Genomic DNA, 57,671 nt, shown 5'->3' with positions numbered 1-57,671 from the left:
ATGCGTATTGGTCGCACGCTCTATGTTTAGCACCAGCTGTGGATCGCTCATTCGATTACAGCGCCGGCTGTCAGCCATCTGTCGGGCCGCACAGCGAACATCAACTGGTTCTGCAGGCCCGCCATGAACGCGCGGCCGCGTTCTTCGCCCAGGTAACGAGTTCCCACGGTCTCAAGGAATTCGACTGGTGTCGGGTTCGCCGTCTCAACAACTGAACACTCCACGACCACGTACTGATACGGTAGCTCCTCGTTCTGAACCACGAGGCTGACGGACTTTGCGTGGTTTAGCAACCTGGCCTTCCTACTCGTACCGTTGACCGTAAAACGAATAAGCCCATCGCTGTCATAGGTGTACCAAATAGGGGCGCTTGCGGGTGGTCTGCCATCGATTGAGGCATCAATGGACAGGACTGCTACATGCTTTCCTGAGAGGAACTCTTTGCGCTGTGCAGAAGACATCGGATTCACGTACCTCAAGCTACGCCCAAATAAGCACGCCAATCAAGAACTCTGTCCCTCACACAAGCTGTATGTTATCTCACTCCAAGTTGGCGGCAGCATCCAATGCCGTTGGCGTGGTAGTACATCCTTTTACGCGCACTTGACAACCCGAATCCTCGCACGTCAATAAGGGGATTCGATTGTCTTCTACAGCCAATTACACATAGCTCGTACCATCGGCCGGAAATTATGAGCACCGCGAAATATGGTCATAAATCATCAATGAAGTTGTCCATATCCGCTCATCAATGGGATATGGTTAATACTTGATCTGTTGTGAGATTAGCCTACGCCCGGTTTCGAGACATGCACGCAAACTACCTAAAGCGGCATCCTTGTCGTGCCGATAAACAGCCATAGCGATATCCCGATGCGCTTCGGTTGCCCTCATGCGCGAGGCATCCTGCCTGAAAGAGAATGTACCAATTCTCTGAAAGTGGTCAGCTAAGGACGAAAACACCATCGCCATCATCGTATTGTTTGCTGAATCAACCAGAGTCGAGTGAAATTGCCGGACAACCGACATAACGTCACCTTCGCTTCGGCCCTCGTCGACCATGCGATCCCACTCGTCACACAGCTCCAGGAGTCGGCCACTCGGCTCAATTCTGTTGTCGCAAAAGATCCGAACCGCTTCCCCTTCAAGCAAAATACGCAGGTCAAATAGTTCATGTACCTGCCGTCGTGTTATCCACGGGATCAAGGCACCCCGGCGCGGCTGAAGTTCTACCAGGCGTTCGTCGTTCAACCGTGTGAGCGCCTCACGCACAGGCGTTCGAGATAGCCCAGTCGCTGAAACGACCTCTGTCTCGGTGACGATATCGCCCTGCTCCAGGGTAAAGTCGAGGATCAGGGCCTTCAAATAACCGTAGGCGAATTGGGCCGCATTCACTCGGGCCGGCCGCGAGGTAGGAGGTAGGCGCGAGGCTTCCTTGTCAGCGAATGCTTCCATACCGTCTGATTTTCCGTCTCTCGACATTGGATTGGGAATCAGCGGTTGACTCTAGCAGGCACCTCATACCTCTGTAGGTACACCTATGCGTCCGACTTCGCTTGCAAAGAGACAGTGAACCGCCGATTATCCAGTGACGGATTTTCCATCCGCACACCCGCGATTCGGTCAGGGTTGAGTTCCGCGGTGACGACGTCGTTGAATTGACTCCCCGCAGAGGCCACAACCACTCCTGCGGGATCCACGATCTGGCTCAATCCGCAGGTCATCTCGCCGACTTGGCCCGAACCTATCACATAGATGGTGTTCTCAATCGCCCGTGATTGCAGGAGGGTCCGCCAGTGCGTCTCCTTCCCAGGCCCACGAACCCACGCGGCCGGCAAGATGACAGCATTGGCTCCGGCATCTACGACCCAGCGGAAGGCTTCGGGGAATCGCAAGTCATAACAGGTCAGGAGGCCGAATGTAATTCCGCCGAGGGTGAATGTCGTCGGCGATCGACGACTCCCGTTCGCAACCTTGTCCGATTCTCGAAAGCCGAACGCATCGTAGAGATGCACCTTTCTATACGTACCGATCGTACTGCCCGATTGGTCAATGACGACCGTTGTGTTGTATGTCTTCCCCTCGGCCAGCTCGAACATTCCCGCAACCACAACGGTGTTCGTCGCTCTGGCGACTTGCGACAGTCCAGTCACGAATATGCCATCGAGCGGCTGCGAGATTTTGACCAGGGAAGTTTCGCCGGACCAGTCAGTGAACATTGCCGCCTCGGGCAATACTACGACTTTTGCATTTTTTCGAGCCGCTTGTTCCACTAGCCTGACACAGGCGTCAAGGTTATAATTCATGTCTGCATTTGCCTCAAATTGGCATGCTGCGACATTAATGCTCATTTAGCAATCTCCTCACACGACGATGGGGTAGCGATAGATCGATGAGAGTCAAGCGGGATTTCCGGCCGGAGAAACATCCAGCAGATGGCTCCCAGTGCGCTCGCGGCGCCTAGCACGGCCAACGCGATCCCCCAGTTACCACCAATACCGACAAGAAGTGTCGTCAAAATCGGACCTAAAGCCCCGGCTGCAATCCCACACATATTCACGAAGGCGGACACGGCAGGTACGTTGACCCCACCGTAATCTTGTGTAGCCGCCCAGACCTGAGTCTGAACGAATCCGACCGCGCCCAGGCTGACACACATCCAGATGAGCATTCCGGCAACGCTGGGAGTGAGTGCCCCTACCATCAGCGCGATCGCAGCAACGATGAAACCGATCACCGCCATGCGTCGACGGTCTGCCCAATCACGAATCAGCCGATCGTTAAGAATGCCAGAAAGAAATACCGTTGCTACCAATGCTCCCCATGGGAGCGCAGCCAGCGGACCCATCGATGCAAACGAGATCCCCCGCGCCTCAACCAGATACGTCGGCATCCAAATATTGAAGAAAGAGATGATGAGAGTCAGGAAGCTGTACTGGAGTCCGAGGAGCCAGAATCCGGGTACGCGAAGGAAAGTCCGTACTCGTTGGCCTCCATCAGGTGCTTCATCGACTTCCTCGCTACTCTGCGTATCTCGCTCCGGCCCGTAGACAAACCACCAGACGATGGCGAGAACCGCGCCGATCACGGCGAACACATGAAAAGGAGCCTGCCAACCATGTGCCCCGGCGATGGCGACAACAATCGGCGTACCTAGGAACGAGCCCATGTAGATACCGCCGAGCAGAAACGAATTTGCTCGCGATCTCTCCTCGACTGGAAACCACCGTGCGATTGCAGTCACCGAGGCTGGCCAGTCCGCAGCCTGCCCAGCACCGAGAAGGATGCGCAGGACAACGAACATGAGAATGGTCGCCGCATACGGTGTAACAAAAGTGAAGAACGACCACCACAATCCCGCGAGCGCCAGAGTCCGTCGTGGCCCAAGCCTTCGCGTGACGAGCCCGCCGGGAACCTGGAACAGCGCGTACGCCCACGTGAAGGCCGTGAGAATGATCGACATCTCGGTCAGGGTAAAGTCGAACTCTCTCTGGATGATCGGCGCAGCGACCGTCATTGCAGCACGGTCAACTGCCATCACGAACGTGACGGGCAATAAGACGCCAGCGACGAGACCCCATCTACGAAATGGCGAAGCGCAATCCTCCTGAATCTTGTTCACGGCGACTCCTCGACAAGTGGAGCACGCCGGGCGTTGAAGAGATCCCGTGCTCCGGAGTGCGCGGCAAGGCTTCCACCTCGTTGCAGATGATGGCGGAAGGCGTCCTCGCCAGATTCCATTTCAGCAGTCAGGCGAGCGGCGTCGAGCGCCTCAGCGGGTCCGAGCACTACGATGCCATCGTTGTCAGCCCAGATGATGTCCCCTGGGTTGACAACCGTTCCCGAGATGGAGACTGGGACGTTGATTTGACCTTCGATCCCTAGGATGCGGGTAGTGATGGGCGCGACCCCTCGCGAATACACCGGAAACCCCTCATCCAGAATCTGTTGGCGGTCGTTGACAGGACCGTCGAATACTGCACCCGCAGCGCCACGGTGCCTTGCAGTGAAGGCGAGAACTCCGCCAAAGCAAGACCGTGTCCTGTCGCCGGACTGTTGTACGACAAGCACGTCGCCCTGGCGTAGCTCATCCACTGCAACGTGAACAGCCGTGGAATCCATGTACGGAATCTGAACGGTGATTGCGACACCGACGAAGCCCGCGGGATACGCCAATGGGGTCAATCCACGTATGAAGCCGTGGTCCCGCAGGTGCCCGAATGTGGATGTGGTGACAGAACCCAGCGCCGCCGAAATCGCAGGGTCAAGAACTGGAGGTGAAGCGAACCGAGTGAACACGAAACTCCTTTGTATACGTTACGTATACGTGATGTATATAACAGAGTTCACCTTAGGAGGGCGTCATATCTGTGTCAACGGGACTTACGCAGCAGCGGCAGCCAGTCCAGTCCCGGTCCACCGAAGGCAAGTAGTAGGACGGCCACCAGACTGCCTGTACGTCCTCCACTTTCCAGCACGGGGACGATTCACCCGTTTGGTTGCGTGCACGAGGGCTGGACGGTAACCGACTTGCTCAACTACACCCTCGCCGAGTTGGATATTCCTCGACCGGATGTTCGCCGCACTTCCCGGCTCTAGCGCTGTGCGCGAGCTGTTCAGCCACAACCCGGACGCTCCCCACGCCGAGATCGAACGTTCTCAGCGATCCTCAACGACGCATCCCTCCAGCCATCAATCGCAGCACGCTGAGGGACGAACCGGATTCACCAGTAACGACACACGGTCACTCAGTCCGTCGGGATCGCCTGCTGGTCGCGTTCTGCGGTGAGTTCCTGTTTTCGAACCGTTGATGAGTACTGAGGTTTCCAGATGTAGTGAACATCCGAGATAGCGGTACGGTTGGCCATGGAAGGATGTTCGCAATCGGACGGTCGTTCACGAGAGGTGTTCGATCGCGATGAACGTAGACCGACAGCTTTCAAACCCTCGCAACGCCCACTGCCCGTCTGACATCACGGCGTCACCGGTCTGACTCGTTTAAACGATGCGCCCCAACGTATTCCATCCGTCAGTCGGTAGCGGTTTGTGCCGAGAACCTCCTAAATAGTCGCCAATCAGCGTCGAACACCGGCCTGAATCCGCGGCTATTCGCTTCTGAATTTCATCATGAATCCCAGGCGAAACAGTTTCGCCAAGCCTGGATGCTCCTGTATCGCTGCGTATTTGGTTCTCAGCGAGTTAGACGTCCAGAGCCGCCCTCAGGCCGAAGCAGCTGGTGTTTGGCCGCTGATGTGCTGAAGCGCCGGCGGAGTTTGTGCTGAGCATTGGCATCAATGTAGGCGGAGCGGTAAGCGGACCGGATGAATGGAATGAGAGCGTTTTGATCGGATTCTGTCAGCCTGCGTATGCGCCCGTGGGTAGCTGCGATCATGAGGTCGCGCCAGATCTGCGAGGCCTCGGCTACGTTGCGCGCGTTGAGGATCGTTAATGCAATCGCAGTGCTCGCAGCGGTTTCGGCCGCCGCGTTCCGGTCCGCGCTGCCGGCAATGAGGGCCATGAGGTTGAGATGTCCGGGACCGCAGGAGGCAAGCACGTCGTGTGGATCCAGCTGAGCGTAGTCAATCGTCTTAGCGACCCATCTCACTAGGACTCTGAGAGTGGCGAGCTCGGCGGCCGGACCGTGATGATCGCGAGGAGCATCAGGCGGAGCGGCGAGAATCGTCTCCATGACCTGTTGCTGGGCGTCAAGAAATGCAGGGCTATCGGATAGATCGATTGGTCGCATGGAAGCGAGGTGCGTGTCGCAAGCGCGAAGCGCTCCAGTCTGATTTCGTTGGCGCACACCGCGGCACTGACCAAGGCCTGGAACGCTGGTCATCGAGTGCGCAATTCGACGTTGGTCACAACGGCACGCAGGGCATTCATCAGCCAAAAGACACTTGTGGGTAAGGCACGCGAACGTCCAGTTCATGCGCCAGATGAGTTTCCATCGGCCGCCGGTGTCATTGAGGCAGTGTGGGCAGTATCGCGAGTTGGCCCGCCAGTCCCAGGGCCCAGACGGCAGCACCCGCGCTAGACAGGTGCTCGTGCTCGTCGGCGCTCCAGGATTGCGGGGCAGCGCCATCGCATCAACGTCGTAGGGGCTGAGGCCGGTCACGTGCGCGATACGCGCGATGGCGTCGCGGCCGAGGAGGCGTATCCACCCGCCGGGTCCGGTGGAGGTGATGCCGCACTGATGGAGCACATCACCGAAGCGCACGCCGTGGCGAGAGGCGATGGCTTCGAGCCAGGAATCCAGGGCCTCCCCCGGCACGGGTTCAATCCGCAGTGGCAGGGTCCTGGCAAGTGACATCGCCTCTCGCCAAGGCGATCCGCGAGGGCAGGCCTCAGGAGGGCAATCAGGGCGTCGAGTGGTGTTCAGACCCCGGCCGGGCGGGGTCAGCTGATCACCCGAAGGCCGACTCTTCAGTGAAGCAACCCCGAGACTCACTTACCTAATGTACTGTTAGCAGTACATCAATTTATGTACTTTCAAGAGGGCAGACTTCTATGCACTCATGCGCCCTACTGGTGGGATGCCGACACGCGCCCCAGAGGACGACCCGCATCGGGGCGAGCAATGGCAGCGTCGCCGCCAGATCATTGGGCATCGGATTCGGACCCTGCGACTGGAGCGGGGGCTGTCGCAGGAGAGTCTCGCCCTTGAATCCGGGATCGCTCGCAATCAGCTGATCCAGATGGAACACGGGCGACGCGGAATTCTTGCCGAGCGGCTCTATGACATCGCTGAAGTGCTCGGCGTTGCGGTCAGTGAGCTTCTGGGGGACGCAGACTCGTAAGGACGCGGAGCAGGGCCTTCCCTAGGTGCCGTCATAATGAGAGTGGCGTTGCTTTGGAATTGACCGTGACGCGCCCTGCCCGAAAGCGCCGCACGCAAGCGCGGTCAGCCGAGGCCGATGGTCACCCGCACGGCTTCAGCTAGTCGAACCCCGTCCAGCGTGGGGCGCTGTCCCATGCTGTGTCGGGCGCGCTGGATGAGGTGGGCTCCGTACCGATGTTCGACGGCGTGAATCTGTTTGCGCAAGTTGCCTTCACTTATTGCTAGCCCTTCCGCTGCTGCCTGGATGGTTGGATAGTGCAGGGTCCGAGCGAAGTGGCGCAGTTGACGTCGTTGCAGATCTGTCATGGTGTCTGGGCGGAGAAGTGCGCGTGCGGCGCGCACCCCGATCGGGCGGTGCTTGATGGCCGGCGGAGGAGGCCATTCAGGCCTGGCTCGCTTGACCCAATTACGCACAGTGACTTCATTTACACCCACTTCAGCGGCGATGTCGCGGCATGTGCGCCGCTTCACGGCGTGTTCCGTAAAGAGCCAGTCGCTTGTGCGAGTGGGACGTCCTCTCAACGGAATACCGTATTGTTCTGCGACTTTCCTCACCAGTGGTCCCCGGACGCCGTAGCTTCGCGCGATAGCGCTGAGTGATTGCCCTTTTCGTATGTAGCGGTCCTCAAGTATCGCCGGTGTTAGTTCGGCGCAGAGCCTATCGCGGACCGGGTGGGGCGAGACGTGGTACTTGGCAGCGGTGGTGCTCGTTTTGTCTATTTCGATGTCGAGCAGGCAGCGAACTACTGCGCTACTGGTGTTGAGGCGGCGCGCGATGGGCCCGATTCGGGCGGGTTGCTTCTGATTGAGGGCACGGCGGAGCTCATCCGAGTCGAAACGTTCGGGGTCGATGCCTGGCAGGGTCAGGTCGTGCAAGAGAGTGAGTGGCGGATGCCAGACGAGGGGCTCGTCAATACCCTTGCTGGACAGGAATTGTCGGGCTTCGTCGAGCAGAATTGAAGCGAACTGCGGGGAGGCTTCGGCTGGGAAGTTGAAGACCCGCGACCAGAACCCGATCGTGCTTTCGCTGTGCGCCATAAGCCGATCGGTCCTCGCCGGGAGCCCACTGATCTTTTCATAGAGGTAGAGGCGGGCAATTTGCCGTCGCATGCCATTTCCCGGCAACTCCCCTGTTTCCCGGCAGATTTCATTCCACCGATCTTCCGTGAGGAGGTCCTCATAGTCGAGCTGACGCCTTCGCGCATAGTCAATCGGAGTTGGGTGGGTAGCGAGGTAGCGCGCGACCCTGACCAATGCAAGGCATACGTCGTTCCACTGCGTCAGCTGTTGTAGGACCATGAGGTGCTTTCCTGCGGTAGAGCCATTGATTGCGTGGCCCAGAAGGTGGGCTGCATCGCCAGGGCTGCACCTGGTCCCCACAAGCAGCGCCGCGCACGACAATGCGAGGGGAAGCGTGTACCGCCCTGTATTAGGAGGAGTGAGTCGTACTGTCCAGGAAGGCCAAAACACCGCTGGCATACATTCGATCAGGCATTGCAGCCAGCCTGGACTTTCGCTGGGAGCCACCGGGAACCGCAGCGGCGATTGGTAGCGCAGTTGTGTGCATGGCCCTCGACGGGGAGCGAATGCCTTGATCAGTATCGCCGCGACCAGGGGGCGTTCCTGTGCACAGCTATTCAATTCTGCCGGGTAGTAGGGGCGTTCTCGTCGTTCAACCATCCACGCGGCATGCTCGCCGGCGTCGGCGACATTAGGTTCGCGCAGGATGTTCAGCGCCGCGCTGATCGCCGCGGCAGCTTCAACTGCGCGGGCGGGCGCAATGTTGGCTCGATTGCTCATATACCTTGTACGCCGTCTAGGCGAGGGATCATGCTGCGCGTACTCGCCGACCAAAGTTGGCGGTGTAATTGCCGGTAGACCATGCCGATTCGCGTACATGAATGCGCGGACCGCGAGTGCCTTGATGTCGCGGAGTGCGTCGCGCGCATGGCATGGGTAGTCGCGGTAGACGCCGAAATTGGCACGGTCTGTGTCGATGATGTCGAATACCATCTGTTGGGTGCGAACAATCTGGTCTGCCTCTGTGAGGGTGATCACCGGCGCGTCGGTAAGGTCAGCGTTGCACGGCACAGCGAGGTTCGAGTGTTGGCACCTGTTCGGATGAGGCACTGTGAGCCAGCGTGACTGGGTCATTCTCTGTGGTTGTCCGCATCGAGGGCAATGGTCAACGAGCAGACAGTGGTGGCGGAGGCAGGCGAATGTCCACCCCAAGCGCCAGCACAACCTCCAGCGGCCACCGGACTCTGCAAGGCAGAGCGGACAGTAGCGCGAACCGGCATGGCGGGTGAAGGGAAACTTGGGGTTCAAAACTGCTTTGGTGTAGTTGATTTCGATAGCTCTATGGTCATAGGTGCTCAGCGTGCAGCGCACGACACCTTCGGGATCCATCCCGGTGGCGTTGGCAATCTGACGTCGCTCGTCATCTGATAGCCACAGGAGCCAGCGGGGGCGGTGGCCTTTCCGGGGAGGGATGCCGAGTTGGCGGCAGATGTCTCCGAGCGGGACGTTGAATCTGATGGCGAGCGCCTCCAACCAGGAATCCAGTGCCTCGCCGGGCTCAGGCCCTATCCGTAGCGGCAGGGTACGGGTCATTGCAGTTGCAGCTTGGTGAACTTGCTGCGGGTTCGGAATGCGGCAGCGAGTTCTTTGCGTGCCTTTTCGGCCGCGCTGTCGATCCGAACTTGTTCAAACAAGGCCTTGTTCAGGGTCTCGGTGTTCTTCCGGATCGCTCTAACGCACGCTCGTCGGATGAGTTCCATCAGCGAGCCGATATACCCTCCCGTGCGGATGTAGAGATAGTCAGAGAGGTCCTCAGCCAGCATTCCCTGATGCTTGTTAGTCAGAACCAGGCGTTCCTCGATCGTGGCCAACAATGTGTGCCACTGTCGCCGCTGGGTTTCGGTTTCGATTTCGAAGATGCGCATTTTAGGCATCGTGGTGCGGCGCAGCGTTTGTGCGAGGACTTCGTCGAACGACGCGTCAGCTAGAAGCACTCCGCGCTCGCCTAAACCGATCCCGATCGACAGCAGTGTGACAGGGAAGTCGTTGGCGATGTATTTGAAGTGGTTGTTGATTTCGATACCGCCGTGCTGCTGCCAGTGCAAGAAGTGCAGATCATCAATGATGAGCAAGCGAGTCTCGCATTTCAGCACCAGGTCGAGGGCATACCGGCCCAGCTCGTCGGCGGAGCCGGCACGTATACCGGGGTGGGCGTAGAAGTCGCACATTGCGCGGTTGAAGTCCTTCATGCTGGTGTTGCCTCGCATGCCGATCCGGCAGACTGGCCATCGCTCGTCGCCGGTGCGGGTGAATTGACCGTGGCGCCGCACTTCGCGTCGGTGGAACTCTTTGGCGAAGGCTTCGACTGCGGTGCTTTTGCCGAGGCCGGGATACCCATCAAGGGCGATGGCTCCTTTGACGCGGTCTCCGTCGCGGTCGTTGCTATCCACGATGTCCCACAGTGTGTCGTGCAGCGCCACAAGTTGTGGCGTCTGCAGCGGCCCGAGGTTGTTGTGCCAATCGTTCCGTCGCTGGTTGTAGATGTCAGCGGCAGGTTCGCTCAAACGGCGGATCTCTGATCTCGTCAATGGTTCTGGGCGCTCCCGCTTGGGTGCTTCGACGGCCTCGCGCCAGCCCTCTTTTCGAGACAACGTGAGGTTGTCCAGTTTCGATCGAACTCTGGGTTGGACAGATACGGCGGTACTCATATGTCCTCCCACACGTCGTCGTAGAAGTGTTCGTGGTCGATACGCGGGTCCTCGTCGAGGCCGTCGGGCACGGCCGCCGCGTTGTGGCCATCCTCGCCTTCGTAGGGTTCGTCGCCATCGAGCGGCTGGATCACGGTCGGCAGTTGGCTTGTCTGGGCCGCGGCTTGCGCATCCTGGCTGAGAGTGGACTGCTCGCGGGAAAGCCGCAGTGCGACGCGCCGTTCGGCCGGTGTACGCGCTTGACTGAGGTGATGATGTTCGAGGAATTCGGCCATCGCCAGCTTGTCATCGAAGTAGCGGTGCTTCTTCTTGGCCTCACCGCGGGCGAGTGCTAGCCCGTCCTCACTCATCGGTCCGTCGCAGACCTCGGCTTCGGTCCACACCAGGGTCTGCCACTGCTGAGTGTTCTTCTGATCGTAGAAGTACAGATACCGCACGTCGTCAGGGTCAATATGGAAGGGCCACTGTCCCTTTCGTTCTGTATACGGGCTTTCCTCTCCGGCGGTGTAGGCACCGAGGGACTTGCCGCGGTAGACGCGTTTGTCGACTTGGATGCCGTAGGGCTGGATGGTGCGCCATTCCACCTTGAGAAACTGGTAGGCGAGCTGAGGATCACGCGGCGCTTCAAGGTAGCCGGCGCGGGCGATGCCGTGCTCGAACATCTGGATGGGTGAGAAGCCAAGTGCCCATAGTCCGGGTTCACCGATCCCTTTGTGAGGCTTGCGGTGATAGATCGTCGCTACCCATTTGCGCAGCCGCGCCTCGAGTTCATCGATGAAGAAGAAGGCATCCTTCTCTGGATTCAGGCCCCGCGAATAGACGTCTGGGCCCTTGTAGCCGGGCAGCTCTTGCAGGACGCCTTCGCGGATCGTGCGAAAAAACCGCTCGACGGGGCCCTTATCTTGGCCTTTACGCAGACGGACCGGCTGGATCGAGATTCCCAATTGTCGGCAAGCACTGGTCAATTGCTCTCCGACGTAGATCTTGCCGTGGTCGATGACGATCGTTTCGGGAACAATCGCCGGCGATGCCGCGCAGGCACTCGCGGGGTGGAGCCCTTCTCGTCCAACGAGAACAGATCGGGGTACTCCGTGTGGGGGCCACACCGCGTCCTCGGGCCAGTCGTGTCCCGCCGGAGCCGGTCGAAAACACTGATACAGCACTGCTGCTGCGTCGATTGCTTTGGTGGATGACGGGGTCAATCGCAATCCCGTGATACACCGGGTATACCAGTCCATCGCAACGGTGAGGTCCACGGATGTCCAGCGCAGCGTGTTGGGGTCCATCGCGAACACGTCCAGTCGTGTGGTGTCCATCAGTAGATATTCGCCGGGCCGTGCCGGGTGAAGTTTGCCGTACGGCTGTTGGGAACGAGAGGCGATGTCCCGATTCCGCTTAGCACTTCCATGAAGGACGGGGTGCACACGCTCAAGCTTGTTGACGATCCGATACGCGGTCGCGGTGGACGGTATCGGCACAGCATTGGCTCCGCAGTCGGCTATCAATCGCGCCCGGGCGTGCGAGATGACGAACTGTGCATTCGGTTTGGACATCTCTACGTGCTCGCGCATCACATCGAGCGCAGCCTGCTGAAACAGCTCAAACTTCTTACTGTCGAGGCCTGGTCGTATCGCCCTGGCCGATACTAGACCGACTTCGCCGCCCGTCTCGAAATTCCACACCCACCGCTCAAGTGTGCGTTGAGAAATGTGAAGTTCCTTGGCTTTCGAGGCCAGTCTTGCCTGTTTCGGACGAGTCAATCTGTAACGGGCCCGGGGCTCCCCAGGCTGCGCCGTCTCCGCACATCCAGATTGATAGCCGGTCAGCACTTCACGTACATGAGCAGCGCGACCACGTGCCTCTGCCCTCGCGGATTCCGTTGCCGCCGACCATCTTAGAGCCGTGGTTTCACCGCTCCCGACGTCGACATCGGCCGTTAGATCGGCGCCGAGTAGACGGGCCCTCGGGGAATACATAAGTTCACTCAGCGCGAACCGGCGCACCGTCCTGGTTCGAAGATCGCAGGTAATTGCCTCCGGTATGCCCTCAACCGAGTGCAGTTCGATGATCTCAACGATCTCTCCGTCGTAGGCGAATCGTGTTCCCATGCCAACTCGCACTCCTGCACGTTTCATGGCCGTGCCTCCAATCTCATTGATGGAGATAATGATTGGTTTAGATCCACGGAGTATTCGTGGATCCACAACAGATGCATGAAGGCGGCGCGCACCAGCGGCTTAGGAAACTTTTCCATCGCCGCCTCAGCATCTCTGATCGACAGCCCGACGATCTCTGCACGTCGAGCCCGAATCTCATTCAGAATGTCGCGCCTGAACAGCCAGTCCCGCCGATACCCGGCGAGGAATCGTATGTTGGCCAACCGGACACGATCTGGCTCGCTGACGACTGAATATGTCCAGCCCCGCGACTCGACGACCGTCCTGGTCCACTCACACAGTTTGGCGACCTTCGGTGTGGCGAGCCGCTCGGCACGGACTACGTCAACGACCACCGGTCCATCGTCGCTGTCCCATAAGTAGTCCAAGATGTGTCGGCTGGGCTTTCCGTCCACACGAGCCACCAACATGAATGGCTGCGCCACAATATGTCTCACCGACGAATCGAAATCGGCGAGCAACAGGTTCGCGAGTTCCAACCGGGACTCGTAGATCACATGGTCGCGCTCAGTAGCCGACCAGTACGTGCCCGAATAGTGACGCTGACCCAGATACCATCGGAACGTGCGCCACGGATACGCGCCGAACAACGCGGTCGGAGACACCGCACTAGCCGACACCGATCGCTTAACCCCCGCCGCGGGCCGATACATGACGACCGCGGACTCCACTTCCACATCAACGGCCATGACGGTTCACCCCACCATCACATCCATGAGCTCCCGAAGCCACGAGCTCTGCAGGCAAGCGACTACACCCGCACTTGGGCGGCCGCGGCATGCCGAGAACCTTGCCCGGAACTGCTGCGGATTGATAAGCCAAAGAGCCAGTGAACATCAGCTGCCCCCTTTCAAGGTTTGATCTCAAGGTTCATTATTGACCCCCTATTGCGGTCAGCAACCGAGCGAACAAATTTGCAGTTGTCGCTAATTGGAGACGCAAGTACTGACGGAAGTTTTATTGAAGAATCTGACATGCAACTCACAGACCCAAGCTATTTTTCAGCATTCAATATCATATTGATGGATAGCCCATTTCCAGCATGGAAGCAAACGAAGATTACCCTCAAAAGTGCAGCCGTTCTTTTAGAAAGTTTGAGGTAGCCGAGAAATCTGGCCAATATTAGCTTGGATGCGAAGGGGGGTCAGCAAATACGAATCGCTCAAGGACATTCGTGCCACCCCACCGCCTATCACGGCTCAGTGCTATCACCATGCCACCTTCAAAGGTACGTCTTCCAGGGGAAATGTACAATATCCGCACCATAAAATCGACTGCCGATTCTGTCAACATGAAATCGGTCCTGGACCATCGCCATTTATAACCACGAGCGCAGTGTGCCCATTAATAATCCACGCAACTCCCCTGTCGCGCCGTCGTCCTCCACGCAGCGGACACAGTGCCGTCGCGTTCGATTTCCTGCAGGTGTCGCAGAGCCCCTGAACTCGCCAGCTGATTGGGAAGCGGATGTGGGATCAGTTGGGTACCACGCAGGTGTCTACGCGCGAGGTGTCGACCACTTCCTATGTGAGCGAATGGCTTCCAGCTGTCGTGCGATACCGAGAGGACAATCGGCACCATCCGGCCGGAGTTGCTGTCGCGTGGTGGGTGTTCAAAGACCGATCAGTTCGGCAGTCCGGCGAAGGTCGACGGGGCTCACTCAAACCGTCTTCGCGTCACGCGAGCACCCAAACCAGTGGGTAGCGCCCGTCACGATCACGTATCGGCGCGACGCCGACCACCAAGCCCGTCGTCGGGCCCAAGATCGGGTCGTTGGCGAGCACCTGGTTCCACATCGCAGCTTGATGATCAGCACTCGCCCTCTTGACGTAGCTGAACTGCTCGGAGTCAAGGGGATCTCCGAGTCGTGGTGGATTCACCGGCGGAATCTTCATCCGATCACCTACTCGACTGAGAAGTCATTACACATGATCCTCGGACTGATGAAACTGTCAACCAAGCCTCCGGTCGGATCCTGCATCGGCAATATTCGAGCGTTGCCGGACGCGCGGACGCGCGACAACTGCAAATGGTCGCCGTTCTGTGCCCTGTTGGGGCCCACCCAAATATGATGCTGTTCGGGCCTGAGCGCGCAGGCTTTGGGCTGGCGCCACCAATACTCCAACGCCGAGATCGTCCCCGGCCGACGATGGGACTGGGCCCACCTGATCGATGGAACACCGGATGAGGTAGTCGAAAACAAGAGCGGCAGACTTGATTTCGATCAGCTACGCGCCGATGAGGAAGCTCTGCAAGCAGGCCTCAACGTCACCTACAACATCAACAGCAAGTACCCCTACAGCGAGGCAGAAACTCGCCGAATTACAACGACTGCAAGACGAGCACCCAGACCAGTTTCGCGTGAACCGGCTACCCTAACGGGGAGGCAACCATGGGCAGCACATTCAACTATGTACCGATCCAGCTGACGAAAGCGTTCCGCGACGCCCAGTCCGACGAGAAATTCCAAGGCTGGCTCAAAATGCAGGAAGCCGCGGTGGGCATCGAATTCCCCATCAACAACCTCCCAGAGGCGCGCGACAGCATGTTCACCAAAGACATTCTTTCCCTGGCTGAAGCCAAGCTGACCGACCTCTACGCCAGTAACCGCGCCGCATACGCCGGTGACGAGAACATCCACCGCACAATGCGTTTCGTGTACTACATCGGTGAAACCTTCCGCCGGGCATTCGAAGGAACCTGGGTCGCAATCCCCTCAAGACAACACTTCTGAACAGGGCACTCCGCTGCCGAGCATCGACGTACCGTTCCGTGAAGGATTCATCCAACCGACCCAACTCATCGGTTTCGCGCTCACCCGACGCAACGGCATCGAGATCACGCGTGTGTACGGCCACATGGAACGCGCCTACAACAAATGGCAGGAAGCAGGACGCCCGGAGCGCACCTTCCGCGGCACACTGCGGGAGAACGACTAACGGACCGGACGGTCGGTCCATTCGACTGTGAGAATGCCCCTCGACGGCGTTGTCAGGTTGGTCCTACAACTGTTACTTGCACCGGGCGGCAACCAACCCGGTGCGTCGATCCTGGGCCATGATGATCGAGTGAGCAATCAGACGCCCGAGGCAGCTGCCATCGCAGAGGCTGCGATGGGTCTGGCCGGCCAGCGACTGCATCCATTTACGAGGGAGCTCATCGAAGCGCTGTGCCGCGGCGAGGTGACTGGGGATCAAGCCGTGCTAGCGATTGTTGCGCGTTTCGTTACCTAGGCCGATTGAGATCGGCGTCTGGGAACTCGGCATGCCGGCCAGCTCGATTCGTGGGTCTTAAACAACGCCGGCGACTTGATCGGTGACCTGGGTCGAAACCATTGCCCGTAGCACGCTGCCGGTGAGCCACCGGCATGCGTGATTTCCCTTCTGACATGATCTGCGACCTCGTTGGATCCCGGAAAGAAGTGTGATCGAAGCGTTGCTGGCAGATTTAGACTCATTTGCATGGCGGGGGCGTTGCGTGTGAATCCGGAGTCGCTGCGCACTGCTGCGCGTGCTCAAGCTGACGTGGGTGAGTTTGTCTCAAGTCTAGGCGCCGGCCAGTCGCTGAATAGTGCCGGCACCGGGGTGTCTGGTCTGCTCAGCGAAGGTGCGTGTCAGTTCGCCAGCTCCATGGTCGATACCGCATTGAACGCAGTCCGCGAAGACCTGAGCAAGCACTCTGAGAACTTGTCGACCGCTGCCGACCATTACCGCCGCATGGACGAGGAGTTCGGGCGTCGCTTACGCAGGTTCTCCCAATGATTCCCAGCTCAGCGTCACGATCACCCGCATCCGCCTTAAGGCTCACGTCGTGACGGTGACCATTCCTCAGGTCCAAACGTCTCAACCTGAGACGCTGACAGCATCCGCTACCGAACTTGGCCAGAAGGCATCGGGTTTGGCGTCCCGGATCGACAGTCAGCGCGCCAACATCGATGGGTTGCGGTCAGGTTGGCAGGGCACTGCCTCCGACGCGGCGATCGCGAAAGCGCAACCCACTTTGGCACGCATGCAACAGATTCACGATGCTCTGAACCGGGCCCAAACCGTCATACAAGAGGGCGGCACCGCCCTGAATCAAACTCGCACGAGTCTGCTCGGAGCAGTTGACCAGTTGAAGGCCCAGGGCTGGCAGGTCGCACCCGACGGCACGGTATCGGTCCGTCCCGGAAGCGCACTTGATCAGTACGCCAAGCTGAGCCCGGCCAACGCCATGCAACTTCGGCAGCTGGCCACCACAAACTCACTGGGACTCAAGACGCAGTTGGCGAATTTCGACACCTCCGACCGGCAACTGAGCCAGAACCTCCGCACCGCGGTCGGCGGACTAGATTCCGCGCCGCAGAACTTCGGCCCCGGCGATCTCCCACAAGCTCCGCCGTACGACACCGGCGCGGAAATCCCCGTCGGCAAGAGCGCCGAAGAGGTCGACAAATGGTGGCAGTCGCTCTCTCCGGAGAAGCGCGAGCAACTTCGCAAGGATTGGCCCGAAAAGCTGGGCAACCTCAACGGCATCCCCATCGTCGACCGCGACAAGGCCAATCGAGACGTCTGGCAACGAGATCTAGCCCTGCCCCGGGAGATAGCCAAGTCTCGCGGGGTGACCGAAAAAGAAGTTCTGGCACATCCCGAAAAGTACGGCCTGACCGGGCCGACGATGGACCGCTACAAGAACGCCGTCAAAGTTGACGAGGCATTGAAAGCTGATGCCGAGAAAGCCAAGGATGCCAACAACAAGACACCCGAGCTCCTGCTGATGAAATACGACCCCGAGGCATTCGACGGTGAAGGCGCCGCTGCGATCGCAATCGGCAACCCCGACAAAGCCGCGAACACCACCGTGATGGTCTCCGGCCTGACCACCTCGGTGGCGGCCGGGACACTGGCCGACGGGACCGGGGCTAGCGTCTTCACCGAGGCGAACCGAGCCGATCCGCATTCATCGACAGCAGTTGTTCAGTGGATGGGTTACAACGCTCCGGACCTGGATGCCGACCTGGACACCAACGCCGTGGGAGTCACTCAGCCCGACATGGCCCGTGCCGGCGCACAGCTGCTGGCCCCCGACGTCAACGCACTGGCCGTCACCCATGAGGGAAGCCCCGCGCACACCACGGTGATCGGTCATTCCTACGGGTCGACGACCGTCGCCGATGCCGCTGCTGGTTACGGGATGCGCGCAGATGACATCGTCCTCGTCGGCTGCCCCGGAACAGATCTGGCCCAGTCTGCCGCCGATTTCCACCTACCGCCCGACGGGCACCTCTTTGTGGGCGCAGCATCGACTGACTTCGTCACAGGACTGGGTAGCGAACACCTCAACATCCCCGGGACTGGCCTGGGCAACGACCCCGCCATGGACGGGTACGGCTCGACCCGATTCCATGCCGAGGTGGCTGAGCACAGTATCAACCCGCTCAATGAGCACACCTCGTACTTCAGGGATGGCTCAGAGTCGTTGTACAGCATCGCCGACATCGTCTCCGGCCACGGCGACGCGCTCCAAGACCACGGCATGACCGCGGGGCATCGCGCACCGAGTCCTATCCCGGCCTGGCTGCCAGATTTTTCTCCATCGGTGGGGATTGATCCGGAGCTGGTACACAAGTCGAACAACGACCACTATCACACGGGCCGTTGACCGTAACGATCGAGAGAAACGGGGCAATGACGATTGAGACTTGCATGGGCACGAGTAGTAGGAGCGCTGTTGGCGCTGACGGCTTTAGTGGGGTGCTCTGACATCGTGCTGAATCCGATTTCTCCCGAGGAGGCACGCCGCCAGGTCGTCGACGTATCCCGCCAGATCGCCTCCGATCTCGGCGGCGAAGTGGCCGAAGCGAAGTTCGGTTATCAATCCTGCGGCATCAATGGCACACCGCCGTTCAAGGGTCACGCCAATCTAGGGCTGTGGATGCCCGGGGCCGACCGGTCGCGTGCAGTCACTACAGACTCCGTGCTCGACCGATTACGGCAGCACGGTTGGAAAACCAACCCCGACTATCACTCGCACGCCGCGGCGTTCACGCGCGACGGGCTGGATGTGACGGTATGGGTGATACCACCACCCGAACCCGGCGAGCCGCCCACCGCTCATGTGGCGATCGACGTCTACACCGAATGCCGCGACACCTTCGACCATCGCAACGACGGATCGGCGTTTTCCTCGACGGACATCAAGGGAGAAATAGCGCCCAAATAAGGTACAGCTCAAGGGAAGACGAGCATTTCTTTGTGTCCGCATTTCCTGTCGGCTCCACCTCCGCAGCCCAAGCCGATGTTGATCATGACTGGTTCGGGCTGAGCCCCCACGAGCGTGGATAACTACCTCACTAGGGACTGCCCTGCGGCGTTGTTTTCAACGGCGAATTCGAGACTGCCGCCTCTGCGGCTACTGGCACAGACCCGACTGATCCCAAACATGCGGTCCTCAGGGTCGATGCTGAGTCATGATCTTCGAATGAGCGATCGAGCACAGGAAGCGGTTGCTGTCGCACAAGCCGCGACCGGGCTTGCCGGCCAGCCGCTGCATCCGTTCACGAGGGAACTTATCGAATCGCTGTGTCGGGGGGAGTTGACTGGGGATCAGGCCGCAGCGGCTGTGATCGCGCGGTTCGTTGACGCCGCCCATGTCGGTACCTTGGATAGGTATGGAAGGTAGCGCAGCACCGACCTCCGGCAACCGAGGTCGGCGCCGTTTCGGCCAGCTCCCCAGCCTGGTCGTTCCAGAGGACGTCGATGCGCCACTGCCGGACGTCGAACTTGCGCCGTGGGCGGAAATCGCCAAGGAATCGCCTGACCGGTGAGATTCGTCGACCACGGCCGTTTCAGGCCGACATAGGCCCCGATTGTCGGCGCAAACCCGACCCATTGCACCTACCTCAGCCCTTGCCTGTCCTGGTCCGCCAGTACTGACGCGCCCAGAATCTGAGCGATTGGGTCACGTTTCGCTTGCTACCCCGCTTTCTAGACCGTGGGGGCACGTAAGGAATGGCTTGAGCAATACATCCGCCACAAGCGTGGCAAGTGCCAAGTCCGACTTTGGCCGAGCTGGGTCCAGCAACCTTTGCGTTCTAGGGTTCGTGTCCGATGAACGGCTGGCGACCGCAGGTCCTCGATTGTGGGGCTAATGCGGATCCCCCAACCTATTGCGCGCCAGGTTGGTAAATGCCGAAGGTCTGCACCTAGTCGGAGCACTTGAGTCGCTCACGAAATGTATCCCGCGGCAAGTCGTCGCGTATCAGACAAGTACGAGCTATACACTCCTAACTATGTATCAAACCTCCCCCTCTAGCGATGAGTATTGGACGTCGAAGACCCGCTGGTACTCAGCCGTGCTCGACGTCGACAACGTGGCGACGATCTTGGGCCTGCAGGGTTCGACCATGCGCCAGTACGTAGCCAGAAGCCAGTTGGAAGGCTTCCCCGAGCCACTGGCCCGGGGGCGATCCAACGGTTGGTCGCTGGATCAAGTCTTTCAGTTCATCGACCAGTACAAACCACAGTTACGCCACCTCATCCCACGGTTGTACTGCCTTCCGGGGCCGATGAATCCGGCGGTATTCCTACGCGGCGAGGAGATCGTGATCGACGATCGCCTGACTCCGGTGCGGTTTGGTGTGCACTTCTGGCAGCCGAGCGATCGCCGCGGAGAGGTCGCCGTCGCCTACCCGGAGTCGCTTGACGAGCCGGGATGGCGGTTCACAGCTGACCTGCTGGCCCACAAGGCACTAGAAAGGGCTACCGCCGTAATCCTGGTTACCAACGAAATCCAGATGACACCCCAACACGAGTGGCAGGCCTCAATCGCAGTACTCGAACGACACGATGTCGCACTGCCACCGAACACGACCCGCCATCCCATCGGCGACCCCAGTCGCCCGAAAGTTGTTATCCCCGAACTGGGCTGGTACGACCTGGCCAACCTACTGCGTACCGACGTGCCGTGGTGGCCACCGGCTCTGCGTGACATCGCCCAGGTGATTCGCTGGCGTCCCGGCACGCCGCGGCAACACATTCGGATCCAGGACCGCAGTTACAACGAGGCGATGCTGCGCGATGTTGCGTCACATTGCCCACCCGCTCACTCCGAAGCCGCCATCAATCTGGCCGATCGCATCAACCGGATCGTGGAAGACCGTTGGTACAGCGCCTACATGGAAAGTCCCAGTTTGCCTGTGGGTGAACGTTGTGAACGCCCGGGACTCATTCAGGCCGCGGAAGCGAGGTTCCTCATCCCGGTGCCACCGACCCCTTCATACGAGGAACTTGCTTGGCTACTGCACCTCGAAGTCGATGACGCCCTTGTCGCAGACAAAGCCATCGGGGTCTTGGACGCGAGCGGTGCGTGCGAGTCGTTGATCGCCAGCGCTGTCGTGATCGATGACCAGTCCGGGCCGTTGGCGAAACGGTGGCTCGCCGCAGCTAAGCCCGTGAAAGCTGCGGACCGTAGTCAGCTCGGCTACGCCTTTGCGCGAATGAACGCGGCAGGATACGGACCCATCGACGCCTGGCTTGCCCATCCACAGGATGAGAACACCTGGATTGTTGTCACAAAATCTGGAACGGCCGTGGCCACTGTCGGAACCGCCGTGCCGGCCAATGGCCGGCTCGTTGAGTTCGAGCTTGGCTCGTATGGCGGGTTCTTCAAGGACAGCAGCGACCAGGTGTGGCCGCTGCCATTTCCCAAGAGTGGCGGTTACAGCAGCGGCCACGAGGGAACTGGCCCAGCCGATCTCGTTTCCACAGTGGTGGCCCTTCGCCGCGACGCTGCTAGCGACATCGTTACGGTGACACGCCCACCCAACTACCGGTCATTGCCGTTGTGGCGCTACGTTGTCCGCACCAGCACGCCATTTCATGTCAGCCAATCGGACTTCGCTAGTCTCGTCGATTCATCGACGCCACAAGAATCTAGTCCCAACTGATGAAGAGGTGGGGGCCAGGTGTCGGGCGTCGCAATCGCTGTAGCGACGAGAGGCAACCCAAATGGGTGCGGCCACGGCGCGCTTCCTGCGCGACATGTTCGCGCGCAGGTCTCGCGCACCAGAAACACGTGCTCTGGAACGTGTCACGGGCCAAGCCTGCACCCCGGCTGACTAGCGTTCCAGGCATGCCTGCGCAAGCCTGGGTCACGCTGATCGTTGGGTTGATCGCCACCGTTGGGGTGCTGGTCACCTGGCAGCAGAAAAACACCGCGGATCGTCGTAGCGAGTGGTGGAGACGCACTACTTGGGCGTTCGAACGCACCTTCAGCGGTGATGAGGAACAGCGGCGACTCGGTTGGTCGCTGCTTTTGGTGCTCGTGACCTCTAAGCTGGTTACCAAGGGCGACTCTCAATTTGTGCAAGCGGTCGCCGAACATGTGGCATTGGAGGGCGATGACGGAGAAGACTCCGGAGACGACATCATCGCAAGCCCGGACAAAGACGACGACCCAACCCAGTACCGGCAAGTCCAATAGCTTGGCAGTACGCAAGCTAGCCGCGAAGACCGCCGTAGCCGCCAGTAAGAAGAGCGGGCGGCCGGTGAACCCACGCGTCGCCAAACTCGCTGAGTCCTGACTCAGCTCGCCACGACCGGTCGGAAGACCACGTCGAGACGAGAAACAGGGATCTGTGGTCAACCAGTCGCGAACGTGACTCGGCGATCATGAAAATGACTTAACCGAATCATGGCGCCAACCTCTCACGATAGCGTCGGCGCCGGCTGTCGATCATTGGCGAGCGTAAGTAGACTCGCATTGTCACGTCTGGCATTGCCGTTGGTACTGGCGTGTTCCCCGTGAATGAGTCCGGCTCGTTTTAGAGTCCTGTGGGCCCGCGGCGCCCTCCCTCACCGGGCGATCCTGTTCGTCGAGGGACCTCTCGACGTAGCTGTCCTGGATGAATACGCCGGAGGGCGCCTCGACGCCGCGGGTGTGAGCATCTCACGGCACAAAGAACCTCGAAGGCCTTATCGACGGCGAATTCACCGCACGGCTGGGGATCAAGACCCGTGTCCTGACCGACAACACCGACGTCGCGACGCTATGGACCGCAGTAACAGGAAACGTTCCTCAGAAGAGATCAAGCTCGTCAGGCTGATCACACGGTTCGAAGACCAAGGCCGACCGCTACCAACACTTTTCGGCGTCGCTGAGGACGCTCTGCTGTTCGCCCTTCCGGCGGAGGCGATACGGAGTTTCCTGAACGGCCCATTTCCGGAATGGCGGACGCTGGTCGACGAGTGCCGCGCAGCGGACGGACTCGGCCCGTCGGACTCAGCGGAACTGGAAGACCTATGCTCTCGAACACTACCGACTACCACTCAACACCACAGATGGCGTGCGGCGAATCGTCCGCGCGCTGGACCTGGCCGGCGTCGAGTTAGCCAGCATCGGCACGGTGGTCGACGAAATCATCGCGTGGGCCCACGACACGTAGCCAGCGTCGTACCGGACAGCCTCCCGACACAGCCACCCCGCCCGACGCCGACAGGACGATGGTTGACGTATGTCCCCGTTATCGGCACGCTAGCCGACGCCAAAAATACGACGAGCCGCACGGGCGCCTGCAGGAACCGTTCCATTAACGATCATTTTTGGCACATCACGAATCCGGCACGTCGACCCGCCGATTTACTGGCCCCGAAAACGTGTGCCACAACCGTCGGTGCCCTGTGGTAAACCAGATGCATGCGCTTGCTGGGCTACGCGCGCGTGTCCACCCCTGAGCAGAGTTGTGCCGGACAACTCGACGCCCTCACGGCGCAGATCGATACAACGAACGCGACCGGCAGGTTGGTGTTGCATGTTTTTGCGGCGCTTGCCAAATTCGAGCGCAGTCTCAACCACGAGCGCACGATAGCTGGACTTGCGGCCGCCCGGGCAAGGGGCCGTGTTGGCGGCCGACCCCGGGCACTACGCGGTAGCCGCCGGGCGCACGCGTGCGAGATGGCGGCCGCTGGTTTTCCCGGTCGCGGAGATTGCCGGCATCCTGCTCGTCGGGCGCTCGACGGTGTATCGCGCACTGCGCCAAGACGCGATCACTGGAACGACGGGAGATAGCCCCGATGGCGATGACTGACCATGACCGCAAGAAGCTTTGGGGGAAAGCAGCGGGAACCTGCAGCATTTGCCGAAAAGGGCTGGTCCACCAGGCCGAACACCCCGATGACCGGGATGCGCTCGTCGGCGAAGAAGCCCACATCATCAGCGAATCCCGTAATGGTCCGCGGGGCTCTGCATCAGTGCCAGGCATGGACTTCGACGGCTACTACAACCGAATTCTGTTGTGCCGCATCGACCATCGGATCGTCGACGAACAGCCGCACAAGTACACCGTTGACAAGCTGCGCACGATTAGGTCTGAGCACGAACAGTGGGTCCACGATCGGCTACACATCATGCCCGATAAATCGGGTGGGACACCCCCGGGCGTGCGCCTCGAACATCCCGGACTCGGAATGGTGCTACCGCGTCTACGCACTGGCAAGGACGCCTGGTACGCCGTCATCGGCTCTTCGTTCTATCTTCTTGACCCTGTGGACGAGGACGATGCGTCCGCGGAAGCGTGCGACGCCGCCGACATATTCCTCACGAACCTCAAGGACTACGGCGAACTCCACGACGTGATTACAGATCGTGGATTCGATTCGATCCGCGAGGCGCAGCGAGACTTGCGCCGAGGACTCGATGAACTGGCTAGCCAAGGCCTGGCGGCCTTCGGCGCCCAGAACGAGGTAGGAGACGACGATGAACTTCCTATCGTCTTCCCTTCGTCGCTGAGGTCCTCGAGTAGCTGTCCTTCCACGTGAGTACTGCTAGCGACAATTCTTTGCCGTGTCGGTGGAATGCGCTACTTCGCCTGCGTTGAAACGGCATTCGCCGGCAGATGGCGGACGCCCATAAGCCGCTATACGGCAGCGCGGCCGACGTTGCCCGACAGCCCCGGCGTGACGGTATCGACTCCCGCGATCGTTTAGCCAGGCGGTTGCGGCGCGTCCCTCGACCGGCATGGAACCACACGACACTTCTCGTTTTCTCGGGCAAGGCTGTGCGCACGCTGCCGCGCGAAAACCGTTGCCAATATTGGGCGGACGTATCGGGTGCATGGCTGGCATTGGGCATCCCGCGTTCCCGTGTGGCAACCTTCGCAGCCGACTGCGAGCATCACTCCTGGTCTGGCATGGACCCCTCATCTTGATTGAGGCGCCCGAACGGAATGTGTACCGCGGGGGAGTATTTCGATGTGTCTTCGAGGTGTCCGCGCTGATCATCGAAGAAGATATGCGGCCGAAGCACTTCCAGAATCTTTCCTTTTGCCACGCCCCCTAGGAAGAACGCGTCATTGACGATAACTCCCCATTCCTTGAGCGTCAGCACCGCACGCTTGTGAGCTGGTGCATCTCGGGCGGTCACCAGCGATATCCGCAGCCTGTTCTTGTAGTTCGGATCAGTCTTCTTGCGTTGTTCTTCTCGCTTTTGTATCGCGTGGACTTTCAGCAGAAACTCCTGCAGCAGCCCTGGGCTGTGCGGTGTGACCAGGTTCTCGACCTCATGCTGCCGGAACGCATCCAGTCCTTCACCTTGCATCACCTGCTCGGACTGATCGTCAGCGAGGACACCGTCGAAGTCGAACGCGATGCGGACCTGCGCGTCCCCGGGGTCGTCCACTGCTGCCGACGGCAGCACGTGTCCAGCTGGGTAGCCCTGCTCGATGGCTTGTCGGACATCCTTACCGTTGGCAGAAAGAAAAAGCGATATCGACAGTGCTGGTATGTAGATGTAGGGCGCTTGGCCTTGGGTGAACACCGCGCGGCTGCTATCGATGCCATGGTGCTCTATTGAGTTCATAACTCGGAGACCCGTGTCAGGGTCGTTGTGCGACAACACAATAACCTCGACGAGACGGCCCTCCTGCGCCCCGTCTGTGAGGTCATTCAGGGATAGCAAGCGTTTGATGAAGGGGAACGCGACCCCCGGCTCCAATGGCACATCCACTTGCTCCTGCTGGTACGCGCGGTACGCCTCTTCGCCCTGCGTCCGGAAAACCACGTCCGCCTCGCCCAGATTGAACAACGCACTCGACGCAACACCGACGACAAGCCGATGATCGAGTTCGTAGGCCATGACCCTCCCCATTTTTTTACTGCGGCGTCAGCGCCAGACTGTATCCGGTGGGACCCGGTGTTCGGCCAAGTGTTCGTGTCAGTGTCGCTCCGAGGCAGGTTTCCGAGGCGCATTGGGGCTCAGGATGTCCCCGCCAGGACGGGGTGGCCACGATCTGCGGATGTTGTTTGTCCGCGCTACGGACAGCGCGACACGGCCAATTCTCGCTGTGATCGCCCGACCCACACTTCACCTCCGCGGTATCGTTGCTTACATAATCCGATGGCCGTTGTGAAGAGGTACCGGGTGTCGAGTGCGGCAGAGGCGGTGCGTGTGGCCGGCAGCGATTTGGCTGAAGTCCTTGACTCCTTCGCTGGTTGTTTTGGGTTGGAACGATCGTCCGTCGCGTACGTGAGCACGCCGATCACGACTGGGCGGCGGTATTACGCCTGGCTGGCGACGTCAAAGTTGTCTAAGGACAATCCCAACTTTCCTATGGAGCATGCTCGCGAGGTTATCGCTGTCAATCAGGCCTCGGCGCACGCGCTGGTACTCCAGGCCCGGCGCCTTCTCGGCAAGATCGTCGTCGATCCGACAGGCCTGAAGGCGCCTGAATGGTCGCAAAGCGACTTCCACTTCTTTTGGTCGCGGCTGATCACCGATTACGTCGGGACGGTCGTGTTCAACGATGGATGGGAGTACAGCACAGGCTGTACTTATGAATATGCAGCTGCGCTCCGGGCTGGGGCCACTGTGCTCGACGCCCAGATGTCGGTCATGCCCCCTATAGTCGCAGTCACAAAGACGGATGAAGCGATCGCCCTACTTCGCGGTCAGGGGCATGCAGTGCAGAGTTTGGCAGTTGCCCAGCGGCAGATAGTAGAAGCGGTCGAATCAGCAGGGTAGGAGGTCACATCGTGACTGCGTCGCAACCGCTGAAGGATGACGTACTGGCCGAGTTGGCCAAAAATTACAACGTCGCGCAGTTCATCAGCTTTGGGCCCGGCGACGCGGCGGTCCGTCACCACGAACTGCGTACGCCACTGCAAACAGGCAAGTCACTTGAGGATGCCCTCAGCTTCTTGCTGCACCTGAGCGCGAGCGGGACGATCAATATTCGGTCCTTCTCAGTGCGCCAGCAGTCGGGCAATCCGTTTCACTACGGGATCGCCTCTGCGAGCTGTGCTGCGTCGATCATTCGCGAACTGGCCGGCGCGGGATTCTTCACGATTGCGAACGAGACCATCGACGTCAACGACGGCGGGGTGTCGGGTGTCGCAGCGGGCGGAATAGTCGAGTTCGCACCCGGCGACACCCCCCGCGCAGTGGAGAAGCCCGGTATCGCGAGACTGCCGATCGAAATCGGATTCGATGTGTTGCAAACGATTTACCGATTTCCGATCGCTTTCGGCGATCTGATGGACACCCGGTTGGAGTTCAGCTTGCACCCCATGCGGTGCGGTACCCGGCGCGAACACGCCATCGTGTGGGAGTCGTCCGAGTTCGTGGCGGGGCAACTGCAATCCCCGATCAGCTGGCCCAACCGATTTAGTCGCTTCTTGGGCGACAAAGCATTCGGTCTTATCGTCGCCGATGCCCTCGGTCACCCCGTCCCCTACGCGACTGTGGTGGCACGCAACGTTGCCCCATTTTCGTTCGGCGCCCGTACTGAATCGGGTGAGTGGTGGACGCGGACGGCGCCACCTGAGCCCGTGCCCGGCAAGTACACGACGACCCATGGATGGGTCGATCCGTTCGATTTGCTTCAACGCGAGGACGAATCGGGCCGCCGTTTGGCATCTGTGCTGGCACAGGAGGGCGTCGACAGTCAGTTCAGCGGTGCTACGAGGCCAGGTGAGGGCGAGGCGCCCGACGTGGTCGAAGGCGTTGCTGGTCGCGGCGATGAATTCATGTTGGGCCACGACGTACCTACGACTTTGCCCCAGCGTGTTGTCGAGGATGTACGTAACGTAACCGCGGATCTGCGAAAGCAGTTGGGGCCCGTGCGGATTGAATGGGCGCATGACGGCACCAAGGTCTGGGTGCTGCAGATGCATCGTGCGGACGTGCCTAGCGAGCATCGCTTGAATATGACCGCGGGGGTGGAACCCGATAGCTGGGTTACCTACGAGACGGCATCTGGGCTCGAAGCGCTCCGCGACTTGCTAGATGTGGCGTTCGATGCCAAACAGGGAATCGAAGTGATCGGTGAATTCGGTTTGACATCTCATGTCGGCGAGCTGCTCGCCAAAGCCGCAGTGCCGGTGCGCGTTCGCGACTCTGGCGTCGGGGTCGATCATCTCTGATGACCGCTGCTCGGCCTTTCGCACTCAGCTCACGAACTCGCACCCTCAGTCCTCAAGGCTTCGATCTTTGCTCGGATCTCTGGTTCGAGCGTCTTGGGCGTCTCCGGCCGTTTGAGGACCTCTGGCACCCAATCCAACTCAAGGTCGTGGTGGGCTTAGGCCTGCGGATACGCCAGCAGCGCGAATTCGGTCCACGGCGTACGCGCCACGTTGATGGCGATCCGCTGCCCGGGTCGTGAACTTCTCCACGCGGCGGCGTAGAAACGACTGGATGTCGATGTGATCAGCCACTTGGGCTGACATCCCACGTCGGTGAGTTGCTCACCATCGCCCAAGTCCCCGTTAAGATCCATCAGCCCACGGCTGCAACAAGCGAGTGAGCCGCCGCATCAGTTCACAACAGTGCCCGGAGTGTTGATGAGACAGGCTCCTCGAGGCGGTCCAGCATTGCACTGTTATTCAAGATCGCCTCGTACTCCGCGGGCAAGTCGAAGTCGCCCACTTCCGCTTTGAGGTACACAAGCAGGGCGAACTCTTTCCATGGGCCGCGCTGGACGTTAATGAAGTTGCCGCCGTCGTCCTTTGGGAAGCGCGTTAGGTAAGCATTTAGATTAATGGTCGTGGCACCGCGACGGTCCAAAGCTCTCGTAATCGATTCGGCTAACAGCCCGCCGTCATTAACGTAGTCCGCGATAGCGTCGACCAAATGCTTGAGTTCAGTGAATACGCCCAGAGGTGTGGCACGCGCAAGCCGCACGACTGCGTCCGAATCAAGCGGCAACACAATCTCTTTCGCGCGCTCGCGGATAATTCGCGCCCGTTGAGTTAGATCAGGAGGTAGCAGTAAAATCTGTTCATCGATTCGGCCTGTGCGCTTGATTGCACTGTCGATATCTTCTGCGTAGTTGGTGGCGATAATAAAGACGGAGCGCGCACTTTTCCTAAGATCATTGATTTTTGTAAGCATGCTGGGAGTCATCATCTGGAAGATGGTCTCTTGACTCATGTACTTCTTGCTGTCGCGGTCGAGAAGAAGCCGATCGATCTCATCGAAAAGAATGACGGTGTTCGCCTGAGACTGCAGGACATCGAAAACTCGTTTGGCCCGTTGCTCAACCCCTGCCTCGCCGCTTTGAGTGAAGTCACTTGGGGAGATGGTGATCATATCGTAGCCCAGCGCCTCGGCCAGATTCTCCGAGAAGCTCGTCTTGCCGGTGCCCGGCGGGCCGTAAAGCAGCATCGAGTAACTCGTCGCGCCCTTTCGAGATCCCGCGTTCGTTCGGCGCGGTTCCACGAAGTACCGATTGATCATGTCGTATGCGCGAAGCGGATTCCCGGCGTCGAGCCCGGCAAGCGGTTCCTGTAGGACCTTATCCGCCCAGATCGCGGTCAGTTGGGCTTCGGTCCGCACTGGGGTCCGCGCGAAATTGAGGCCCGCAGCTATTCGTGCGCAGCGCGCGGTGTGCTGTTGAAGCATTGCGCTGTAGTGCTGAAGGAACAGCACCGCCTGGCTTGTCGCCCAGAGGTGTATAGTATTGCGCTCGAACGTATGTTCGGATTGCCAACCGTCGAACAGCTTGCCGGCTCCGCCCGGCATATCCACGCTGATACGCAGTTCACGTGACAAAAGCCAATCCGCATACGACTGCAAGAGGTCGAAACTACGGGTAAACAACGGCTCGGCTGACGGCCGCCTCGCGGCGTGCAGGTCACAAACACGCAGGTACGAATTCGCAACCTCCACACTTTGCGGAAGCAAGATTCGTCCCTGACTCGTCACCGACAGAGGCCGTACCGGCCGCCAGTGCGAGCCGATACTGGGACTGCTACCCAGCACGGTGACCACCTTTTCTACAACCGCCTCGCTGACGGTGTCAGCATTGATCAACATCAACGCTTCTAGAGAGAAGACAAGGCTGGCGGGATCGAACCCACCATCAAGAATGGCGCTATTCGACAGCTCGCGATGCAGCTGTTCCAAGAAAACGTCGGGAAGTTCGCTCAGCGCCAAAAATGGAAACTGCGCAGCGCCGGCAACCTTGGCCAACTGCACCGAACGGAGGACCGGGAACGGGTGCTGGACCGGGCGTTCGTCGGTGGCAAGCGGTGTCAATGGCATGGATCGCGGTTGGTCAATCAGCTGCTTCAGGCGTATGTCAGCCAGGTGCCCTACTGCGGCTCGGTAGGGTGCCGCCTGCTCGTCGTCAACGATGCCTGCGGCCAGCAACTCGTAGAGCCACGTTAACGTGAGGGGATCGTCCGGGCCCCAAGTTGTCGACTTCGTCAATGGCGCCTTATCCAGCAGCACATCAGCCGGCGCACCCAGCACACCGATGAGCGCACTCAGGCCCGTGTTGAGGATCGCGCGGACATCCCCGCCTTTGCGATAAACACCGGTGCCCGTTCGGACAGCGGGGACGAGCACACTGTTCTTGATCACGCCGTGAGCCACGGCCATGGCGTGCAGGATCATCGCGACCGTGCTCTGCGACAAGGTATTGGGCTGTGCTGGCTGCTCGCGATCGACGAGCGAGTACGGCCATCCCTTCGGGCCAAGTTTCGTGGCCTTCAACGTTGCCAGGGCGCCGTCGGCTTGGGTCTGAACTTGTTCAACCGCAAGCAGATCCGTTGCGTATCGTCGCTCCAGGTAATCGCTGAGGTCCACTCGGGTTCCTTCCGTGACAGGTGGTTACATCAAACAATCTCAGCAGGCTCAGTGGAAGGAAAACTTTTCGACTCTGGGTATCGAGATTCAAAAACTGGGGATTGGCCCGTACAAATCCCTTCCCGGCCAAACTTCCCACGACCGGATAGCGGGCCTCACCATACATAAAGGTCACGAACCCAAATGAGTTCGTGACCTTTGCGTCTGGAGTTTGTAGAACTCCTCCACCTTGGGGCGCGGGGACTTGAACCCCCAAGTCCCCAACCGCCGCCGGGAGCTGAAGTGTCGTTCTGATCTTCATGTCGAATCCGACATCTGCGCGACATCAAGTTGAGAATTCCGACACGGAGATTGAGAATCTACAGCAGCAGCAGACCACCGCCAGGTTGCCCAGCCCGCCGACATTAAGTTGAGCTAATGCGTGTGAAGAAACATTAGCTGTACTTGATCACCGCACGTCCATAGCCTCAGACGCATGGCTTCACCCGTCCTCATCGGATTCCTCACCACCATGGCGCTGATCGCCGCAATCGGCGCGCAGAACGCCTTCGTGCTGCGCCAGGGCATCCGTGGGGAGCACATCGTTGCGGTGATCGCGTTGTGCACGGTCTCCGACCTGATCCTGATCGCCGCGGGCATCGCCGGCGTCGGCGCCGTCATCACCGCCCATCCCGACGCCATGGCGGTGGCGAAGTTCGGGGGCGCAGCCTTCCTGATCAGTTATGGCGTCCTGGCCGCGCGCCGGGCCTTCCGGCCCTCGGCCCTCAACCCGTCCGAGCGCACCCCGGCCCGTCTGGCCGAGGTGCTGGTCACCTGCCTGGCGCTGACCTGGCTGAACCCGCACGTATACCTGGACACCGTGGTGCTGCTCGGCTCGCTGGCCAACGAACACCAGGAGCAGCGGTGGCTGTTCGGGGCCGGCGCGGTGGCCGCGAGTGCACTGTGGTTCACCGGCCTGGGCCTGGGCGCGCGCCGACTGGCCGGCCTGTTCGCCACCCCGATGACCTGGCGCATCCTCGACGGCGTCATCGCGGTGATGATGGTCGCGCTCGGCGTCGGCCTCGCGGTGTCCTGAGCACCGGCCTCCGCTACCTCCGCCCTGGCGGAATTCGTCAGGTAAGTGTCGATCGGATTCTGGGCATGCGACAGAATCACGAGGTGAGTCCCATGTTCCGCCGTGAACCGTCCCCGGCCCCGCACCCCATGGCGGATGCTCCAGCCTGGTTCACCTCCGCCCTGGAACAGACACCAGAGCACTCCACGATCGACGTCGACGGATGCCCGATTCACGTGCGCAGTTGGGGTGACCCGGACAAACCGCCGCTCGCGTTCGTCCATGGCGGCGGAGCGCACTCCGGATGGTGGGATCACATCGCTCCGTTCTTCGCCCGCACCCACCGGGTCATCGCACCTGACCTGAGCGGGCACGGAGACAGCGGAACCCGCACCGAATACGCCCTGTCGATCTGGGCCCGGGAAGTCCTCGCCGCGGCAGAAGCCTCGGGGTCCTCGGCACGGCCGACGATCGTCGGCCACAGCATGGGCGGCTGGGTGGGCGCCTCGGCCGCCACCCGCTACGGCTCGCAGATCGACAGCATCCTGGTCATCGATTCGCCGCTGCGCGATCGCGCACCCGAGGAAGTCCGGCTGCGGAACCGTCGCCGGGACACCGCCGGATACCCGACCGAGGACGAGATCCTGGCCCGATTCCGCGCAGTGCCGAAGCAGGACGTGACGCTGCCCTATATCGGTCACCACATCGCCGTGGAATCGATCCGCAAGACCGACGACGGGTGGGTGTGGAAGTTCGACCCCGACATCTTCGGCGGCCACCTGCTCGACGAAACGTCTGCCGACGAGGAGATCCTGGAGAACACCTTCGCCCGAATCCCTTGCCGGGTGGGGTATTTGCGTTGCGAAGACGGAGTGGTTCCACCTCGGATGGCCGACCAGATCCGTTCGATGCTGCAACTGCGGGGTCCGTTCGTCGAACTCGCCGAGGCCGGCCACCACCCCATGCTGGATCAGCCCCTGCCGCTGGTGGCCACCATCCGCACGCTGCTGGAATTCTGGTCCATCACTTAGCGTGCAGGGGTCCGGAGAACGACTTCTTCAGCGCCATCGGCGCCACGGCCGGCAGCAGGGCGGCGAGCAGTTTCCGCTTGAGCCCCTTCGGGTTACGGACCAGTTCGATGTCGACCCGTGTCCCCGTGGCCTGCGGGGTGAGTTGGAATGTCCAGCCACCGCCCGGGCCGAAGACCTTCGAGTCGTGGGTGGCGACGGTGACGCGCCCGCGCTTGGCATCCCAGTCGTAGCGGACGCGCTCCCACGCCGCGCCCGTTCCTTCGGTCACTTCCGCCCAGGTATCCCCGAGCCCGTGCACCTGGAAATGCTCCGAGTCGATCGTCGGCCACCGCTCCGGCCGGGACGGCCCAAAGTCAGTCAGCACGTTCATCAGGGCGACGGGCTCGAGCTCTGATGTCATCTGGAAACGAACGACGGGCATGGTTGCGCTCCTGTGGGTCACGGAATCAGCTGAGGCATATCGACATTCATCTGACGTCGGCGACGGTGCCGAACGCGCTGAATGCCATACGTCCATCTGACCCGCAACCGGTGATCAAGTCCAACGATTGTTTTGGATGGAAGTCATCTTAATCAGAGATGGCAACGCGCAGCCGCGGATCAGCCCCGTGCCTGCCCGCGGTTTACTCCAGGACCGCGGTGCCGTCTGGTTTGACGGTGACCTTGGCCCCCGCGATGTCCTCGCGGATGCTGGCCTCGGCCTGCGACAGATCGGGGACCACCGCGAGCGCCCGGCTACCGCTGGGGGTGCGGACCGCGACGAACACCTTCTCGGGCTCACCGTCCCGGTTGAATGGCGTGGTCCAGGTCTCCACTGTCCCGGTGCCCGACCAGCCGTCCTCGGCCACCACCGTCGGCTCCGCATCGACCTCGGATTGCACATCCTCCCAACGGAATTGTCCCTGAGGCGGTTCGGTGCTGTACACGCCGAAACTGTGCTTGCTCAGATAGCCGCCATTGGCGGTGATCAGGCCGAGCTGGCCGGGGTTGGCGGTTAATCGCTCGGCCATCGTGGCAATCGAATGTGACACATAGTTGTTCCACGGCCCACCGGCGAAGGTCAGACCACCGGTCACGGTCAGCGGACGCTGCGGGTCGTCCAGCGGCAGCCCCAGTTCATTGGCGGCCACCTGGACTGCCGACGGGAAGCACGAGTACACGTCGACCGCCGCCAGATCGTCGATACCCACACCGGCCAGCTCCAGCACCCGACGGCCGGCGATCCGGATCGCCGGTGACCCGGAGAAGCTCGCCCGCTGCCCGATCAGATACGTGTCGTGGGCATCGGTGCCGGCATACGGGAAAACCCAACGCTCCCTGGGTATCTGCAGCTCCGTCGCCTTCTGCACCGACGTCAGGATCAGCGCGGCGCCCTGGTCGACCATGTTGTTGGAGTTCATCAACTTGGTGTAGGGCCAGCTGATCATCCGGTTGGACGGACCCGGCTGACAGATCTGCTCGGCCGGCAGCGCCTCCCGGCTCCACGCATGTGGATTACCTTCTGCGACTTGGCTGAACCGCGACCACAACTCACCGATGCGGCGGCGGTGGGCGTCAGGCTGCTCCCCCGCCGCGATCCGCAGCGCCTGCTCGAACATCGGATAGACGTGCGACGGTGCCACCAAGCCGATCCGGATCTCAGCCGGCCCGGCCATGTCGAACTCCGGGTCACTGGGTGCCATCGGCACCGAGGCGTCCTGCTCCGTTCCGGTCAGCCGCTCGCCACGTGACTTCAAACGGCTTCGGGTACGCCAGGTTTCACCCCCGGCGATCAGCACCACCTCGTTGCGGCCCTGTTGGATGTCCAGGCAGGCCTGGTTGACCAGCGACTGCGGCACGTTGCCGCCTACCGGCGTGTACCGGGTGGCCGCATCTGGTGCGCCGATCCGCTGGGCCAGCAGCAGACCCGGGTCCCGGTAGCGCAGCGACAGCAAGTTGACCACCCGGACGGCGTCGACCGCCTCGAGCACCGCGGCGTCGGCTGCGGCCCGGGCGGCGACCTCCATCAGCCCGACCGGCTCGCTGTCGGGGCTTTCGTCATGCTGGTTGACCTGGCCGTAGCCGACCAACACCGGGGTTCTGGGGTCAAGTACCACGTTTCGAATTCCTATTCTGCTGCCGGGCCGACCCGGTAGATCGACTTCAGACTCTGGTACGCGGCCAATCCCTCCGGGCCGAGTTCACGGCCCAGCCCGCTGGCCTTGATGCCGCCGAACGGTGCTGCGATGTCCAGTTGGTAGTCGTTGACTCCGACGGTGCCGGTGTGGATGGCGCGAGCGATATCGGTGGCGCGCTCGGCATCAACGGACCAGACGGTTCCACCCAACCCATACTCACTGTCGTTGGCCAGTTCGATGGCGTGCTGTTCGGTTTCGTACGGGATCACCGCGAGCACCGGGCCGAAAATCTCCTCCTGGGCGATCCGCGCCGAATTGTCCACATCGGCGAACACCGTCGGCGACACGAACCAGCCGTCCGGCTGCTCGGCCGGAATCCCGCCGCCGGCAACAAGCCTCGCGCCGTCGGCCTTGCCGGCTTCGATGTAGCCCAGCACGCGGTCACGCTGACGGGCACTGACCAGCGGACCCACCTCGGTCGACTTGTCCAGCGGGTCGCCCACTTTCAACCCATCGGTCAGGGCGGCCAGCGCATCGACAACTTCGCCGTAGCGCGACCTCGGCGCCAGGATCCGCGAGCTCAGGTGGCAGGTCTGCCCGTTGTTGGCGAACGACGCATTCTTCAAACCCTTGATGGTGGCGTCCAGGTCGGCGTCCTCGAGGATGACCGCCGCCGACTTTCCACCCAGTTCCAGGGTGACCGGCCGCAGCAGCCGGCCGCACTCCTGCGCGATGAGCCGTCCGACGGCGGTCGATCCGGTGAAGGACACCTTGTCGACGCCGGGGTGCGACACCAGATGGGCACCGGCATCGGGGCCACCGGCGATCACGTTGAGTACCCCCGCGGGCAGCCCTGAAGCCAGCGCGGCCTCGGCGAAAATCAGTGCGTCCAAAGCAGTTTCCGGAGACGCCTTCAGCACCACGGTGCAACCGGCCGCCAGCGCGGGGGCCAGCTTGAACGCGGCCAGGGCCTGCGGGTAGTTCCAAGGCACGATCGCCCCGACCACACCGACCGGTTCACGACGCACGATGGTGTGCCCGATCGCGGCGGGCCGAATTTCCTCATCGGCGGACTCCGCGATCAAGCCGGCGTAGTACCGCAGCAGTCCCGCGGGGAAGAGTCCGTTGGCCCCACGCGACAGCCGGATCGGCATGCCGTTCTCACGCGTGCACAGCTCATTCGTCGACGACGCCCGGGCGAGCAACTCGTCGGCCAACCGGCCCAGCGCCGCGGCTCGATCAGCCGGCGGCGTCGTGGCCCAGCCGGGCAGCGCGGCGCGAGCAGCGGCCACAGCCGCATCGACCTCAGCCTGATCCGCCGCGGCGCCGTCACCGAGCAGCGCACCGGTGGCGGCTTCCAGCACCGGCGTGGATGCCCCGGCGGCGCGGAACTGACCTCCGATGAAGACCCGTGCACCATCATCGACCACGGTCATACCGGCACTCCTTCGACGCTTGAGCATTACGGGACCATCATCACGCCACAGCAGCGCCGTGATGGGTCCACCTTCGCGCGACGCGGCCTGCGCTGTAAACGACAAGCAGGGAAATCCCTGCGTGAGCGATCGGGACATCTGGTCGCTCACCTGCGACCGGCGAGATCGCCAGTTCGCGAACTATCAGTCCAAGACGAGTGCGCGGGACGGCTCTGACACCATCGACACATGACCGAACGCATCGAAGTCCAGCGCACCATCGCCGCGCCGGCGGCCGATATCTTCGCGGTGCTCTGCGACCCCCACGGCCACGTGGCGATCGACGCCACCGGCATGTTGCAAGACGCCGAGGGCGCGCACGTCACCGCCGTCGGCGACAGCTTCGTCGTCCACATGGACCGCGAATCCCTCAACGATGTTCCGCTGGGCAAATACGACGTCACCGTCAAGATCAGCGAATTCGACCAGGACCGGCTGATCGCCTGGACCATCCTGGGACGGATCCGCCCTCAGATCGGCCACGTGTACGGCTACCGGCTCGAACCCGCCGCCGAAGGCACCACGGTGACCTCCTTCTACGACTGGTCCGACATCGACCCGAAATGGCGTGAGGCCGACATCTTTCCGGTCATCTCCGAGAACGCGCTGCGCGCGACCCTTGGCATCCTCGACCGCAGCGTGCGCCGCGGCTATCCCCACAGCGCGCGCGGAGAAACCGAGGCGCCGGTTTAAGCCGGGAGGCGGTAACGGGCACGGTGACCCAAAATAGGTACTACACAACCCTTTCCAGGCTCGAACAACCCGGTAGGCTGCCGGAGCGGATACCCATGCGCGATCGGAGGTCCGACACCCGTGCTCGACGCTGACGATGTGCGCAGCATCGCACTCTCCTTCCCCGAGACCACCGAGAAGGAGCGCTGGGGCCACCCGACCTTCGACGTGGCGGGCAAGATGTTCGTCACCGTGCCCGACGACGAGACCTCATTTGCAGTGCGCTGCCCCAGGTTTGACCGTGAGGAATTGATCGCCGCCGAACCGCACAAATTCTGGGTCCCCCAACACGAGGCCGCCTCGGCCTGGGTACGGGTCCGGTTGGCCGAACTGGAGGACTCGCGAGAGCTCCGCGACATTCTGCTCGACTCCTGGCGGCAAGCCGCGCCCGACCGACTGACCGAGTAGCTACGCGAACCCCTCTGCGACGGCACCCGCTCAGACTGGGGCGAAACGACCGGCCCAGGGCATCGCCTGCTCGAGCTGGGCTGCCAGCTTGAGCAGCAGCGATTCGCCGGCAAGCGGTGCGACGAACTGGACGCCGAGCGGCAATCCTTCTGCCGTCCAATGCAGCGGTAGCGAGATCGCCGGGCGGCCGGTGATATTCGCCAGCTGCGTGTAGGGCACCCAGCCCAGGTTCTTGTCCACCATGTCGTCGACGATCTTGGTGTAGCGCAACAGGCTTGCGGTCCGGGTCTTGATCAGCGCGTCGGCCGCGTGCTGCAGCACCACTGGGAGATCGAACTCGCCGATCCGGGGCGGCAGCGTCGCCAAGGTGGGTGTCAACAGCAGGTCGTACGACTCGAAGTACGTGCTCAGCCGCAGCGTGTGTTCGTGGCGCCGCTGCACCGCATCGAGATAGTCGACACTGCTCGTGGCGCGGCCGATCGCCGCCATGATGAGCGTGTCCCGTTCGAAAGCGTCGTCACCTGCGCCGGTCAGCCGCTTGGCTTCGGCGAGCTCCCATGCGCTGTAGACGAACCAGGTCAGCAGGAAGTCGCGGGCCAGCGCGGCGTCGTCGAAGGGCGCTTGAGGAAGTTCCTCGACGTGGTGGCCGAGCTCGGTCAGCGCAGCTGCCGTTGCCTCGACGGCCGCGAACGCCTCGCGGTGTGGCGCCGGGTTGATCGCCGTCGGCACCCGCAGCCCGATCCGCAGCTTTCCGGGGTCCGCCCCCACGCACGAGGCGAACGACTCCCCGGGCAGCCCCGGCACGTACGGCCCAAAGGGTTCGCCGCCGCTGAGGACATCGAGCATCGCCGCTGTGTCGCGCACCGTCCGCGAGACGACGCCTTGGACGGCCGCGCCGTGCATGGATTCCGCCACTACCGGTCCCGACGGTGTGAGCCCACGGCCCGGTTTCAGTCCGACGAGACCACAACTGGCCGCCGGGATGCGAATCGATCCGCCGCCGTCGTTGGCGCCGGCACACGGCACGACGCCCGCGGCCACGGCGGCCGCCGACCCTCCCGAGCTGCCACCCGGCGACCTGGTCAGATCCCAGGGGTTGCGAGCCGGCCCCCACGCGTCCGGCTCGGTGATTCCCTTCGCGCCGAACTCCGGGGTGTTGGTCTTCCCGAAGATGACCAGGCCCGCGTCGATCCAGCGCTGTACGACGGTGGCATGCTCGGCCGCGTTCAGCGACATCAGCGCACGTGAACCGGCCGAGGTGGGCAAACCCGCGTAGTCCTGGGCCAGGTCCTTGATCAGAAACGGGACCCCGGCGAACGGGCCGGTCAGGTCACCGGTCGGCGACGCCGGAACGTCACGCACGATGGCGTTGAGCTTCGGGTTTACCGCCGCCGCCCGCTCCTGGGCGGTGGCGAGCAACTCAGCCGCCGAAACCTGCTTGTCAGCAACCAGTTTCGCCAAGGAGGTGGCGTCGTGTGTCCGGTACTCGTCAAAGTCCACCCCACGAACCTAGACCGCGGTGCCGTTGCGCGGTGATCTACCGCCCGGAGCAACAAGCTGGGGGTCGTTGCCGCCAGAAAAGCGGGTTGGGCAAGCTGAGTACCAACCGATCCGAGAAGGAGCATCCGTGGACTTCACGACGATCCGGCACGAGCTCGACGACGGAATTCTGACCGTTGTCCTCGATCGCCCGGACAACCTCAACGCCTTCACCGTCGAGATGGCCGACGAGTTGGAGCGCACCTTCGTGGCGGTCAACGACGACGACGCGGTGCGTGCCGTCATCGTCACCGGCGAGGGCCGGGCGTTCTGCGCCGGCATGGACCTCTCGAGCGAGGGCAACGTGTTCGGCCTCGACGAGTCCAAGTCGCCGAGCCTGGCCGACATGGCCGACCTCGACGACCCCGAGCTCCGCCGGGTCAGGGACACCGGCGGCCGGGTCACCCTGGCGATCTACGCCTGCCGCAAACCGGTGATCGCCGCCATCAACGGGGCCGCGGTCGGGATCGGTGCGACGATGACGCTGGCCATGGACGCCCGGCTGATGTCGACGAAGGCCCGATTCGGGCTGGTCTTCGGAAAGCTCGGCATCACCCCGGAAGCGTGTTCGACCTGGTTCCTGCCCCGAATCGTCGGTATGCCGGCGGCTCTGGACCTGGTGTACCGCTCCGACATTCTCACCGCAGACGCTGCCCGTGAGATCGGGCTGGCTCAGGCCGTCCACGAACCGGACGCCCTGATCGCCGAGGCCCGGGCGCTGGCCGACGCGTGGACGCGCGACCGCTCACCGATCTCGGTCGCCCTCATGCGCCAGATGCTTTACCGGAATGCGTCCGAGCCGCATCCCGTCGACGCACACCGGGTGGACTCGCTGGCGATGTTCTACACGAGCATCGGCGACGGGCACGACGGGGTGCGGGCCTTCCTCGACAAGCGCGTCCCAGAGTTCACCGGTCGGGCATCCGAGATGCCGCCGTTCTATGAGGAGTGGGTCGCGGGCGGCGATACACCGCGGTGACGCCCCCGTTTGGCGCGCACGCCAAGTGGCTACCGACACCGCATGTCTCAACCCAACGCTGACACCGCACATAAGGCGCAGTGATCCCGCGTTGCGTGGCCGCTCCGCCATTCCGCAACAGCGACTCCCGGTCCAGCGGCGGACATCTGAGCCGGGCGCGCAGCTGAGGTCGACATCGTTGCGGTGAAGCGCGCGCTTGACGACTTACCTCACACCTGACGACTGATATACGAATAAGTGTCGCCATCATTGGGTCCATGGCGACACTTATTGGAGTCATTCGGCGGCGCAAGTGTCACCCTTCGGGCACTATAGCGACACTTATTTGATTAACTGTCGCTATAGTGGACTGATGGCGACACTTCCGCCGCTCAGCTACGAGACGCTGCAGTGGACCCCGAGCGTGGGCAGCAGCTACTACTCGCGGTCGTCTCGCCGGGGTGGGCCATACCGGGCCGCGATCCCACCAGCTATTGCCGACCTCCATCTGGAGCTGCCGTCGGATGTGTACGCGTCTGCCGAGGACGCCAGCCTCGCCATCGCCCGATTCGATGCTGAACTCGGAGGCGAGATCGCCCCGTTCACAGCCGTGCTCCTGCGCAGCGAGTCCGCGGCCAGCTCCCGCATCGAGAACCTCACCGCGTCCGCACGGTCCATCGCCGAAGCCGAACTGCCGGGCGCTAGAGGGAAGGCCAACGCCAAGCAGATAGTCGCCAACACTGCAGCGATGACCGCCGCCGTCGAGCTGTCGGATCGTGTCGACGCTGATGCCATCCTGGCCATGCACGCCGCACTGATGGCCGGCCAGTCGCGTCACACACCGGGACGGTGGCGTACCGAACAGGTATGGATCGGCGGCGGGGACAGCCCACTGAACGCGATGTTCGTGCCACCCCGCCACGAGCGCATCCCCGCCGGGATCGAGGACTTGATCACCTTCGCCGCGCGCGACGATGTTGCGCTGCTCGCGCAGATCGCGGTAGCCCATGCCCAATTCGAGACCATCCACCCGTTCACCGACGGCAACGGCCGTACGGGCCGGGCGCTGGTGCAGTCGATGTTGCGCAACAAAGGCTTGACCCGGCAGGTGACGGTCCCCGTGTCCGCCGGGTTGCTGTCGGATACTGATGGTTACTTTGCCGCGCTCAGCGCCTACCGAGAAGGCGATCTCGCGCCGATCGTCGATCGGTTCGCCCACGCCAGCGAGCGCGCGGTTGTCAACGGCCGGCAGTTGATCACCCAGCTGCGTGAGATCCGGGCGAGCTGGAATGACAGGCTCACCGCACGGTCGGACTCGGCTGTGTGGAGAGTTGCCGACCTGTTGACCCGGCGGCCAGTCGTCAACGGTGTGCTCCTGCGCGAGGAGCTGGGGCTCTCTACTGACCACCCCCGCCGTTATTTCGGCCCTCTCACCGAGGCGGGCATCGTCGTCGAGTTCACTGACCGAGCGCGTAATCGTGCCTGGCGCGCACCTGAAATTCTCCATGCGCTCGACGATTTCGCCGAACGGGCCGGACGACGCGGGTGATCGCACGGGCACGCACACGCGATGCCTCGACGGATCTCCGTAGTGGCGGTCAGCGCCAGCTTTACATCTGCCGTGTCAACAACTTGTGAAAGTCCGACAGTCGGCAGTGTCTCCGCACCACCGCCGCTACCGAGAATCACCCCTTGTCACATAACGCTACGGCGCGTAGCGTAACGCCGCGTGACCCGGAGCTTCCACGTCGGCCAGCCGTTCACCACGCCCGATGCCGACATCGCGGCGGCATTAGAGCAGGTCAGCATCCCGACGCTGCTGCTCTCGCTCGTGCACATCACCGGCGACCCGCGCTACATCCGCGAGTTCAAACAGGCCGGGCTGTTCCTCAACGAGGTGCAGGGCTTCATGAGCGAGGAGGACAAGGCGCGGGTCCGTGAGGTCGCGCTGCCGGTGCTCGCCGACTACCGCGACCGCGGGTGTCCGGTCCCCGACCCGCTGCCCGCCGAACTGGTCAGGGAGATGCTGGACTGGGCGGCCTGCGAGACGGTCGACGATGACAACCTGCCGCTGGTCCTGGAGGAACTCGACCTCGAGGGCATCGATCCGCGCCGGCCCACCACCCTGGAGAACACCGACGATTTCCGCGTCGTCGTGATCGGCTGCGGCGAATCCGGCGTCCTGGCCGGAGTGCGCCTCAAGCAGGCCGACATCGACTTCACCATCGTCGAGAAGAACGCCGGCCCGGGCGGAACCTGGTGGGAGAACAGCTATCCCGGCGCCCGCGTCGACGTGGCCAACCACTTCTACTGTTACAGCTTCGAACCCAGCAACCACTGGGATCACTTCTTCGCCGAGCAGCCCGAGTTGCGCCAGTACTTCCGCGACGTGGTGGACCGCCACAACCTGGAACCCCATATCCGGTGGAACACCGAGGTGGTCTCCGCCGAGTGGGACGGCAAGATGTGGAATGTCACGGTGCGCTCGGCCGCCGGCACCGAGACCCTGCGGGCCAACGCGGTCATCACCGCAGTCGGCCAGCTCAACCGGCCGCAGATCCCCGACTTCCCCGGCGCGGAAACCTTTGCGGGACCGGCATTTCACTCCGCGGCGTGGGACCACGACGTCGACGTCACCGGCAAGCGGGTCGCCCTGATCGGGGCCGGCGCCAGCGGCTTCCAGATCGCCCCGGCCATCGCCGACAAGGTCGAGCACCTCACGGTCTTCCAGCGCACCGCGCAGTGGATGTTCCCCAACCCGATGTACCACGAGCCGGTCGCCGACGGGGTGCGCTGGGCGATGGAGCACCTGCCGTATTACGGCCGGTGGTACCGCTTCCTGTTGCTGTGGCCCGGAGCTGACAAGGGCCTGGACGCCGCGCGGGTGGACCCTGACTACGACGATCAGGGCAACGCGGTCAGCGAGATCAACGCCATCGCCCGCATCATGTTCACCGACTGGATCACCACCCAGGTCGGCGACGACCCCGAACTGCTGGCCAAGGCGCTGCCCGACTACCCGGCCACCGGTAAGCGCACGCTGCAAGACAACGGCAGCTGGTTGGGCACCCTCAAACGCGACAACGTGGACCTGATCCGCACCCCGATCGAACGCATCACCCCGACCGGGATCGTCACGGCCGACGGGCATACCTACGACGTCGACATCATCGTGTACGCCACCGGTTTTCGGGCCACCGACGTCCTGTTCCCGATGACGATCACAGGGCGCGACGGCGTCGACCTGCACGACGTGTGGGGGCAGCGGCCGTATGCCTACCGCGGCATCACAGTGCCTGGCTTCCCCAATTTCTTCATGACCTACGGCCCGGGGACGCACCTCGCGCACGGCGGCAGCCTGATCCTCAACTCGGAACTGCAGATGCGCTACATCAACAAGTGCCTGGAGCATCTCATCACCGAGGGCCTGCGGACAATGGAGCCACTGCCCGTACCGACCGAGGAATGGCACCGCCGCTCGCAGGAGGCGATCCGCCAGACGGTGTGGGCGCAGCCCTCGATCAAACACTCGTACTTCAAGAACGCTGACGGTGAGATCCACACCGTCAGCCCATGGCGATTGAGCGAATATCGCTCTGCCATCAATGAACCCATCTGGTCGGACTTCACAGTGCAGGAGGCATGAGTATGCGCGCAGTCGTCGTCGACAGCGCCGGGCAGGTCAGCGTCGAGACCCGGCCGGACCCGGTCCTGCCTGGCCCCGACGGGGCGATCGTCAAGGTCGAGGCCGCCTCGATCTGCGGGTCGGACCTGCACTTCCTGGAAGGTCACTACCCCATCGCCGACCCGGTGTCGGTCGGGCACGAGGCCGTCGGCACGGTTGTCGAAATCGGGCCGGAGGTAACCGGATTCGCCGTCGGCGACCGGGTGCTGGTGTCTTCGGTCGCCGGGTGTGGGCACTGCGGCGGCTGCGCCACCCACGACCCGATCCGCTGCGTGCAGGGACCACAGATCTTCGGCACCGGATTCCTCGGCGGCGCCCAGGCCGAACTTCTCGCGGTACCCGCCGCCAACTTCCAGCTGCTGAAGATGCCGGATGGCATCAGCACGGAGCAGGCGCTACTGCTGACCGACAACCTGGCCACCGGATGGGCGGCGGCCAAACGCGCCGACATTCCGATCGGCGGCTCCGTCGCGGTGATCGGCTTGGGCGCGGTCGGCATGTGCGCCCTGCGCAGCGCCATCACCCTCGGTGCGGCAAAGGTTTTCGCGGTCGACCCGGTGGAAGCCAGGCGGGACCGCGCTGAGGCTTCGGGCGCGACTACGTTCGCGCCACCCTCGGCGCAGGCGATCCGGGAGGCCACCGGTGGCCTCGGCGTGGACTCCGTCATCGACGCGGTGGGCATGGACGCCTCGATCAACGACGCCATCGACGCGGTCCGCGCCGGCGGCACGGTGTCCATCGTCGGCGTGCACGACCTACAGCCCTACCCGATGCCCGCACTGGGCTGCCTGCTGCGCAGCCTGACCATCCGGCTGACGACCGCACCGGTGCAGCAGACCTGGCCCGAGCTCATCCCGCTGCTGCAGGCCGGTCGGCTCAATGTCGACGGAATCTTCACCACCACGATGTCGCTGGATGAGGCGGCCGATGGCTATGCCGCGGCGTTCTCCCGCTCGGGTGATCACCTGAAGGTTCAGCTGAAGCCATAGCCGCCGGTCGGCCACCGCCGGCCGCAAGCGTGGCACCCACGCACCCAGCGCAATGAGCCCCGTACAACACATCGTTGCTCTATGCAAATTTTCGTGAGTCGCTTCACAATCCGGAATTTCCTCGCCGACAACGGAATAACACCTGCGGTGCGGGCAGTTAAACGGACACGTGCGCCCATCGAACTCGTTAGTTGACTGTCCGAACGCGGCGCCACAGCGCCAGGCACTGCCAACAGCCCTCACCGGGCGGCCCTGATGCGCCAAGGCCCGCTCGCCGGCCGGTATCCCGCGGTGGCCGCCATGGTCACCTTGGCCTTGATTCCCTACCTCGCGTTATCTGCCGCGGTCGATCCGCTGGTGCCGATCATCTCCGCCCAGCTGAACCTGTCCGCCCAGACCATGAGCCTGGGCTTCGGCCTGGGCAATGCGGCGTATGCCGTGGGTACCGTGCTGGCGGTCCAGTTCGCCCAGCACCTGCCCCAGCGCCGGATGCTCCTCGCCTACGCGGTGGTACTTGTCGTGGGCTCGATTCTCGCCGCATCGGCGGTCAACGGCACGATGTTCATCGGCGGGCACATCCTGCAGGGGCTGGCGACCAGCATGCTGCTGATCGCCGCGGCGCCGCCTCTGACCATCGGCTTCCCCAGGGACAAACTGCGCTACACGGCCGTGATCATGAACATGTGCGTGTTCGGCGCCGTGGCCCTCGGCCCGTTCATCGGCGGCGTGCAGGCCGAGGCCCACGCGTGGCGGCCACTGTTCTGGATCATCGCGGGAATCGCCGTCCTCGCCCTGCTGATGGCCGCTCTGACCTTCGAGGACGCGCCGCCTGCCGATCTCGACGCGCCGCGCGACTTGAAGGCGATCGGACTGGCCGCCGTCGGCTGCGCCGCTGCGTTCATCGGTGCCGCACAACTCACCACTCACAGTTTCACCGACCCGGCGGCGCTCGCGCCGATGGTGGGCGGCTTGGCGCTGATCGTGGCGCTCATCGCCTACCAGTTCCGGGCCCGTCGCCCGTTGCTGACCGTCCGCACGATGCTGACCAGTTCGATCCCGGTCGCCGGTGTCGGTCTCGCACTTTTCGCGGCTGCCGCGTCGGTGGCGGCGACCGCGTTGACGGCCGAGGTCTTCATGCAGACCTACAGTCCGGTACAGGTCGGGCTGTTGTACCTGCCCGAACTCGGCGGTGCCATCGTGATGGCCTTCGTGTTCGGCGCCGTCATCTCCAGGCGTGCCATGCACTATCTGCCGCTGGTCGGCATGGCGCTGCTCGCCGCGGGGATCGTGGTGTTCCGGCTCGCCATCCCGGCGAACCAGCCACTGGCCCTGCTCGCCTCGTTGCTGACCGGACTGGCGTTGGGCGCCACGGTGGCCCCCGCCTTGTTCGTCGCTGGATTCTCGCTGCAGTCCAACAGCCTTCAGCGTGTGTTCGCGATCATCGAGTTGTTGCGGGCCGTGGCCGCCTTCATGGTGGCGCCGATCTTCGCCCACTTCGCGGCGACGGCGGCGGGCGGTCTCACCGCCGGCGCGGGCGATGCCCTGTGGGTCGGATTCGGGCTGTCGGTCGGCGGCGCCATCTTCGGGGTGGCCGTCTACGTCCTCAGCGGCGCCCGGCCCCAGCGGCCCGACCTTGACCAGTTCCTCGATGGCGAATCCCCGGCCTGGTACTCGCCGCCACTTCTGGCACGGCTCCGTCCCGGCCTGCCCGCACCGATCACCTCGTCCGGCGCCACCCATCCGGCCGTGCCGGTCGCACAGGGCCCGAGCTCGGCCTCCCCGGGCCGGTGCTGTTGGCCTACGACGGAACACCACGCGCCGCGTCCGCCATCGAACATGCGGCGGCCGAACTGTCAGACCACCGCGACGCGCTGGTGGTGTGCGTCTGGCAGCCGGTCGACGTCGGATTCACGCCCGTCGAGACCACGCATTTCGATGCCGACCAGGCCACCGAAGTACGCCGCGTCGCTCAGCTGACGGCCGCGCACGGCGCATCGCTGGCCACCCGGGCCGGCTTCTCGGCCCAGGCGTTGGCCGTCGAAGCCGCGCCTATTTGGAAGGGCATCGTCGAGACCGCCGACGAGCACAACGCGAGCCTCATCGTGGTCGGCCCGCACCGGCGCAACGGACTACTGGGCCACTTCGAAGGCAGCGTGGCCGCCGCCGTCGTCGCGCATTCCACGACTCCGGTGTTGGTCGTGCCCGAGGAGCACAGCTGTCAGACGCTGTCCTGAACGTGCTTACGGAGGTTGTCCCGAAGTGTGGAAACACCGCGCTGCATGATCCTGAGTTCGTCCAGTGATAGACCGGTGGCCGCCACGAGGTCCATCTCGAACGCCTCCGCGCGGAGTTCACGGCCGGCCTCGGTGAGGCTGACGACCACCTGACGTTCGTCGCTGGGATCACGCTGCCGTGTGACGTACCCGAGCGTTTCGAGCTTCTTGAGAATGGGCGTCAGCGTGTTGGACTCCAGGAACAGCTTTTCCCCCAGGCCGCCCACTGTCTGGTGGTCCTGCTCTGACAGCGCGACAATCGCGATGTACTGCGTGTACGTGATGCCCTTGCTGTCCAGGATCGGCTTGTAGGCCTTGCCGTACGCGAGGTTGGCCGAGTAGATGGCAAAGCACAGGAAATCGGAGAGCTGCGGAGCCTGAGGTGCCATGTCCAAATTATATCGGATCCGATTTAATCGGACGGGATGGAATGTGGAGCATCCCGCGTTCATCCCTAACGCATCCAATTGCATCGGACCATCCAGACGAAGGAGACCGCAGTGACCAGCAGCCAGACCGACAACGTCCTCTACACCGCGCAGACCCACACCACCGGCGGGCGGCAGGGCGAGTCCTACAGCTCCGACGGCAACCTCGACATCCAGCTCACCCCGCCGGGCGGCAACGGCGCAGGCACCAACCCCGAGCAGTTGTTCGCGGCCGGTTGGTCGGCGTGCTTCCTGAGTGCCATGGGCCTGACCGCGGGCAAGCACAACGTGAAGCTGCCCGCCGAGACCGCGGTGGACGCGGAGGTAGACCTGCTCAACACCGACGGGGCGTTCTCACTGCGGGCCCGGCTCAACGTCACCATCCCAGGTGTCGACCGGGAGACCGCCCAGGCGATCGCCGATGACGCGCACCAGGTCTGCCCGTACTCGAAGGCGACCCGCGGCAATATCGACGTCACCATCAGCGTGGCCTGACACGTTGCGCCCGGCCGGGGTTACTCCTTCATGTCCAGCACCGGCGTCGGCCGCTGGAAACCACGGGTGACCCCGGCCAGCCACGCGAATCCCACTGCCAGCCAGCACAACCCGACGATCAGCGTGGTCCCGGACAAGCTCGTCCACAACCACACGGTCAGCAGGAAGCCGATCAGTGGCAGCACGAGCTTGCTGATCACCTGGAGGCCATCGCGTTCCTGCCGATCGACGAAGTAGTGCTTGATGACCGACAGGTTGACCACCGAGAACGCCACCAGCGCACCAAAACTGATCAGCGAGGCCAGCGTGGCCAGGGAGATGACGGTCGCCAGTAGCGATACGACCGACACCGCAAGGATCGCGTACACCGGGGTGGCGAACCGCGGCGAGACGAAACCGAAGACCGGGCGCGGCAGGATGCCGTCGCGTCCCATCGCGTACAGGATTCGGGCCACCGAGGCCTGCGACGTGATGGCGGACCCGAGCGCACCGGCGACATAGGCCGCGGTGAAGAAGGTCTGCAGGAACTGCCCGCCCGCGGTCAGCATCAGGTCCAGGGATCCGGACTCGACATCGGCGAACTGGTTGGACGGGAACACCAGTTGCCCGAGATAAGACAGCACGACGAAGATCACGCCCGACACCAGCGTTGCGATCATGATCGCTTGCGGCACAGATCGTCTGGGCTCCTTGGCCTCCTCGGACAACGTGGACACCGCATCGAATCCCAGGAACGACAGGCACAGGATCGCCGCGCCGGCCAACACGGGGCTGAATCCGGTCGTGGTCCCGTCGCCATGGATCGGAGCCATCAGGTCGAGCGTGCCCAGGCTCATCACCTTGGAGGTGGCCAGCACCAGGAACGTCACGATGAAGATCGCCTGCACCGCGATGATGACGAAGTTCGCCCTGGCCACCGACACGATGCCGACGATGTTGAGCACCGTCACGATCGCGATGGACAGCACGACGAACACCCAGGACGGGATCGCGGGCAGCGCGGCGTGCAGATAGATCCCGATCACCAGGTAGTTGATCATCGGCAGGAACAGGTAATCCAGCAGGAGCGACCATCCGGCGAGGAACCCGACCGGGGCGCCGAAAGTCTTCTGCGTGTAGGTGTATGCCGAGCCGGCGACCGGGTAGGCGACCGCCATCATGGCGTACGACCGGGCCGTGAACACCATGGCCGCCAGCGTCACCAGATAGGCGACCGACAACCTGCCGCCGGTGGTCTGGGTGACGATGCCGTAGGTGGTGAACACCGTGAGCGGCACCATGTAGACCAGACCGAACAGCACCAACGACGGCAGGCCCAGAGCTCGGCGTAGCCGCCCCTCGGTCGCTTCAGCCACATCGGACATGCCAGTTCCTCTCATTCCGCGGCCGAATAGATCTGCGTGCCCTGCAGATAGGTGGCGCGCACCTTCAGCGCCGGAAGCTCCGACGGTGGGAGGTACCGGGGATCGCGGTCCAACCACACCAGATCAGCACTCGCGCCGGGAACGATGCGGCCCCAATTCTCTTCCGCGAAAGCCTGATACGCCACGGCAGTGGTGTAGGACGTCAGCGCGTGCTCGATCGGAAGGACCTCTTCCGGGGTCCAGCCGCCCGCCGGCTCGCCCTCGGATGTACACCGCGACACCGCGACAGCGATACCGTCCAGCGGCGCACCCGAGGACACCGGCCAATCCGATCCGAACGCCAGCGCCGCACCCGAACTCTCCAGCGTGCGCATCCGGTACTGCCGATCCGCCCGTTCGGCACCGAGCCGGGGAATCGTGAGCACTGTCATCAGCGCATCCATCTGCGCCCACAGCGGCTGCATGTTCGGGATGACACCGAGCTCGGCGAACCGACCCAGATCGGCGTCGTCCACCAATTGGGCGTGCGCGATCACGGGTCGCCGGTCCCGCGGACCATTGTGCTGCGCAACGTATTCGATGGCATCGAGGGCCTGGCGCACCGCGGCATCGCCGATCGCGTGGATGTGGATCTGCAGACCCAGATCGTCGACCTTCTTGGCCGCCTCGGCCAGAGCGTTGCCCTCCCACAACTGCATACCGTGCGAGTGCAGGCCCGAGCAGTACGGCTCCAGCAGCGCACCGGTCTCGTTCTCCACCACGCCGTCGGCGAAGAACTTCACCGTCTGCGCGGTCAGCAGCGGTGAACCCGCGGCCTGAACCCGGTCCCTGGCCGCGGCGTATTGCGTGACCTGGGCGTCGAAGTGGCGCGGGTCGGCGTAGAAGGCCAGATTGAACCGCATCCGCAGGGTGCCCTGCCGAACGGCCGCGAGATAGGTGTCCAGCTCCGCCGGCTCGACCCAGGCGTCCTGAACCCACGTCACGCCGCGCGCCAGGTAGTAGTCGGCGGCCGTGCCCAGCGCCGCGACCCGGACGGTCTCGTCGAGGGCCGGCATGACCGCGGTGATCAGGTCGGTGGCGCCCCATTCACGCAACGTGCCCAGCGGGGAGCCGTCCTCACGGCGCGGAATCTCACCGAGCACCGGCTCGGGGCTGTCCGCGGTGATGCCGGCGCGCTGCAGCGCAACCGAATTGACCCAGAAGGTGTGGTAATCCCAGGCGCGCAACACCACGGGGCGGTCCGGGACCGCCGCGTCGAGCCATCGCGCGTCGAACAATCCACCGGGGGCAAGGCTGCCGTCGTACGACGCGCCGACGATCCACTCCTGATCGGGGTTCGCGTCGGCGAACTCCTTTACCGCCGATACAATTTCGTCGATCGACTGGCAGGGCCGCACCGCGGGGCCCGCCGACTCCAAACCGCCGAACAGCGGATGTGCATGGCCGTCACCGAACGACGGCATCAGGAAGCCGCCCTCCAGGTCGACCTTTCGATCGGCCGCCGACGCCAACGCGTCGTCACCCACAGCCTGCACCACCCCGTCGGCGACGAGCAGCGCATCGGTCGTCGTGGTGGGCGTCCAGATCGCACCGCCGTGGAAGAGGGTCGCAGTCTTGTCCGGCACGGAAAATGACGTCACAAATTGGTCCTAGTTCTCGGGCAGAAACACCGCGGTCCCGCGGAGCACGTTGGTGGGTTCATCCAGGTCAGAGCCACACCGACCCCACCCACACGGCGACCGCCGCGAGGCAGCACCGCACGACAGCGGTGCGCGGGCGGCCGCAATGAGCGTGGTCATGTCACTCCTAAAGCGAATGGAATTCGTTTATTGTGTGACCCAGACCACCCTTTGTAAAGCGGTGGGACGAAATCAGGGGGAACAGATCATGGGGCGTCCATCGATACCGATCCTGTCAATGGACCGGATCGCCAGTGCAGCAATGGATCTCGTCAACACGACGGGGGGATTCACCATCCCCGAACTGGCCCGCAGGCTCAAGGTCAGCCCGTCATCGCTCTACAACCACGTGTCCGGACGCGAGCAGATCGTCGAACTGCTCCGCGAACGCGCGATGTCGGAAGTCGAGCTACCCGACATCGACGCCGACCGGCCGTGGGCCGACATCCTGGCCGACATCATGCGCTCGTACCGCAACAGCTTCGCCCGCTACCCGCGACTGATCCCGCTACTCACCGCCCATGCCGTCAACAGCAGCCAGGCGCTCACGATGTACAACGCACTGGCCGTCACCCTGACCCGCGCCGGGTTCAGCCCAACCGACACGCTGCGGACCATCACCCTTGTCGACAACTACGTGCTGGGGTCGGCCCTCGACCTCACCGCCCCCGACAAACCGTGGGAGTCCGGGGACCCGGTCGGTCCGGAGTTGACCGCCGCGCTGGCCACGGGCGCGCCCAGGCCGGCGCGCGCCGACGACGCGTTCGAGTACGGACTGGCGGTGCTGCTCCGTGGGCTGGTCCGGGCCTGACCCAGCCCACGCTGTGAATCGCCGCTACCCGCAGCGGTTGCGGAAATCAGTCGCCGGTTGCCGGAGGCCTTGCAGTTCGGCCCGGATCTGCGGCTTGTCCTCGAGGTATACCTGCACCGAATCTTCCATCTGGTCGGTCGACTGCCCCTTGAGGCTGGTGAAGAAGTCATTGACGTCAGGATGGGTGAACAGGTAGGCCGAGGTGGCCGCGCGGACCCCGGCCATCACACCGGCCAGGTCGGCAGCCGTGCAGTTCGGCTCGTCCGCGGCAGCGACAGGCGCGCCAACGGCCAAGAGCGACAGGCTGATTGCGCCGGTTGCGATCACACGGGTGAACATGGTGGCTCCTAAATCGACTCGGATAACTGGGCTAAGGCTCACGGACGCCCCGGCCGCCAGCCGCCGCCACCACCGCCACCACCGTTGTCGGGCGGGCGGGGGTCGATGTTGATTTCCAAGCCCCCGCCGGCGCAGTACCAGTCGTTGGCGCAGTAATACGGGTAGTAGGGGCCTGCCTTCGGGGGTGTCGGTCCCCCACCGCGCACGCTGCCCTGCGCACACACCGTGGAACCGCCGGCGTCGACACACTCCGCGGCGGCGGGCGGTGCGGCGGCAATGGCGATCGGTACAGTCAAACCGGTAAGGGCGAGTAACACTGGACGCCACGTGCTCCGCATGACCACTCCTCAGTAGGTCCCCGTGGGCCGAGAATAAGACCCGGGGACGCCCAAATACCCGGTATCGACAATATCCGGTCGCCGGCAGTAACGCAGGGCCGCCACGGCATTCGTAACCGGTTGTATTCGCCCAGATCGCAAGGATGTCCGCCGGACATCAAGCTCCCTAGCCTGACGCGCGTGAACGAAGACTGGCTGGCCGTGATCGTCGGCCTCACCCTACTGACCCTCGTGCTCGTCGGCGCCATCCCCGGCAGCGTGATCCCATGACCAGCACCGAGGAACGCTCACAACAGCGTTCACCGAAGATCGGCTACGCCGTCGCCGGCGTGCTGGTGGTCATCGCGCTCGGTGCGGCCACCCGCTTCCTGGAGACCCAGGTTCCCCACTGGGCCGCCGGAACTCCTCTGGCCAAGATCGCCAAATCGGTCGAATTCCCGGTCTATGCAATCGCTCTCGGGTTGATCGGCAACGCACTCCTGGCCAAGTTCGCGCTCCGCGACGTCCTGTCCCAGGGCTTTCGCACCGAGTTCTTCATCAAGACCGGCCTGGTCCTGCTGGGAGCATCGATCAATCTCAAGGTGCTCGCCACCGCTGCGGGACCGGCGATCGTCCAAGCCCTGCTACTGATTTCGATCGTCTTCGGGTTCACCTGGTGGCTGGGCGGACGACTCGGTCTCGACGACAAACTGCGAGCGCTGCTCGCCTCGGCGGTCTCCATCTGCGGGGTGAGCGCGGCCATCGCGGCCGCCGGCGCGGTACAGGCCCGAAAAGAGCAACTGGCCTACGCCGCGTCGCTCGTCATCGTGTTCGCGCTCCCCTCGATCTTCCTGCTGCCCTGGCTGGCCGACGTGTTCGGACTGTCCGACGCGGTGGCCGGAGCCTGGATCGGCGGCAACATCGACACCACAGCGGCCGTGGCCGCGGCCGGCACGATCGCAGGTGAGCAGGCCCTGCAGATCGCCACGATCGTCAAGACCACCCAGAACGCGCTGATCGGCATCGTCGCCATCGCCCTCACCGCCTACTTCGCCCTGAAGGTCGAGCGCCAGTCCGACACCCCCGACCCGGCGGTGGCCCGCCCGTCGCTGCGCGAATTCTGGGACCGCTTCCCCAAATTCGTGCTCGGCTTCCTCGCCGCCTCGGTCATCGGCACGCTGTACCTGCAGTTCGTGTCCGACGGCAAAACGGCGATCGCAACGGTCAACGACCTGCGGACCTGGTTCCTGATCTTCGCCTTCGTGGCGATCGGACTGGAATTCTCACTCCGCGGCCTCAAGGAGGCAGGCTGGCGGCCCGTCGTATTGTTCGCCGCGGCCACCGTGGTCAACATCGTGGTGGCGCTCGGATTGGCCTCCCTCCTGTTCGGCGGTTTGTTCGGCAGCTTCGGCACGGGGTAGCCGTTACCCTGGCTAAGTGCCGACAACCTGGTCACGGCGAGGGTTTTTCGCGGTCACCGCCGCGATGACCCTCGTCGCCGCATGTAGCACGCAAAAGCCCGGCGAGGTGAAGAAGGACGGTTCGGTGACCGTCCGCCACCTCTTCGGGGACACCAACATCCCGGGACCACCGCAACGGGTGGTCAGCGCGGGATTCACCGAGCAGGACGACCTGCTGGCCCTCGGTGTGGTCCCGGTCGCGACGACCGAATGGTTCGGGGGCGAGCCGTACGCGGTGTGGCCCTGGGCGCAGCCGAAACTCGGGGGCGCCCAGCCCACCGTGCTCGGCCTGAACGACGGCATCCAGGTCGACGAGATCGCAGCGCTCAAACCGGACCTGATCGTGGCCACCAACGCCGGGCTCGACGCCGACACCTACGCCAAACTCTCCGAGATCGCCCCGACCATCGCGCAGTCGGGACCCGACGCGTTCTTCGAACCGTGGCGCGACCAGGCCACCCTCATCGGCCAGGCGCTGTTCCAGAACGATGCGATGACAGCCCTGGTCGCCGGCGTGGACGACAGGTTCAAGGCGGTGGCCACCAACAACCCGGGGTTCGCCGGCAAGAAGGCCATGCTGCTCGCCGGCACCTTGTTCCGCGACGGTGTGCAGACCCAGACGGGGTGGCGCACCGAATTTCTCACCCAGATGGGCTTCGTCGTGCCCCCGACACCCGAACTGATCCCGCGCTCGGACTTCGCCTCGGTGCTCGACGCCGCCGACGTGCTGATCTGGACCACCGAGAGCGATCAGGAGCGCGACGCCCTCCTGGCCGACCCGACCATCGCCGAACTCAGGGCGACCACGCGCAAGCGGCACATTTTCACGCCAAAAGACCTGGCCGGCGCCATCGCGTTCGCCTCACCGCTGTCCTACCCCGTGGTGGCCGATCAACTGCCGCCCCTGCTCAACCAGGCACTGACCTGACAAGATGACCGGGTGACAAGCACCCAGGAACACTCCGAGCACCGCGGTACCGCCATCGTCGGCTCGGCCTACTATCCGGTGCTCGTCGCGGTCTTCACGGCCCTGGTGATCATCTCCAACGTGACCGCCACGAAAGGCGTCGCCTTCGGGCCGGTCATCGGCAACTGGTCGATCATCACCGACGGCGGTTTCATCGTATTCCCGTTGACCTACGTTATCGGCGACGTGCTCTCCGAGGTGTACGGGTTCAAGGCCGCGCGCCGCGCGATCTTCCTCGGGTTCTCCATGAATGCTCTTGCCGCATTGGCATTCTGGATCACCATCTATCTTCCCGCAGCGGACTTCTACACCAATCAGGAACACTTCGAGAACATCGTCCACGCCTACACCCAGTTGATCGTGGCAGGCCTGGCCGGGTTCATCGTCGGGCAGACCATCAACGCCTGGGTCGTGGTCGCCATCAAGGAACGGACCAAGGAGAAGCACCTGTGGGCCCGCCTGGTCGGATCCACGTTCGCCGGCCAACTCGGCGACACCCTGGTCTTCTGCGGCATCGCGGCCAGTGCGATCGGAATCAGCACCTTCGGCGACTTCGTCACCTACACGGCGCTGGGCTGGGTCTACAAGACCGCGGTCGAGGTGGTCATGCTGCCGATCACCTACCGCGTGATCGCCACCATCAAGCGCCGCGAGCCCACATATCAGGCCGCCGTTTGAGGCTTCGATAAGGCACCTCTGGCAAGGTTCATAGAGCCGGAGCTTTCTTAGCTACCGACGGGTAGCTTCAGGTCATGAGTGTGACATCAGAGGTGATGGACGCGGGACCGAGCCTGAACCCAGGCACCGCCCGCGACTATGGCGATCAGGCTCTGCTGCTCGAGTTCGACAGCACTGCCGATGTTTTGGCGTGGACCGCCACGCTCACCGCGGCCCAACTGCTGGGTGTGCTCGATATCGTGCCTGCGTCACGCACGATCTTGATCAAGCTGGCCGATCCCCGCTACCAGGCACCCACGCGACAACGGGTGAGCAAGTTGCGGCTACAACCCGGAGCTGCACCTGTCCGCCCGGCCGGCCAGGCGGACGTGACCATCGACGTGACCTACGACGGTGCCGACCTGCACGAGGTCGCGACACTGACCGGGCTCACCCCGGCACAGGTGATCGCGGCGCACACCGGCACCCCGTGGCAGGTCGGATTCATGGGCTTCGCTCCCGGATTCGCCTACCTGGTCGGTGGCGACGAACGACTGCAGGTACCACGCCGGGCTGAACCCCGAACCAGCGTTCCGTCCGGCGCGGTGGCGCTGGCCGGCGAGTTCAGCGGCATCTACCCACGGCAGTCGCCGGGCGGGTGGCAGTTGATCGGGCACACCGACGCGGTGCTGTTCGACGTGCATCGGGACCAACCGGCACTGCTCACCCCAGGCACGTGGGTGCAGTTCCGGGCCATCGGCTAGTCGACGAGGAGCAGACCCATGACCACAACATTGGAAGTACTGCGCACCGGACCGCTGGCCCTGGTCGAGGATCTCGGCCGTCCCGGAATGGCCCACCTCGGCGTCACCCGCTCGGGTGCCGCCGACCGTCGGTCCCACACGCTGGCCAACCGCCTGGTGGCCAACCCGGGCGAGCACGCCACCATCGAGGTGATGTTCGGCGGATTCTCCGCGCGGGTGGTCGGCGGGGATGTCTCCATCGCGGTCACCGGCGCCGACACGGACCCAGCGGTCAATGGAATCCCGTTCGGCACCAACAGCATTCACCACGTACACGAGGGCGAGGTGATCTCGCTGGGAGCCCCGCACTCGGGGCTGCGCAGCTACCTCGCGGTACGCGGCGGCATCGCCGTCGAACCGGTCCTGGGTTCGCGGAGCTACGACGTGATGTCGGCGATCGGCCCGGCGCCGCTGCAACCCGGCGACATCCTGCCGGTCGGTGAGCACACCGCCGACCTGCCCGAGACCGACCAGGCCCCGGTCGCCTCGATCAGCGGGGATGTGCTGGAACTCAACGTGGTGCCCGGCCCGCGCGACGACTGGTTCGTCGACCCCGACGTGCTGATCCGGACCAACTGGCTGGTGACCACCCACAGCGACCGGGTCGGGATGCGTCTGGTCGGCATGCCGCTGGACTACCGTTGGCCGGACCGTCAACTGCCCAGCGAGGGCGCGACTCGCGGGGCAATTCAGATACCGCCCAACGGTTTTCCGGTGATCCTCGGGCCCGACCATCCGGTCACGGGCGGCTACCCCGTGATCGGCGTGGTGACCGACGAAGACATCGACAAGCTGGGCCAGGTCCGGCCGGGGCAGACCGTGCGACTGCACTGGGCGCACCCCCGCCGGCCGTTCGAGGGCTAGCCGCCGGGCAACGTAGAGACACCGGCGCGCAGCGCTGGTAGAACAAGGGTGTGCCTTTCCAGGATGTCAGCACGCCCGTCCGAGGCGGGATCCTGCACACCGCTCGACTCGTCCACACCTCCGATCTCGACCACGAGACCCGCGAGGGCGCCCGCCGCATGGTCATCGAGGCGTTCGAGGGCGATTTCACCGACGCCGACTGGGAGCACTCGCTCGGCGGCATGCACGCATTCATCTGCCATCACGGTGCGCTCATCGCGCACGCCGCCGTGGTGCAGCGGCGCCTGATCTACCGTGACACGGCGCTGCGCTGCGGCTACGTGGAAGCCGTGGCGGTGCGCGAGGATTGGCGCGGCCAAGGTCTGGCCACCGCCGTCATGGACGGGGTCGAGCAGGTCCTGCGCGGCGCCTACCAACTCG

At 63.0% G+C, this 57,671-nt stretch carries 51 protein-coding genes and 3 pseudogenes; 29 read left to right on the top strand and 25 right to left on the bottom strand.

The window, feature by feature from the left end; translation table 11 throughout:
• Positions 1-47: 47 nt before the first annotated feature.
• The 7 genes and pseudogenes from TX88_RS04085 to TX88_RS35695 form a co-directional block, all read right to left on the bottom strand.
• A complete protein-coding gene (locus TX88_RS04085; RefSeq protein ID WP_044514880.1) occupies positions 48-461 on the bottom strand; it encodes a pyridoxamine 5'-phosphate oxidase family protein in 414 nt (137 codons plus the stop codon).
• Between the two features lie 301 nt (positions 462-762).
• Positions 763-1,455, bottom strand: coding sequence for a GntR family transcriptional regulator (locus TX88_RS04080; protein ID WP_044514877.1), 693 nt, complete (start codon positions 1,453-1,455; stop codon positions 763-765).
• An 83-nt stretch (positions 1,456-1,538) separates the two neighbouring features.
• A complete protein-coding gene (locus TX88_RS04075) occupies positions 1,539-2,351 on the bottom strand; it encodes a carbon-nitrogen hydrolase family protein (protein ID WP_044514874.1) in 813 nt (270 codons plus the stop codon).
• A complete protein-coding gene (locus TX88_RS04070) occupies positions 2,348-3,622 on the bottom strand; it encodes an MFS transporter (protein WP_044514870.1) in 1,275 nt (424 codons plus the stop codon). The genes TX88_RS04075 and TX88_RS04070 overlap by 4 nt, the downstream gene beginning before the upstream one ends.
• Entirely contained in the window at positions 3,619-4,299 is a 681-nt protein-coding gene (locus TX88_RS33110; RefSeq protein WP_084621782.1) for an RraA family protein, read from the bottom strand. Before TX88_RS33110 ends, TX88_RS04070 begins: the two co-directional genes overlap by 4 nt.
• Before the next feature lie 892 nt (positions 4,300-5,191).
• Positions 5,192-5,689, bottom strand: coding sequence for a hypothetical protein (locus TX88_RS34890; protein WP_044514864.1), 498 nt, complete (start codon positions 5,687-5,689; stop codon positions 5,192-5,194).
• 261 nt (positions 5,690-5,950) lie between these two features.
• Positions 5,951-6,313: pseudogene (locus tag TX88_RS35695) on the bottom strand (TniQ family protein); the annotation flags it as partial.
• 223 nt (positions 6,314-6,536) lie between these two features.
• On the opposite strand from TX88_RS35695, the gene TX88_RS04050 reads away from it, so the two are divergent.
• Complete coding sequence (locus TX88_RS04050) at positions 6,537-6,800, top strand: helix-turn-helix domain-containing protein (protein WP_044514860.1); 264 nt, start codon at positions 6,537-6,539, stop codon at positions 6,798-6,800.
• A 104-nt stretch (positions 6,801-6,904) separates the two neighbouring features.
• Here the strand turns inward: TX88_RS04050 and TX88_RS33100 are convergent, their stop codons facing one another.
• From TX88_RS33100 to TX88_RS04025, 5 genes are all read right to left on the bottom strand, one after another.
• Entirely contained in the window at positions 6,905-9,454 is a 2,550-nt protein-coding gene (locus TX88_RS33100; RefSeq protein WP_084621780.1) for a TniQ family protein, read from the bottom strand.
• Positions 9,451-10,569, bottom strand: a complete 1,119-nt coding sequence (locus TX88_RS04040; RefSeq protein WP_044514856.1) for an ATP-binding protein — start codon at positions 10,567-10,569, stop codon at positions 9,451-9,453. Before TX88_RS04040 ends, TX88_RS33100 begins: the two co-directional genes overlap by 4 nt.
• A complete protein-coding gene (locus TX88_RS04035; protein ID WP_049924824.1) occupies positions 10,566-12,677 on the bottom strand; it encodes a TnsB C-terminal domain-containing protein in 2,112 nt (703 codons plus the stop codon). Before TX88_RS04035 ends, TX88_RS04040 begins: the two co-directional genes overlap by 4 nt.
• 23 nt (positions 12,678-12,700) lie before the next feature.
• Positions 12,701-13,435: a TnsA-like heteromeric transposase endonuclease subunit gene (locus TX88_RS04030; RefSeq protein WP_244438341.1), complete on the bottom strand. Its 735-nt coding sequence runs from the start codon at positions 13,433-13,435 to the stop codon at positions 12,701-12,703.
• Positions 13,436-14,422: 987 nt separating this feature from the next.
• On the bottom strand, positions 14,423-14,641 hold the full coding sequence (locus TX88_RS04025) for a hypothetical protein (protein ID WP_044514850.1): 219 nt from the start codon (positions 14,639-14,641) through the stop codon (positions 14,423-14,425).
• 497 nt (positions 14,642-15,138) lie between these two features.
• On the opposite strand from TX88_RS04025, the gene TX88_RS34880 reads away from it, so the two are divergent.
• From TX88_RS34880 to TX88_RS04000, 4 genes are all read left to right on the top strand, one after another.
• Positions 15,139-15,480 carry a hypothetical protein gene (locus TX88_RS34880; protein ID WP_049924823.1) on the top strand — a complete coding sequence of 114 codons (342 nt, stop codon included), beginning with the start codon at positions 15,139-15,141 and terminating at the stop codon, positions 15,478-15,480.
• Positions 15,481-16,207: 727 nt separating this feature from the next.
• Positions 16,208-16,507: a type VII secretion target gene (locus TX88_RS04010; RefSeq protein WP_044514847.1), complete on the top strand. Its 300-nt coding sequence runs from the start codon at positions 16,208-16,210 to the stop codon at positions 16,505-16,507.
• Positions 16,508-16,556: 49 nt separating this feature from the next.
• The gene (locus TX88_RS04005; protein WP_044514845.1) at positions 16,557-18,386 is read left to right on the top strand and encodes an alpha/beta hydrolase; all 1,830 of its coding nucleotides are present in this window, start codon (positions 16,557-16,559) and stop codon (positions 18,384-18,386) included.
• A 69-nt stretch (positions 18,387-18,455) separates the two neighbouring features.
• Positions 18,456-18,947 (top strand): lipoprotein LppJ family protein, encoded by a 492-nt coding sequence (locus TX88_RS04000; protein WP_162563073.1) that lies wholly within the window; start codon positions 18,456-18,458, stop codon positions 18,945-18,947.
• Between the two features lie 228 nt (positions 18,948-19,175).
• Here TX88_RS04000 and TX88_RS34135 read toward each other — a convergent pair whose 3' ends face one another.
• Entirely contained in the window at positions 19,176-19,376 is a 201-nt protein-coding gene (locus tag TX88_RS34135; protein WP_044514842.1) for a hypothetical protein, read from the bottom strand.
• Between the two features lie 640 nt (positions 19,377-20,016).
• Here TX88_RS34135 and TX88_RS03990 point away from each other — a divergent pair.
• The 4 genes from TX88_RS03990 (at position 20,017) to TX88_RS03980 (ending at position 24,541) form a co-directional block, all read left to right on the top strand.
• On the top strand, positions 20,017-21,672 hold the full coding sequence (locus TX88_RS03990) for a hypothetical protein (RefSeq protein ID WP_162563072.1): 1,656 nt from the start codon (positions 20,017-20,019) through the stop codon (positions 21,670-21,672).
• A 185-nt stretch (positions 21,673-21,857) separates the two neighbouring features.
• On the top strand, positions 21,858-22,208 hold the full coding sequence (locus TX88_RS03985; RefSeq protein WP_244438340.1) for a hypothetical protein: 351 nt from the start codon (positions 21,858-21,860) through the stop codon (positions 22,206-22,208).
• Between the two features lie 1,212 nt (positions 22,209-23,420).
• Complete coding sequence (locus TX88_RS35515) at positions 23,421-23,792, top strand: recombinase family protein (RefSeq protein WP_084621778.1); 372 nt, start codon at positions 23,421-23,423, stop codon at positions 23,790-23,792.
• 5 nt (positions 23,793-23,797) lie between these two features.
• Positions 23,798-24,541, top strand: coding sequence for a hypothetical protein (locus tag TX88_RS03980; protein WP_162563071.1), 744 nt, complete (start codon positions 23,798-23,800; stop codon positions 24,539-24,541).
• A gap of 355 nt (positions 24,542-24,896) precedes the next feature.
• On the opposite strand, the gene TX88_RS03975 is transcribed toward TX88_RS03980, so the two are convergent.
• On the bottom strand, positions 24,897-25,856 hold the full coding sequence (locus tag TX88_RS03975; protein WP_044519061.1) for a 5'-nucleotidase: 960 nt from the start codon (positions 25,854-25,856) through the stop codon (positions 24,897-24,899).
• Between the two features lie 261 nt (positions 25,857-26,117).
• Between TX88_RS03975 and TX88_RS03970 the strand changes: the two genes are divergently transcribed.
• Together TX88_RS03970 and TX88_RS03965 are read left to right on the top strand one after the other, a co-directional pair.
• Positions 26,118-26,741, top strand: coding sequence for a hypothetical protein (locus tag TX88_RS03970; protein ID WP_044514837.1), 624 nt, complete (start codon positions 26,118-26,120; stop codon positions 26,739-26,741).
• An 11-nt stretch (positions 26,742-26,752) separates the two neighbouring features.
• Positions 26,753-28,141 carry a hypothetical protein gene (locus tag TX88_RS03965; protein WP_044514835.1) on the top strand — a complete coding sequence of 463 codons (1,389 nt, stop codon included), beginning with the start codon at positions 26,753-26,755 and terminating at the stop codon, positions 28,139-28,141.
• A 155-nt stretch (positions 28,142-28,296) separates the two neighbouring features.
• On the opposite strand, the gene TX88_RS03960 is transcribed toward TX88_RS03965, so the two are convergent.
• Together TX88_RS03960 and TX88_RS03955 are read right to left on the bottom strand one after the other, a co-directional pair.
• Positions 28,297-28,494, bottom strand: a complete 198-nt coding sequence (locus TX88_RS03960) for a hypothetical protein (RefSeq protein ID WP_162563070.1) — start codon at positions 28,492-28,494, stop codon at positions 28,297-28,299.
• A gap of 41 nt (positions 28,495-28,535) precedes the next feature.
• Entirely contained in the window at positions 28,536-30,806 is a 2,271-nt protein-coding gene (locus tag TX88_RS03955; protein WP_044514832.1) for an AAA family ATPase, read from the bottom strand.
• Positions 30,807-31,281: 475 nt separating this feature from the next.
• Here TX88_RS03955 and lysE point away from each other — a divergent pair, with 475 nt between their 5' ends.
• Together lysE and TX88_RS03945 are read left to right on the top strand one after the other, a co-directional pair.
• A complete protein-coding gene (gene lysE / locus TX88_RS03950) occupies positions 31,282-31,881 on the top strand; it encodes an L-lysine exporter (RefSeq protein ID WP_044514830.1) in 600 nt (199 codons plus the stop codon).
• Between the two features lie 92 nt (positions 31,882-31,973).
• Entirely contained in the window at positions 31,974-32,891 is a 918-nt protein-coding gene (locus TX88_RS03945) for an alpha/beta fold hydrolase (protein WP_044519060.1), read from the top strand.
• Here TX88_RS03945 and TX88_RS03940 read toward each other — a convergent pair.
• The 3 genes from TX88_RS03940 to TX88_RS03930 all read right to left on the bottom strand — a co-directional run bounded on the left by TX88_RS03940 (position 32,884) and on the right by TX88_RS03930 (position 36,444).
• Positions 32,884-33,312, bottom strand: a complete 429-nt coding sequence (locus TX88_RS03940; RefSeq protein ID WP_044514829.1) for a hypothetical protein — start codon at positions 33,310-33,312, stop codon at positions 32,884-32,886. The genes TX88_RS03945 and TX88_RS03940 overlap by 8 nt on opposite strands.
• Positions 33,313-33,514: 202 nt before the next feature.
• On the bottom strand, positions 33,515-34,987 hold the full coding sequence (locus tag TX88_RS03935) for an acetyl-CoA acetyltransferase (RefSeq protein WP_044514827.1): 1,473 nt from the start codon (positions 34,985-34,987) through the stop codon (positions 33,515-33,517).
• Between the two features lie 11 nt (positions 34,988-34,998).
• Positions 34,999-36,444, bottom strand: a complete 1,446-nt coding sequence (locus TX88_RS03930; protein ID WP_044514826.1) for an aldehyde dehydrogenase — start codon at positions 36,442-36,444, stop codon at positions 34,999-35,001.
• Between the two features lie 228 nt (positions 36,445-36,672).
• Between TX88_RS03930 and TX88_RS03925 the strand changes: the two genes are divergently transcribed.
• Complete coding sequence (locus TX88_RS03925) at positions 36,673-37,176, top strand: SRPBCC family protein (RefSeq protein WP_044514824.1); 504 nt, start codon at positions 36,673-36,675, stop codon at positions 37,174-37,176.
• A 120-nt stretch (positions 37,177-37,296) separates the two neighbouring features.
• Positions 37,297-37,623 (top strand): MmcQ/YjbR family DNA-binding protein, encoded by a 327-nt coding sequence (locus TX88_RS03920; protein ID WP_044514822.1) that lies wholly within the window; start codon positions 37,297-37,299, stop codon positions 37,621-37,623.
• Positions 37,624-37,653: 30 nt separating this feature from the next.
• Here TX88_RS03920 and TX88_RS03915 read toward each other — a convergent pair whose 3' ends face one another.
• Positions 37,654-39,123: an amidase gene (locus TX88_RS03915; RefSeq protein WP_044514819.1), complete on the bottom strand. Its 1,470-nt coding sequence runs from the start codon at positions 39,121-39,123 to the stop codon at positions 37,654-37,656.
• 127 nt (positions 39,124-39,250) lie between these two features.
• Here TX88_RS03915 and TX88_RS03910 point away from each other — a divergent pair, with 127 nt between their 5' ends.
• From TX88_RS03910 to TX88_RS34865, 6 genes and pseudogenes are all read left to right on the top strand, one after another.
• A complete protein-coding gene (locus TX88_RS03910; protein WP_044514816.1) occupies positions 39,251-40,141 on the top strand; it encodes a crotonase/enoyl-CoA hydratase family protein in 891 nt (296 codons plus the stop codon).
• 352 nt (positions 40,142-40,493) lie between these two features.
• Positions 40,494-41,669 carry a Fic family protein gene (locus TX88_RS03905; protein ID WP_044514812.1) on the top strand — a complete coding sequence of 392 codons (1,176 nt, stop codon included), beginning with the start codon at positions 40,494-40,496 and terminating at the stop codon, positions 41,667-41,669.
• Between the two features lie 180 nt (positions 41,670-41,849).
• A complete protein-coding gene (locus TX88_RS03900; RefSeq protein WP_044514810.1) occupies positions 41,850-43,766 on the top strand; it encodes a flavin-containing monooxygenase in 1,917 nt (638 codons plus the stop codon).
• Positions 43,767-43,768: 2 nt separating this feature from the next.
• Positions 43,769-44,794, top strand: a complete 1,026-nt coding sequence (locus tag TX88_RS03895) for an alcohol dehydrogenase catalytic domain-containing protein (RefSeq protein ID WP_044514808.1) — start codon at positions 43,769-43,771, stop codon at positions 44,792-44,794.
• 255 nt (positions 44,795-45,049) lie between these two features.
• Positions 45,050-46,207 (top strand): annotated as a pseudogene (locus TX88_RS35690) (MFS transporter); the annotation flags it as partial.
• Between the two features lie 374 nt (positions 46,208-46,581).
• A complete protein-coding gene (locus tag TX88_RS34865) occupies positions 46,582-47,028 on the top strand; it encodes a universal stress protein (RefSeq protein WP_244438339.1) in 447 nt (148 codons plus the stop codon).
• Here TX88_RS34865 and TX88_RS03885 read toward each other — a convergent pair.
• A complete protein-coding gene (locus tag TX88_RS03885; RefSeq protein ID WP_044514806.1) occupies positions 47,013-47,456 on the bottom strand; it encodes a MarR family winged helix-turn-helix transcriptional regulator in 444 nt (147 codons plus the stop codon). The two genes, TX88_RS34865 and TX88_RS03885, sit on opposite strands and share 16 nt — an antisense overlap.
• Before the next feature lie 111 nt (positions 47,457-47,567).
• Here TX88_RS03885 and TX88_RS03880 point away from each other — a divergent pair, with 111 nt between their 5' ends.
• Positions 47,568-47,990 carry an organic hydroperoxide resistance protein gene (locus tag TX88_RS03880; protein ID WP_044514805.1) on the top strand — a complete coding sequence of 141 codons (423 nt, stop codon included), beginning with the start codon at positions 47,568-47,570 and terminating at the stop codon, positions 47,988-47,990.
• A gap of 20 nt (positions 47,991-48,010) precedes the next feature.
• On the opposite strand, the gene TX88_RS03875 is transcribed toward TX88_RS03880, so the two are convergent.
• A complete protein-coding gene (locus TX88_RS03875; protein ID WP_044514804.1) occupies positions 48,011-49,354 on the bottom strand; it encodes an APC family permease in 1,344 nt (447 codons plus the stop codon).
• 11 nt (positions 49,355-49,365) lie between these two features.
• The gene (locus TX88_RS03870; RefSeq protein ID WP_044514802.1) at positions 49,366-50,994 is read right to left on the bottom strand and encodes an amidohydrolase; all 1,629 of its coding nucleotides are present in this window, start codon (positions 50,992-50,994) and stop codon (positions 49,366-49,368) included.
• Between the two features lie 247 nt (positions 50,995-51,241).
• Between TX88_RS03870 and TX88_RS03865 the strand changes: the two genes are divergently transcribed.
• Entirely contained in the window at positions 51,242-51,844 is a 603-nt protein-coding gene (locus tag TX88_RS03865; RefSeq protein ID WP_044514799.1) for a TetR/AcrR family transcriptional regulator C-terminal domain-containing protein, read from the top strand.
• 24 nt (positions 51,845-51,868) lie between these two features.
• Here TX88_RS03865 and TX88_RS03860 read toward each other — a convergent pair whose 3' ends face one another.
• On the bottom strand, positions 51,869-52,183 hold the full coding sequence (locus TX88_RS03860) for a heme-binding protein (RefSeq protein WP_044514797.1): 315 nt from the start codon (positions 52,181-52,183) through the stop codon (positions 51,869-51,871).
• Between the two features lie 38 nt (positions 52,184-52,221).
• Entirely contained in the window at positions 52,222-52,521 is a 300-nt protein-coding gene (locus TX88_RS33080) for a hypothetical protein (RefSeq protein WP_084621963.1), read from the bottom strand.
• Between the two features lie 266 nt (positions 52,522-52,787).
• On the opposite strand from TX88_RS33080, the gene TX88_RS03855 reads away from it, so the two are divergent.
• The 6 genes and pseudogenes from TX88_RS03855 to TX88_RS34860 all read left to right on the top strand — a co-directional run.
• Positions 52,788-53,921 (top strand): YeiH family protein, encoded by a 1,134-nt coding sequence (locus tag TX88_RS03855; RefSeq protein WP_044514796.1) that lies wholly within the window; start codon positions 52,788-52,790, stop codon positions 53,919-53,921.
• A 16-nt stretch (positions 53,922-53,937) separates the two neighbouring features.
• Entirely contained in the window at positions 53,938-54,888 is a 951-nt protein-coding gene (locus TX88_RS03850; protein ID WP_044514794.1) for an ABC transporter substrate-binding protein, read from the top strand.
• 12 nt (positions 54,889-54,900) lie between these two features.
• Entirely contained in the window at positions 54,901-55,605 is a 705-nt protein-coding gene (locus tag TX88_RS03845) for a queuosine precursor transporter (RefSeq protein WP_044514793.1), read from the top strand.
• A gap of 74 nt (positions 55,606-55,679) precedes the next feature.
• Positions 55,680-56,348, top strand: coding sequence for a 5-oxoprolinase subunit B family protein (locus TX88_RS03840; RefSeq protein WP_044514790.1), 669 nt, complete (start codon positions 55,680-55,682; stop codon positions 56,346-56,348).
• Positions 56,349-56,366: 18 nt separating this feature from the next.
• Positions 56,367-57,251 (top strand): 5-oxoprolinase/urea amidolyase family protein, encoded by an 885-nt coding sequence (locus tag TX88_RS03835; protein ID WP_044514788.1) that lies wholly within the window; start codon positions 56,367-56,369, stop codon positions 57,249-57,251.
• Positions 57,252-57,301: 50 nt separating this feature from the next.
• Positions 57,302-57,671: pseudogene (locus tag TX88_RS34860) on the top strand (GNAT family N-acetyltransferase); the annotation flags it as partial.

The sequence above is a fragment of the Mycolicibacterium septicum DSM 44393 genome, from assembly GCF_000455325.1.
GTDB classification, from domain to species: domain Bacteria; phylum Actinomycetota; class Actinomycetes; order Mycobacteriales; family Mycobacteriaceae; genus Mycobacterium; species Mycobacterium septicum.
This window is presented reverse-complemented; position numbering and strand designations above follow the sequence as displayed.

Excerpts from the sequence above, each read along its gene's own strand:
- TX88_RS04085 (WP_044514880.1), bottom strand. The coding sequence starts at position 461 with ATGTCTTCTGCACAGCGCAAAGAGTTCCTCTCAGGAAAGCATGTAGCA.
- TX88_RS04080 (WP_044514877.1), bottom strand. The coding sequence starts at position 1,455 with ATGGAAGCATTCGCTGACAAGGAAGCCTCGCGCCTACCTCCTACCTCG.
- TX88_RS04075 (WP_044514874.1), bottom strand. The coding sequence starts at position 2,351 with ATGAGCATTAATGTCGCAGCATGCCAATTTGAGGCAAATGCAGACATG.
- TX88_RS34890 (WP_044514864.1), bottom strand. The coding sequence starts at position 5,689 with ATGGAGACGATTCTCGCCGCTCCGCCTGATGCTCCTCGCGATCATCAC.
- TX88_RS04050 (WP_044514860.1), top strand. The coding sequence starts at position 6,537 with ATGCCGACACGCGCCCCAGAGGACGACCCGCATCGGGGCGAGCAATGG.
- TX88_RS33100 (WP_084621780.1), bottom strand. The coding sequence starts at position 9,454 with ATGACCCGTACCCTGCCGCTACGGATAGGGCCTGAGCCCGGCGAGGCA.
- TX88_RS04040 (WP_044514856.1), bottom strand. The coding sequence starts at position 10,569 with ATGAGTACCGCCGTATCTGTCCAACCCAGAGTTCGATCGAAACTGGAC.
- TX88_RS04035 (WP_049924824.1), bottom strand. The coding sequence starts at position 12,677 with ATGGGAACACGATTCGCCTACGACGGAGAGATCGTTGAGATCATCGAA.
- TX88_RS04030 (WP_244438341.1), bottom strand. The coding sequence starts at position 13,435 with ATGGCCGTTGATGTGGAAGTGGAGTCCGCGGTCGTCATGTATCGGCCC.
- TX88_RS04025 (WP_044514850.1), bottom strand. The coding sequence starts at position 14,641 with ATGAAGATTCCGCCGGTGAATCCACCACGACTCGGAGATCCCCTTGAC.
- TX88_RS34880 (WP_049924823.1), top strand. The coding sequence starts at position 15,139 with ATGGGCAGCACATTCAACTATGTACCGATCCAGCTGACGAAAGCGTTC.
- TX88_RS04010 (WP_044514847.1), top strand. The coding sequence starts at position 16,208 with ATGGCGGGGGCGTTGCGTGTGAATCCGGAGTCGCTGCGCACTGCTGCG.
- TX88_RS34135 (WP_044514842.1), bottom strand. The coding sequence starts at position 19,376 with ATGGGCGGCGTCAACGAACCGCGCGATCACAGCCGCTGCGGCCTGATC.
- TX88_RS03990 (WP_162563072.1), top strand. The coding sequence starts at position 20,017 with ATGTATCAAACCTCCCCCTCTAGCGATGAGTATTGGACGTCGAAGACC.
- TX88_RS03985 (WP_244438340.1), top strand. The coding sequence starts at position 21,858 with ATGCCTGCGCAAGCCTGGGTCACGCTGATCGTTGGGTTGATCGCCACC.
- TX88_RS35515 (WP_084621778.1), top strand. The coding sequence starts at position 23,421 with ATGCGCTTGCTGGGCTACGCGCGCGTGTCCACCCCTGAGCAGAGTTGT.
- TX88_RS03980 (WP_162563071.1), top strand. The coding sequence starts at position 23,798 with ATGGCGATGACTGACCATGACCGCAAGAAGCTTTGGGGGAAAGCAGCG.
- TX88_RS03975 (WP_044519061.1), bottom strand. The coding sequence starts at position 25,856 with ATGGCCTACGAACTCGATCATCGGCTTGTCGTCGGTGTTGCGTCGAGT.
- TX88_RS03970 (WP_044514837.1), top strand. The coding sequence starts at position 26,118 with ATGGCCGTTGTGAAGAGGTACCGGGTGTCGAGTGCGGCAGAGGCGGTG.
- TX88_RS03960 (WP_162563070.1), bottom strand. The coding sequence starts at position 28,494 with ATGGATCTTAACGGGGACTTGGGCGATGGTGAGCAACTCACCGACGTG.
- lysE (WP_044514830.1), top strand. The coding sequence starts at position 31,282 with ATGGCTTCACCCGTCCTCATCGGATTCCTCACCACCATGGCGCTGATC.
- TX88_RS03945 (WP_044519060.1), top strand. The coding sequence starts at position 31,974 with ATGTTCCGCCGTGAACCGTCCCCGGCCCCGCACCCCATGGCGGATGCT.
- TX88_RS03940 (WP_044514829.1), bottom strand. The coding sequence starts at position 33,312 with ATGCCCGTCGTTCGTTTCCAGATGACATCAGAGCTCGAGCCCGTCGCC.
- TX88_RS03930 (WP_044514826.1), bottom strand. The coding sequence starts at position 36,444 with ATGACCGTGGTCGATGATGGTGCACGGGTCTTCATCGGAGGTCAGTTC.
- TX88_RS03925 (WP_044514824.1), top strand. The coding sequence starts at position 36,673 with ATGACCGAACGCATCGAAGTCCAGCGCACCATCGCCGCGCCGGCGGCC.
- TX88_RS03905 (WP_044514812.1), top strand. The coding sequence starts at position 40,494 with ATGGCGACACTTCCGCCGCTCAGCTACGAGACGCTGCAGTGGACCCCG.
- TX88_RS03895 (WP_044514808.1), top strand. The coding sequence starts at position 43,769 with ATGCGCGCAGTCGTCGTCGACAGCGCCGGGCAGGTCAGCGTCGAGACC.
- TX88_RS03885 (WP_044514806.1), bottom strand. The coding sequence starts at position 47,456 with ATGGCACCTCAGGCTCCGCAGCTCTCCGATTTCCTGTGCTTTGCCATC.
- TX88_RS03875 (WP_044514804.1), bottom strand. The coding sequence starts at position 49,354 with ATGTCCGATGTGGCTGAAGCGACCGAGGGGCGGCTACGCCGAGCTCTG.
- TX88_RS03865 (WP_044514799.1), top strand. The coding sequence starts at position 51,242 with ATGGGGCGTCCATCGATACCGATCCTGTCAATGGACCGGATCGCCAGT.
- TX88_RS03860 (WP_044514797.1), bottom strand. The coding sequence starts at position 52,183 with ATGTTCACCCGTGTGATCGCAACCGGCGCAATCAGCCTGTCGCTCTTG.
- TX88_RS33080 (WP_084621963.1), bottom strand. The coding sequence starts at position 52,521 with ATGCGGAGCACGTGGCGTCCAGTGTTACTCGCCCTTACCGGTTTGACT.
- TX88_RS03855 (WP_044514796.1), top strand. The coding sequence starts at position 52,788 with ATGACCAGCACCGAGGAACGCTCACAACAGCGTTCACCGAAGATCGGC.
- TX88_RS03840 (WP_044514790.1), top strand. The coding sequence starts at position 55,680 with ATGAGTGTGACATCAGAGGTGATGGACGCGGGACCGAGCCTGAACCCA.
- TX88_RS03835 (WP_044514788.1), top strand. The coding sequence starts at position 56,367 with ATGACCACAACATTGGAAGTACTGCGCACCGGACCGCTGGCCCTGGTC.